The 56,797-nt window shown below is 68.2% G+C and carries 56 protein-coding genes and 1 tRNA gene (2 of these 57 running past the window's edge); 32 read left to right on the forward strand and 25 right to left on the reverse strand.

Annotated features, from left to right (window positions below):
* Positions 1-93: the 3' portion of an SGNH/GDSL hydrolase family protein gene (locus Q0653_RS00795; RefSeq protein ID WP_298943070.1), read on the forward strand. 486 nt of this gene lie to the left of the window's left edge; 93 of the gene's 579 nt are visible here — the last part of the coding sequence; its start codon lies off the left edge, out of view; it ends in the stop codon at positions 91-93.
* Positions 94-99: 6 nt separating this feature from the next.
* Here Q0653_RS00795 and Q0653_RS00800 read toward each other — a convergent pair whose 3' ends face one another.
* From Q0653_RS00800 to Q0653_RS00815, 4 genes are read right to left on the reverse strand one after another with little or no spacing between them, the layout of a single operon-like run.
* Entirely contained in the window at positions 100-924 is an 825-nt protein-coding gene (locus tag Q0653_RS00800) for an energy-coupling factor transporter transmembrane component T (RefSeq protein WP_298941895.1), read from the reverse strand.
* Positions 924-2,630, reverse strand: a complete 1,707-nt coding sequence (locus tag Q0653_RS00805) for an ATP-binding cassette domain-containing protein (RefSeq protein ID WP_298941897.1) — start codon at positions 2,628-2,630, stop codon at positions 924-926. The genes Q0653_RS00800 and Q0653_RS00805 overlap by 1 nt, the downstream gene beginning before the upstream one ends.
* 2 nt (positions 2,631-2,632) lie before the next feature.
* Positions 2,633-3,532: a cell division protein FtsQ gene (locus Q0653_RS00810; RefSeq protein WP_366521945.1), complete on the reverse strand. Its 900-nt coding sequence runs from the start codon at positions 3,530-3,532 to the stop codon at positions 2,633-2,635.
* A 40-nt stretch (positions 3,533-3,572) separates the two neighbouring features.
* Entirely contained in the window at positions 3,573-5,210 is a 1,638-nt protein-coding gene (locus tag Q0653_RS00815) for an HAD-IA family hydrolase (RefSeq protein WP_298941899.1), read from the reverse strand.
* 139 nt (positions 5,211-5,349) lie between these two features.
* Here Q0653_RS00815 and Q0653_RS00820 point away from each other — a divergent pair, with 139 nt between their 5' ends.
* From Q0653_RS00820 to Q0653_RS00850, 7 genes are all read left to right on the forward strand, one after another.
* Positions 5,350-6,345, forward strand: a complete 996-nt coding sequence (locus Q0653_RS00820) for a LacI family DNA-binding transcriptional regulator (protein WP_298941901.1) — start codon at positions 5,350-5,352, stop codon at positions 6,343-6,345.
* Between the two features lie 114 nt (positions 6,346-6,459).
* Positions 6,460-7,740, forward strand: a complete 1,281-nt coding sequence (eno, locus tag Q0653_RS00825) for a phosphopyruvate hydratase (RefSeq protein WP_298741842.1) — start codon at positions 6,460-6,462, stop codon at positions 7,738-7,740.
* A 92-nt stretch (positions 7,741-7,832) separates the two neighbouring features.
* Positions 7,833-8,258, forward strand: coding sequence for a septum formation initiator family protein (locus tag Q0653_RS00830; protein WP_298741841.1), 426 nt, complete (start codon positions 7,833-7,835; stop codon positions 8,256-8,258).
* Positions 8,259-8,352: 94 nt separating this feature from the next.
* A complete protein-coding gene (locus tag Q0653_RS00835) occupies positions 8,353-8,820 on the forward strand; it encodes a DUF501 domain-containing protein (RefSeq protein WP_298741958.1) in 468 nt (155 codons plus the stop codon).
* Complete coding sequence (locus tag Q0653_RS00840) at positions 8,796-10,145, forward strand: S8 family serine peptidase (protein WP_298941904.1); 1,350 nt, start codon at positions 8,796-8,798, stop codon at positions 10,143-10,145. Before Q0653_RS00835 ends, Q0653_RS00840 begins: the two co-directional genes overlap by 25 nt.
* A 44-nt stretch (positions 10,146-10,189) precedes the next feature.
* Entirely contained in the window at positions 10,190-11,713 is a 1,524-nt protein-coding gene (locus Q0653_RS00845) for an FAD-dependent oxidoreductase (RefSeq protein WP_298943074.1), read from the forward strand.
* Between the two features lie 99 nt (positions 11,714-11,812).
* Positions 11,813-11,885: transfer RNA gene (locus Q0653_RS00850), tRNA-Leu, on the forward strand.
* 19 nt (positions 11,886-11,904) lie between these two features.
* Here Q0653_RS00850 and Q0653_RS00855 read toward each other — a convergent pair.
* Complete coding sequence (locus Q0653_RS00855; protein WP_298941906.1) at positions 11,905-13,236, reverse strand: HNH endonuclease signature motif containing protein; 1,332 nt, start codon at positions 13,234-13,236, stop codon at positions 11,905-11,907.
* Positions 13,237-13,426: 190 nt separating this feature from the next.
* Between Q0653_RS00855 and Q0653_RS00860 the strand changes: the two genes are divergently transcribed.
* The 7 genes from Q0653_RS00860 to ilvA all read left to right on the forward strand — a co-directional run bounded on the left by Q0653_RS00860 (position 13,427) and on the right by ilvA (position 21,485).
* Positions 13,427-13,768, forward strand: coding sequence for an SDR family NAD(P)-dependent oxidoreductase (locus Q0653_RS00860; protein WP_298941908.1), 342 nt, complete (start codon positions 13,427-13,429; stop codon positions 13,766-13,768).
* A 133-nt stretch (positions 13,769-13,901) separates the two neighbouring features.
* Positions 13,902-15,407 carry a serine/threonine-protein kinase gene (locus Q0653_RS00865; RefSeq protein ID WP_298941910.1) on the forward strand — a complete coding sequence of 502 codons (1,506 nt, stop codon included), beginning with the start codon at positions 13,902-13,904 and terminating at the stop codon, positions 15,405-15,407.
* 430 nt (positions 15,408-15,837) lie between these two features.
* On the forward strand, positions 15,838-17,073 hold the full coding sequence (locus Q0653_RS00870; protein WP_298941912.1) for an alanine racemase: 1,236 nt from the start codon (positions 15,838-15,840) through the stop codon (positions 17,071-17,073).
* Positions 17,070-18,383, forward strand: coding sequence for a D-arabinono-1,4-lactone oxidase (locus Q0653_RS00875; protein ID WP_298941915.1), 1,314 nt, complete (start codon positions 17,070-17,072; stop codon positions 18,381-18,383). Before Q0653_RS00870 ends, Q0653_RS00875 begins: the two co-directional genes overlap by 4 nt.
* An 81-nt stretch (positions 18,384-18,464) precedes the next feature.
* Positions 18,465-19,031 (forward strand): LemA family protein, encoded by a 567-nt coding sequence (locus Q0653_RS00880; protein ID WP_298941917.1) that lies wholly within the window; start codon positions 18,465-18,467, stop codon positions 19,029-19,031.
* A 43-nt stretch (positions 19,032-19,074) separates the two neighbouring features.
* The gene (locus Q0653_RS00885; protein ID WP_298941919.1) at positions 19,075-20,262 is read left to right on the forward strand and encodes an AI-2E family transporter; all 1,188 of its coding nucleotides are present in this window, start codon (positions 19,075-19,077) and stop codon (positions 20,260-20,262) included.
* Entirely contained in the window at positions 20,259-21,485 is a 1,227-nt protein-coding gene (gene ilvA, locus Q0653_RS00890; RefSeq protein WP_298941921.1) for a threonine ammonia-lyase, read from the forward strand. Before Q0653_RS00885 ends, ilvA begins: the two co-directional genes overlap by 4 nt.
* 4 nt (positions 21,486-21,489) lie before the next feature.
* On the opposite strand, the gene greA is transcribed toward ilvA, so the two are convergent.
* Both greA and Q0653_RS00900 read right to left on the reverse strand, forming a co-directional pair.
* Positions 21,490-21,981 carry a transcription elongation factor GreA gene (greA, locus tag Q0653_RS00895; RefSeq protein WP_298941924.1) on the reverse strand — a complete coding sequence of 164 codons (492 nt, stop codon included), beginning with the start codon at positions 21,979-21,981 and terminating at the stop codon, positions 21,490-21,492.
* An 80-nt stretch (positions 21,982-22,061) separates the two neighbouring features.
* Positions 22,062-22,463 carry a DUF4307 domain-containing protein gene (locus Q0653_RS00900; RefSeq protein WP_298941926.1) on the reverse strand — a complete coding sequence of 134 codons (402 nt, stop codon included), beginning with the start codon at positions 22,461-22,463 and terminating at the stop codon, positions 22,062-22,064.
* Positions 22,464-22,523: 60 nt separating this feature from the next.
* Here Q0653_RS00900 and Q0653_RS00905 point away from each other — a divergent pair, with 60 nt between their 5' ends.
* Positions 22,524-22,829, forward strand: a complete 306-nt coding sequence (locus Q0653_RS00905; RefSeq protein WP_261605887.1) for a hypothetical protein — start codon at positions 22,524-22,526, stop codon at positions 22,827-22,829.
* Positions 22,830-22,860: 31 nt separating this feature from the next.
* Here Q0653_RS00905 and Q0653_RS00910 read toward each other — a convergent pair whose 3' ends face one another.
* Complete coding sequence (locus Q0653_RS00910; RefSeq protein WP_298943076.1) at positions 22,861-23,565, reverse strand: hemolysin III family protein; 705 nt, start codon at positions 23,563-23,565, stop codon at positions 22,861-22,863.
* A gap of 155 nt (positions 23,566-23,720) precedes the next feature.
* On the opposite strand from Q0653_RS00910, the gene Q0653_RS00915 reads away from it, so the two are divergent.
* From Q0653_RS00915 to Q0653_RS00925, 3 genes are all read left to right on the forward strand, one after another.
* A complete protein-coding gene (locus tag Q0653_RS00915; RefSeq protein ID WP_298741816.1) occupies positions 23,721-24,506 on the forward strand; it encodes an isoprenyl transferase in 786 nt (261 codons plus the stop codon).
* A 24-nt stretch (positions 24,507-24,530) separates the two neighbouring features.
* The gene (locus Q0653_RS00920; protein WP_298941931.1) at positions 24,531-25,850 is read left to right on the forward strand and encodes an aminotransferase class V-fold PLP-dependent enzyme; all 1,320 of its coding nucleotides are present in this window, start codon (positions 24,531-24,533) and stop codon (positions 25,848-25,850) included.
* A gap of 218 nt (positions 25,851-26,068) precedes the next feature.
* On the forward strand, positions 26,069-27,373 hold the full coding sequence (locus tag Q0653_RS00925; RefSeq protein WP_298741954.1) for a PhoH family protein: 1,305 nt from the start codon (positions 26,069-26,071) through the stop codon (positions 27,371-27,373).
* A 94-nt stretch (positions 27,374-27,467) separates the two neighbouring features.
* On the opposite strand, the gene Q0653_RS00930 is transcribed toward Q0653_RS00925, so the two are convergent.
* The 7 genes from Q0653_RS00930 to xseA are packed head-to-tail and all read right to left on the reverse strand — an operon-like array spanning position 27,468 to position 33,352.
* Entirely contained in the window at positions 27,468-28,124 is a 657-nt protein-coding gene (locus tag Q0653_RS00930) for a response regulator transcription factor (RefSeq protein ID WP_298941933.1), read from the reverse strand.
* A complete protein-coding gene (locus Q0653_RS00935) occupies positions 28,121-29,086 on the reverse strand; it encodes a HAMP domain-containing sensor histidine kinase (protein ID WP_298943079.1) in 966 nt (321 codons plus the stop codon). Before Q0653_RS00935 ends, Q0653_RS00930 begins: the two co-directional genes overlap by 4 nt.
* A gap of 19 nt (positions 29,087-29,105) precedes the next feature.
* Entirely contained in the window at positions 29,106-30,503 is a 1,398-nt protein-coding gene (locus Q0653_RS00940) for a class II fumarate hydratase (RefSeq protein ID WP_298943081.1), read from the reverse strand.
* Positions 30,504-30,541: 38 nt separating this feature from the next.
* On the reverse strand, positions 30,542-31,141 hold the full coding sequence (locus Q0653_RS00945) for a carbonic anhydrase (protein ID WP_298943083.1): 600 nt from the start codon (positions 31,139-31,141) through the stop codon (positions 30,542-30,544).
* A 50-nt stretch (positions 31,142-31,191) separates the two neighbouring features.
* Positions 31,192-31,821 carry a DUF4245 family protein gene (locus tag Q0653_RS00950; protein ID WP_298941935.1) on the reverse strand — a complete coding sequence of 210 codons (630 nt, stop codon included), beginning with the start codon at positions 31,819-31,821 and terminating at the stop codon, positions 31,192-31,194.
* Positions 31,821-32,042 carry an exodeoxyribonuclease VII small subunit gene (locus Q0653_RS00955; protein WP_298741808.1) on the reverse strand — a complete coding sequence of 74 codons (222 nt, stop codon included), beginning with the start codon at positions 32,040-32,042 and terminating at the stop codon, positions 31,821-31,823. The genes Q0653_RS00950 and Q0653_RS00955 overlap by 1 nt, the downstream gene beginning before the upstream one ends.
* A complete protein-coding gene (xseA, locus tag Q0653_RS00960) occupies positions 32,039-33,352 on the reverse strand; it encodes an exodeoxyribonuclease VII large subunit (protein WP_298941938.1) in 1,314 nt (437 codons plus the stop codon). Before xseA ends, Q0653_RS00955 begins: the two co-directional genes overlap by 4 nt.
* Positions 33,353-33,409: 57 nt before the next feature.
* Here xseA and Q0653_RS00965 point away from each other — a divergent pair, with 57 nt between their 5' ends.
* Complete coding sequence (locus tag Q0653_RS00965; RefSeq protein WP_298941939.1) at positions 33,410-34,468, forward strand: 4-hydroxy-3-methylbut-2-enyl diphosphate reductase; 1,059 nt, start codon at positions 33,410-33,412, stop codon at positions 34,466-34,468.
* Positions 34,465-35,013 (forward strand): DUF6264 family protein, encoded by a 549-nt coding sequence (locus Q0653_RS00970; protein ID WP_298741803.1) that lies wholly within the window; start codon positions 34,465-34,467, stop codon positions 35,011-35,013. The genes Q0653_RS00965 and Q0653_RS00970 overlap by 4 nt, the downstream gene beginning before the upstream one ends.
* Before the next feature lie 81 nt (positions 35,014-35,094).
* Here Q0653_RS00970 and fbaA read toward each other — a convergent pair whose 3' ends face one another.
* The gene (gene fbaA, locus Q0653_RS00975; RefSeq protein WP_298941942.1) at positions 35,095-36,126 is read right to left on the reverse strand and encodes a class II fructose-bisphosphate aldolase; all 1,032 of its coding nucleotides are present in this window, start codon (positions 36,124-36,126) and stop codon (positions 35,095-35,097) included.
* A 188-nt stretch (positions 36,127-36,314) separates the two neighbouring features.
* Between fbaA and glpX the strand changes: the two genes are divergently transcribed.
* Both glpX and Q0653_RS00985 read left to right on the forward strand, forming a co-directional pair.
* Positions 36,315-37,307, forward strand: coding sequence for a class II fructose-bisphosphatase (gene glpX / locus Q0653_RS00980; RefSeq protein ID WP_298941944.1), 993 nt, complete (start codon positions 36,315-36,317; stop codon positions 37,305-37,307).
* 200 nt (positions 37,308-37,507) lie between these two features.
* Positions 37,508-37,696 (forward strand): UDP-N-acetylmuramyl pentapeptide phosphotransferase, encoded by a 189-nt coding sequence (locus Q0653_RS00985; protein ID WP_298941946.1) that lies wholly within the window; start codon positions 37,508-37,510, stop codon positions 37,694-37,696.
* Here the strand turns inward: Q0653_RS00985 and Q0653_RS00990 are convergent.
* Together Q0653_RS00990 and Q0653_RS00995 are read right to left on the reverse strand one after the other, a co-directional pair.
* Positions 37,677-38,987: a DNA recombination protein RmuC gene (locus tag Q0653_RS00990; protein WP_298941949.1), complete on the reverse strand. Its 1,311-nt coding sequence runs from the start codon at positions 38,985-38,987 to the stop codon at positions 37,677-37,679. The two genes, Q0653_RS00985 and Q0653_RS00990, sit on opposite strands and share 20 nt — an antisense overlap.
* A gap of 38 nt (positions 38,988-39,025) precedes the next feature.
* Positions 39,026-39,622: an exonuclease domain-containing protein gene (locus Q0653_RS00995; RefSeq protein ID WP_298941950.1), complete on the reverse strand. Its 597-nt coding sequence runs from the start codon at positions 39,620-39,622 to the stop codon at positions 39,026-39,028.
* An 85-nt stretch (positions 39,623-39,707) separates the two neighbouring features.
* Here Q0653_RS00995 and ychF point away from each other — a divergent pair, with 85 nt between their 5' ends.
* The gene (ychF, locus tag Q0653_RS01000; RefSeq protein WP_298941952.1) at positions 39,708-40,781 is read left to right on the forward strand and encodes a redox-regulated ATPase YchF; all 1,074 of its coding nucleotides are present in this window, start codon (positions 39,708-39,710) and stop codon (positions 40,779-40,781) included.
* Positions 40,782-40,831: 50 nt separating this feature from the next.
* On the opposite strand, the gene Q0653_RS01005 is transcribed toward ychF, so the two are convergent.
* A complete protein-coding gene (locus Q0653_RS01005) occupies positions 40,832-41,545 on the reverse strand; it encodes an MIP/aquaporin family protein (protein ID WP_298741788.1) in 714 nt (237 codons plus the stop codon).
* A gap of 185 nt (positions 41,546-41,730) precedes the next feature.
* Between Q0653_RS01005 and Q0653_RS01010 the strand changes: the two genes are divergently transcribed.
* The 5 genes from Q0653_RS01010 (at position 41,731) to Q0653_RS01030 (ending at position 45,867) form a co-directional block, all read left to right on the forward strand.
* Positions 41,731-42,615, forward strand: a complete 885-nt coding sequence (locus Q0653_RS01010) for a metalloregulator ArsR/SmtB family transcription factor (protein ID WP_298741786.1) — start codon at positions 41,731-41,733, stop codon at positions 42,613-42,615.
* Between the two features lie 70 nt (positions 42,616-42,685).
* The gene (locus Q0653_RS01015; RefSeq protein WP_298741784.1) at positions 42,686-43,102 is read left to right on the forward strand and encodes an arsenate reductase ArsC; all 417 of its coding nucleotides are present in this window, start codon (positions 42,686-42,688) and stop codon (positions 43,100-43,102) included.
* Positions 43,099-44,043: a PstS family phosphate ABC transporter substrate-binding protein gene (locus tag Q0653_RS01020; protein WP_298941956.1), complete on the forward strand. Its 945-nt coding sequence runs from the start codon at positions 43,099-43,101 to the stop codon at positions 44,041-44,043. The genes Q0653_RS01015 and Q0653_RS01020 overlap by 4 nt, the downstream gene beginning before the upstream one ends.
* A 46-nt stretch (positions 44,044-44,089) precedes the next feature.
* A complete protein-coding gene (locus tag Q0653_RS01025) occupies positions 44,090-45,472 on the forward strand; it encodes an FAD-dependent oxidoreductase (RefSeq protein WP_298741781.1) in 1,383 nt (460 codons plus the stop codon).
* Entirely contained in the window at positions 45,469-45,867 is a 399-nt protein-coding gene (locus tag Q0653_RS01030; RefSeq protein ID WP_298741779.1) for a low molecular weight phosphatase family protein, read from the forward strand. The genes Q0653_RS01025 and Q0653_RS01030 overlap by 4 nt, the downstream gene beginning before the upstream one ends.
* Before the next feature lie 5 nt (positions 45,868-45,872).
* Here Q0653_RS01030 and Q0653_RS01035 read toward each other — a convergent pair whose 3' ends face one another.
* On the reverse strand, positions 45,873-46,262 hold the full coding sequence (locus Q0653_RS01035) for an ester cyclase (protein WP_298941959.1): 390 nt from the start codon (positions 46,260-46,262) through the stop codon (positions 45,873-45,875).
* Between the two features lie 168 nt (positions 46,263-46,430).
* On the opposite strand from Q0653_RS01035, the gene Q0653_RS01040 reads away from it, so the two are divergent.
* Positions 46,431-48,083 (forward strand): ABC-F family ATP-binding cassette domain-containing protein, encoded by a 1,653-nt coding sequence (locus Q0653_RS01040; RefSeq protein WP_298941961.1) that lies wholly within the window; start codon positions 46,431-46,433, stop codon positions 48,081-48,083.
* 142 nt (positions 48,084-48,225) lie between these two features.
* Here the strand turns inward: Q0653_RS01040 and Q0653_RS01045 are convergent, their stop codons facing one another.
* Positions 48,226-48,576 carry a LysR family transcriptional regulator gene (locus tag Q0653_RS01045; RefSeq protein ID WP_298941963.1) on the reverse strand — a complete coding sequence of 117 codons (351 nt, stop codon included), beginning with the start codon at positions 48,574-48,576 and terminating at the stop codon, positions 48,226-48,228.
* A 145-nt stretch (positions 48,577-48,721) separates the two neighbouring features.
* Between Q0653_RS01045 and Q0653_RS01050 the strand changes: the two genes are divergently transcribed.
* Positions 48,722-49,399, forward strand: coding sequence for an alpha/beta hydrolase (locus Q0653_RS01050; RefSeq protein ID WP_298741770.1), 678 nt, complete (start codon positions 48,722-48,724; stop codon positions 49,397-49,399).
* Positions 49,400-49,583: 184 nt separating this feature from the next.
* Here Q0653_RS01050 and Q0653_RS01055 read toward each other — a convergent pair whose 3' ends face one another.
* A complete protein-coding gene (locus Q0653_RS01055; protein WP_298941965.1) occupies positions 49,584-51,065 on the reverse strand; it encodes a DHA2 family efflux MFS transporter permease subunit in 1,482 nt (493 codons plus the stop codon).
* 198 nt (positions 51,066-51,263) lie between these two features.
* Here Q0653_RS01055 and Q0653_RS01060 point away from each other — a divergent pair, with 198 nt between their 5' ends.
* Positions 51,264-53,330, forward strand: coding sequence for an ABC transporter ATP-binding protein (locus Q0653_RS01060; RefSeq protein ID WP_298941967.1), 2,067 nt, complete (start codon positions 51,264-51,266; stop codon positions 53,328-53,330).
* 245 nt (positions 53,331-53,575) lie between these two features.
* On the opposite strand, the gene Q0653_RS01065 is transcribed toward Q0653_RS01060, so the two are convergent.
* The 3 genes in view from Q0653_RS01065 to nadB are tightly spaced (each overlapping or abutting the next) and all read right to left on the reverse strand, a layout consistent with a single transcriptional unit that may run on beyond the window.
* On the reverse strand, positions 53,576-54,712 hold the full coding sequence (locus Q0653_RS01065) for a cysteine desulfurase family protein (RefSeq protein WP_298941970.1): 1,137 nt from the start codon (positions 54,710-54,712) through the stop codon (positions 53,576-53,578).
* Positions 54,712-55,569, reverse strand: coding sequence for a carboxylating nicotinate-nucleotide diphosphorylase (gene nadC / locus Q0653_RS01070; RefSeq protein ID WP_298941972.1), 858 nt, complete (start codon positions 55,567-55,569; stop codon positions 54,712-54,714). Before nadC ends, Q0653_RS01065 begins: the two co-directional genes overlap by 1 nt.
* Positions 55,563-56,797, reverse strand: the 3' portion of a protein-coding gene (nadB, locus tag Q0653_RS01075) for an L-aspartate oxidase (RefSeq protein ID WP_298941974.1). 511 nt of this gene lie beyond the right edge of the window; 1,235 of the gene's 1,746 nt are visible here — the last part of the coding sequence; the start codon falls outside the window, past its right edge; it ends in the stop codon at positions 55,563-55,565. Before nadB ends, nadC begins: the two co-directional genes overlap by 7 nt.

Raw genomic sequence — 56,797 nt, forward strand, 5'->3', positions numbered from 1 at the left:
CCGAGCGCGCTCGGCTACCGGCGCACCGCCGAAGCCCTGCTTCCCGCCGTGCGCGCTGCGTTCGCGGAGGCCCCCGCCACCGCCACGGCGTGACGGTGACTACCGGTAGACCGGCCAGATGGACCCCGCGGCGAACGCCGCCGCGACGGCGAGCACCGTCACGGTGAGCACGACGACATCGAGCAGACCGATTCGCAGCTTCGCGAGGCGGATTCGACACCCGTGCGCGTTCGCCGCGCCGTGTGTGAAGCCGCGGGTCTCCAGCGCCTCGACGGTCGTGCGCACAGATGCGGCGGTGTTGAGGAAGATCGGATAGAACGACAGCACGGCCAGCACCGCCCACTGCGCAGCCACCCGCCATCCCAGCAGGCCTTTCTTCGCGGGTGGTGCCGTGCGAAGTCGATATCCCTCGAAGACCGTGCTGAACTCCTCGATGAGGATCGGCAGCATCCGATACCCGTAGCTCACCCCGAAGGCGAGCATCTGCGGGGCGCGGAAGGCGAGCAGCGCGTCGGAGAGCTTCTCGGGGTCGAGCGACACGAACGCGGCCATGCTCGCCAGTGCCACGACGCCGAGCTTCAGGTTCAACGCGGCCAGCGCGATAAGCGTCTCGATGTTTCCGCCAAACAGCCACGCGGCGATCGACAGGTAGACCACCTCGGTTCCCATGCCGAGCACGAACAAACCGAGGATGAGCGGGCCGACGCGGGCGAGAAAGATCGAAACCGTTCCGATCGCGAACAGGCACGCCAAGACTGTGATGTTGTGTGTGAACCACGGCACGATCGCGAGCAGGATGTACCAGATGACGACCGCGCGCGGATCCATCGCGGCGAAGAGTCCGCCGCGCGTCGAATAGGCCGTGCGGATGAGCTCGAGCTTGATCCACTCCACCGAAAGCACGTCATGATGCACGCGGGCCATCACGCCACCTCCTGTTCGAGACGGGACGTGGCCGAGACGAACTCGGCCACGGAGAGCGGCACAGGATCCATCCCCAGTTCACGCCCAAGCGCCGCGATTTGCGGCGGGCGCAGTCGTACGCGCGCGAGAAGCGACGCATCGGCGAACAAGGCGCGCGGGGGGAGATCTGCCAGGACTCGTCCGTCTTCGAGCACCAGCACGCGGCTGGCCCATTCCGCGACGAGCTGCATGTCGTGGGTCGCCACGACGGTGCACTCGATCGTATCGGCGAGGTCGGCGAGCATCGTGGTCACGTCGTCGCGGCTGCGGGTATCCAGGCTCGAGGTCGGTTCATCCAGCAAGAGCAGTTTCGGCCGCATCGCCAGTCCGATCGCGAGCGTCGCCCGGCGCTGCTGACCTCCCGACAGCGTGCGCCCATCGCGCTGGGCGAGCGAGACCAGCCCGACGCGCTCGAGCACTCGCTCGATGATCGCTTCGGCGTCCGGCTGTCGACGGGACCGCGGAAACAGTGCCACGTCGTCGCGGACTGTTCCTTTCAGGAACATCAGTTGCGGATGCTGGGCGAGGTAGGCGGCCGTGGTTGCCATCTCCCGCGCGGAAACCGACCGGGTGCTGCGGCCGTCGATCGTCACATCGCCCTCTCGCGCGACGATGATTCCGGCGAGGAGCTTCAGCAACGTCGACTTACCGGCTCCGTTGCCGCCGACGAGGGCGATGCGCTCGCCGCTGCGGAGCGTCGTGTCGAGCGTGTCGAGCACGCGCGTGATCCCACCGCCGACCGACTTGTATCCGTGCGTCACCCGCGAAACTTCTGCGACGACGCGCCCAGGCTCGGGTGCGGGTTCGGATGCCGCGTGCGCCCGGTCGCGGCGATCGAAGCTCACCCGGTCACGCAGCAGCGCCGCCGCTGCGGCAGGCGTGCGCGGTGCGGCGTCCACGCCCAGTGCCCGCACGGCCTGCACTGCCTGCGGCGCCGGGATGCCGTGTTGCTCGAGTTCGTCGGTGCGGGCAAGCGCTTCTTCGATCGGCAGATGCCACACGGGCGAGCCCTCGGCCATCAGCACGACCGAACGGGCGTACCGGGCGACGAATTCGGCGTGATGTTCGATCGTGATGACGGTCACGCCATGCGCGCGGTTGAGCTCGGCGAGGCGCTCGTAGATCTCCTCCGCGCGCGCGGGGTCAAGCTCCGCGACCGGCTCATCCACGATGATCACGTCCGGCCTCAGCGCGAGGGCGCCCGCGAGCGCCGTGAGGTGTGCCTGGCCGCCGGAGAGCTGCCAGATGTAGCGGTTCGCAAGCCCCGCTATGCCGAGAGCTTCGAGGGCCGCATCCGTGTCGCTCGCATGCGAGGCGCGTCCGAAGTTGATCGGCCCGAATGCGACGTCGTCACGCACGGTGGGGCGGACGAGCTGGTTCTGGAAGTCTTGATAGACGTAGCCGACTTTCTTCGACAGATCGGCGACGCTGGAGGTGTACGTGTCGACCCCGTCGACCGTCACGGAACCCGCGAACTCCCCGGCCCAGTAGTGCGGAATCAGACCGTTGATCGTCTTGCACAACGTGGTCTTAGCCGCCCCGTTCCCACCGACGACCGCGACGAAGTCGCCGCGCTCGATCGTGAGATTCACGTTGCGGAGCACATCGGCATCCGCTCCGGGGTATCGGAAAGATAGGTTCTCGATGACGACGACGGGGTCGCTCACGGTCAGTGCTCCTGCTTCTTGCGGTACAGGCGGAAGAGCACGAGGGCGATCCCGAGTGTGACGACGATTGCGCCGACGCTGACCCACAAGAAGCCCGGGCCGTACTGGTCGAGCAACTCGGTTTCCACCACGCCGACCGAGATGTCCCACGCCTCGAGGAAAGCGAAGAAAAACGACGCGATCGACAGCAGCACGGCCACGGCGACGAACCAGCCGGCCTTGGGTGCGGCGCCGGGGATCGGCTCCCCGGGTACGCGCGGACGCACACCCAGCAGCGGCTCGATCTTGCCGTGCAGCGCGGGGATCAGCCACATCGCCGGGATCGCGCCGAACAGGATGCCGCTGATGAGGATATCGACGCCGAAGCCGATGCCCTCGATCGCGAGAATCGACTCGGGCAGCCCCTCGATGAACTCCGGGTCTTCGAGGCCGATCCATACCTTCGAGAGGTCAACGATGGCCGACAGTGCCTTGTCGATGACGACTACGGTGATCGCTGCGATCCAGATCTGGGTGCGCGAGCGCGGATTGCGGATCATGGTCCCTGCGATGTACAGCGCGAGGAACATCTGGATGAAGCCCTCGACTTCGGCCAGTCCCGAGAAGTCGCCCATCAGGAGGTCGGTGAAGATGATCTCGCCGAGCGGGGCGCCCAGCGCTGCCCAGAACGGGCTGAAGAGGGCGACCATCGTCAGCGGGACGAAGACGAAGTAGCTGACCGACACGTCGATCGGGCCGATCGAGACGTCCGGGATGACTTCGAGGATGATGTTCGACAGCCCGAAGAGGGCCATCGACAACACGAAGATCATGAGTTTCTGCGGGGTGGTGAGGTCGCCGCCGGGCGCGCCGATACCACGAAGGGCACCTTCGCGCTGGTAGGTGAGGTCGGTGTCGGTCACAGTCGTTCTCCTTCAGATGAGCGGGTTACGCGATTGCGGTTCACGGAGTCGCGACGCGGATTGCGGCGCGGGGAGAGATCACGGGCGACGACGCCATGAGTGCAGCCAGCTCGCTCGCCGATGCGACGGCATCGGTGGCGAGTCCAGATGCCAGCGCGGCGTCGATCTGCGCATCACTTGTCGCGCCGCCGCGCACGAGCACGCGGTGAGCGATGCCGGCCTCGAGGGCGACGGCGGCGTCATTCTGCGGCTTGTCGCCGACGAACCACGTGCGTGCGGGGTCGGCGTCTGCGATCGCCAGCGCTTCCGCGACGATGCGCGGATCGGGCTTGCGGAATCCGTTCTCATCGGAGCACACATACGCGGCAATCAAGTGGTCGATGCCGTGCGCGGCGCACTCGGCGCGCACGGCGCGTCCGCTGATCGTGTTCGACACGACGACGACGGGAACGCCATCGGCGCGTGTCTGCTCGAGGAGATCTCGGATGCCGCTGCGCACCGTCCGTCTGCTTTTGGCGCGCCCGTACTGGAACATCAGGTCGTGCGCTTCGGCCTCGAGGAGAGCGCGGGCGCGTACCGAGAGGTCTCGGCCGACCATGTCGCGCCAGAAGGTCGTCGCGTCGAGCTCGCGGATGCCGTCGATCGAGGCGCGCTGGTCGAGCTTGTACGCATGGTGCTGTGCGCGGCCGGCGGCAATGAGCGCGCGGGCGGAGGCCGGGGTGATGCGCTCTTCCGGAGCGTCAAGCAAGGCGGCGAGGCGCTCGCAGAACGCGTCGAGCAGGTCGTCGTCGGGGGTCGACGTCGAAATAACACCACCGTGGTCGATCAGGAGCGCAGCGCCGTGAGTCGGCGCGGGGATCTGCGCAGTCGCCGGATGTGGGGCTGCGGCGTCGCGTAGCGCCGCGAACAGGCCCTCGGGAGTGGCGAAGACGGCGTCCGCGTCATCGGCGATCCCGAAGGGCGGGTTATCGGTGTGCTTGCTCGCGGTGAGGATGACGGCACCCACACCCGCGCGACGGCCGGCGACGACATCGCGATCTTGGGTGTCGCCGACGTACCAGGCGGTGGCGGGAGAGACACCGAGCGCCGCGGCGGCGAGTTCGATCATGCCCGGATGAGGCTTGCGCATGCCGACTTCGTCGCTGTACACCTGCACGGCAAACGCGGAAGCGAGCCCGTGCGCCGCGAGCAAGCGCCGGTGACTACGTCCGGAGTGGGCGTTGCTGACGATGCCGAGGGGAATGTCGCGGCGCTGCGCTTCGGCGATGAGATCCCGGATGCCGGGACGTACCTCGTGGTCGGACAGGGTCGTGTTCAGTTCTTCGAGCACCTCGCTCGCCTCGGCGACCAGTAGCGCGCGAATCGGGGAGGGGAGGTCGGCGACGAGGAAGTCCCCGACGACTTCACGGTGGGTCATCTCGCGCGGCTCGAGGCGCCGGCTCGAGGCGTGCTTCCAGTGTCCGAGGGCGGTGATTCCGGCATCCAACGACGCCCGAACGGTCGCCTGATCGATGTGGTGTCCGGCCCGTGCGACGCGCTCCACGAGTGCTGCCGCGAGCTCATCGCGTCCCGTCGGACGTTTCGCGGTCTGGAAGACGACGCCGCCGAAGTCGAGCAGGAGGGCTCTCGGCGCGCGGTGCAGCGCAGCGGCGTGCGGGGAAGCGAGGGGATCGGACACAGAGGCTCTTCTCATTCGTGCGGGTTCGAGGAAGAACCTACGAAGCGGGCCTATACGCCCGGACACCGTCGCGTGAACGCTCGTGGAACGCTCCAGCTGGAATGTTCTGGAACGCTCCAGGCGCTGGTAAGACAGCACCGTGAGAGCACCGCGTGATCGTCCGCCGACCATCCACGATGTCGCCGCCGAGGCTGGCGTTTCGAAGTCACTCGTGTCGCTCGCCGTGCGCGGTGACGCGGGCGTGCGGGCCGAGACGCGCGCGCGCATTCTCGATGCCGCCGATCGGCTCGGCTATCGCTCCAACCCCTGGGCGCGCTCGCTTGCGCGCGGACGAAGCCAGACCGTGGGCGTGCTGCTGGACGATCTGCGCAGCGGTTATCACACCGACGTCGTGCACGGTGTGGAGGATGCCGCCGAAGCGAACGGTATGTCGGTCGTCATCGCTGACGGTCGACGCGACCGCGATGTGCTGCGGACGCGGCTCGAACGCATGCTTGCTCTGGGGCTCGATGGTGTCGTCATCGTTTCGGGGCAAGCCGATGCTGATGCCATCGGCGATTTTGCGCGGCGTGTTCCGCTTGTGGTCGTGGGTCGCCCCGTCGGTCTGCCTCCCGGGGTCGGGCAGGTCTCCAACGACGACCGCACCGGAATGCGTCTGGCAGTGCATCACCTCGTCGCACTGGGGCACCGCCGGATCGCGCATCTGTCGGGGTCTGCGCGCCCTGCGGCGGTCGCCCGGCGCGACTCGTATCGCACCGCGATGCACGAGCTCGGGCTCGAGTCGCATGCGGTCGTCGAATCCGACGCCGTTTCGCTCATCGCCCGTGTTGCGGACGGTGCGGCGGGAGCGCCGACGGCCGTGTGCTGCGCAAACGATCGCCTGGCGGTTGATCTCATCGGGCGCGCATTCGACGCCGGCGTCCCGGTACCACGCTCGCTCAGCGTGGCGGGGTACGACGACATCGACCTCGCGTCCACATTGCGTCCGACGCTCACAAGCGTCGACCAACCGCGTCGGGACATGGGGGCCCTCGCGCTCAAGCAGCTGACCGACATGCTCGCCGGACACCCTGCCCGGCACGAGGTCGCGACCCCGACACTCGTCGTGCGGGAGTCCACCGCCGAGCTCGGGTGAAGACGCACCGGTTTGATCCGGTCTGGTGCCTGCGTCGACGGCATCCACCTCACTAGACTCACAAGTGGACCGACGACGCTCCGAGATTCATCCTCCACAAGCAAGGAGTCCCCTGTGGCACTGATCGAGGCTGTAGGCGCACGCGAGATTTTGGATTCGCGTGGCAACCCGACCGTCGAAGTGGAGGTGCTCCTCGACGACGGAATCGTCCAGCGGGCTGCCGTCCCTTCCGGCGCATCTACCGGCGCGTTCGAAGCGTACGAGCTGCGCGACGGCGACAAGAGCCGCTACGGCGGTAAGGGCGTCCTGAAGGCCGTCGCCGCCGTCATCGACGAGCTCGGCCCCGCCATCGAGGGTGTGGATGCCAGTGAGCAGCGCATCATCGACGAGATCCTCATCTCCACCGACGGCACCGAGAACAAGTCGCGCTCGGGCGCCAACGCGATCCTCGGCGTCTCGCTCGCGGTCGCGAAGGCCGCCGCGGACAGCGCGGACTTGCCGCTGTTCCGCTACCTCGGTGGCCCGAACGCGCACGTGCTGCCCGTGCCGCTCTTCAACGTCATCAACGGCGGATCGCACGCCGACAACGGCATCGACTGCCAGGAGTTCTTCCTCGCGCCGATCGGCGCGTCGAGCTTCGCTGAGGCGCTGCAGTGGGGCGCCCAGACGTACCATGTGCTGCACTCCGAGCTGAAGGCCGCCGGCTACGCGACGGGCCTCGGCGACGAGGGTGGTTTCGCCCCCGACCTGAAGAGCAACCGCGAGGGTCTCGACTTCCTCGTCAAGGCGATCGAGAAGGCCGGCTTCACGGTCGGCACCGACATCGCGCTCGGCATGGACGTGGCGGCGACCGAGTTCTACAACGACGGTGTCTACCGCTTCGAGGGCAAGGACTGGTCGGCCGAGCAGCTCACCGACTACTACGTCGAGCTCGCCGAGGCCTACCCGATCGTCACGATCGAGGACGCCCTCGACGAGGACTCCTGGGATGCGTGGGGTGCTCTCACCGAAAAGCTGGGAAAGAAGATCCAGCTCGTCGGCGATGACCTGTTCGTCACGAACCCGGAGCGTCTCGCCAAGGGCATCGAGCTCGGTGTCGCGAACTCGCTCCTGGTGAAGGTCAACCAGATCGGCACGCTCTCCGAGACGTTGGATGCCGTCGACCTTGCGCACCGCTCGGGCTACACGACAATGTTCTCGCACCGCTCCGGTGAGACCGAGGACACCACGATCGCCGACCTCGTCGTCGCGGTCAACTCGGGTCAGATCAAGAGCGGCGCGCCCGCTCGTAGCGAGCGTGTCGCGAAGTACAATCAGCTTCTGCGCATCGAAGAGGAACTGGGTGACGCCGCCGAATTCATCGGCCGTCGCGCGTTCCCCCGCTACAAGGGCTGATGCACGACTGAGACATGACGAGAGGGGGAGCCGTGGCGAAAACGACGGCTCCCCCTTCTCGTTCCTCCGGGGACGGACGCGCGCCTGTCGACGTGCGCGATTGGATCGGCGGCGTCCGGTTCTCCGCCTTCACCGGGATCATGCTGGGGCTCGTCGTCCTCGCCGTGTTCACGCTCGTGCCGACCGTGGGGACCTACATCGATCAGCGCCAGCAGATCGCGGCGCTCGAGCGCTCGGTACAGGTGAGCACCGAGGAGGTCGCCGCACTCCAGGCCGAAAGCGAACGTTGGGCGGACGAGGCCTATGTGACCTCGCAGGCACGCTCCCGCTTGTACTACAAGAAGCCGGGCGAGGTGGTGTATCTCGTCGACAATGACCTTCCGGACACGGCGATCCCGCAGGAGCAGGCGTCGGTCAGCGACGATGTCGTCGAGACGAAAAATGACTGGATGGCCCAGCTCGTCCGCTCCGTCACCGGCGCCGGTCTCGCCGAGACGGTGACCGGACCCACCGGCTGACGGCTCGTCCCCGCACCTCTTCAGCAGGTCCCGGTACCCTGAGTGTGTGCCCCATCCGACGCTCAGCCCTGCCACCGACGCCGACCTCGAGGTCATGCGCGAACAGCTCGGCCGCCCCATGCGGGGTGTCGTGGGCATCGCCGCACGGTGCGTCTGCGGTAATCCGACCGTCGTTGCCACCGAACCCCGGCTCCCGGACGGCACCCCGTTTCCGACCTTCTACTACCTGACGCACCCGGGCGCGACGGCGGCGATGTCGGCGCTCGAAGCCGATCAGGTGATGAGAGAGTTCTCGGATCTCCTCGTCGAGGACGAGGAGATCGCCGCGGCCTACGCCGCGGCACACGCGGCATATCTCAGCGATCGGACGGTCTACGGCGAGGTCACCGAGATCGAGGGGATCTCCGCCGGCGGCATGCCGACCCGGGTCAAGTGCCTGCACGCCCTCGCCGGGCATGCTCTGGCGGCCGGCCCCGGTGTCAACCCGATCGGCGACCTCGCGCTCGCGCGCGGCGACTGGTCTCCGACGCGATGCACGTGTCTCAGCCCCGGAGCCGCATGATCGGCCGGATCGCCCGGGCGTGGGGTGCGTTCGTTCTGGCGGTGGCCGGTGCGACCGGAGCGGCAGCGGTCCCCGCGCAGGTCGATCCGGGGGAGTTGCTCCCCGAGCAGGTGGTGCCGACGATGGCCGTCGATCCCGTGCGCAGCGCCCAGTACTGGCTCGATGAGTACGGCGTCCGTGACGCGTGGAAGACCACGAAAGGCAAGGGCGCGACGATCGCGATCATCGACACGGGCATCGGCCGAGGCCCGGTGGAGTTCGCCGGCGCGGTCGCCGGTGGTGCGGACTTCTCCGGCGTCGGTGCGAGTGACGGGCGCACGCCCGTCGGTGCGGTCGATGCCAGCCACGGCAGTTGGGTCGCCTCCCTCGCCGCCGCCCGCGGAATCGGGCCCGAAACGGGGATGGTCGGCGTCGCTCCGGAAGCGGAGTTGCTCGCCATCTCGGTCGGGTTCGGATCGGCTTCATCGGTCCCGTTCGTCGAACAGGTCGCGAGCGCCATGCGATGGGCGGTCGACAACGGTGCCAATGTCATCAATCTCTCCTTCACGACCAACACCCTCACGTGGGATCGCGCCTGGGACGACGCCTTCCTGTACGCGTTCCAAAACGATGTCGTCGTCGTGGTGGCGGCGGGCAACAAAGGCACCGGGACGGATGAGGTCGGCGCCCCCGCGACGATCCCGGGTGTGCTCACGGTGGGAGGTGTCGACCGAGCGGGTTTCGCCAGCAAGGAAGCATCGACGCAGGGGATCACCATCGGGATCTCTGCACCGAGCGAGAAGCTTCTCGGCGTCTCAGCCGACGGCACGATCGTCGAGTGGAACGGCACGAGTGGCGCGGCACCACTGGTCGCGGGCATCGCCGCGCTCGTCCGAGCAGCCCATCCCGAGATGGATGCCGCCAACGTCATCAACCACATCATCCGCACAGCGCGCCCGGCGGCGGGCGGGGCAGGTTTGTCCACCGCGCTCTACCGCGCCCTGTACGGGTACGGGTTGGTGGATGCCGCGGCTGCGGTCACGGCATCCCTCCCGTCCGTTTCGGTCAACCCCATGGGCGATCTGGCCGAGTGGATTCGGCTGTACCGCCGCGCGGAAGCGACGCCCGCGCCGAACGAAACGGCGGTCGCCGTCGATGTGCCGCCGCTCCCGGAAGCCGATCCACCGACCCGGGTGACGCCGTTGCTTCCGAGCGCCGAGACGGTGCGGTACGGTACGGTGCCGCTCGTGGCGGGTACCCTGGCCGCTATACTGGTGGCGCTCGGCGTCACCGCTGCTGCCCGGCGCATTCGATCGGCGCGCGCTCCGCGTAGTCCGAGCCGTTGATTCAAGGAGTCCTTCCACCTGTGAACAGCACCGCCACCAGCACCGTGCCCAAGATCCTCGTCGTGGGCGGCGGCTACGCCGGCTTCTACACGGCGTGGAAGCTCGAGAAGCACCTGCGCAAGGGTGAGGCGGAGGTCACGATCGTCGACCCGCTGCCCTACATGACCTACCAGCCGTTCCTCCCCGAGGTCGCTGCCGGTGAGATCGAAGCGCGTCACGTCATCGTGGGTCTGCGCCGTCACCTGAAGAAGACCAAGGTCGTCACGGCGAAGGTCACGGGCATCGACCACGCAACCCGCACCGCAACGATCACCCCCGAGCAGGGCGAGCCGTGGCAGGAGTCGTACGACCAGATCGTCGTCACTGCCGGGGCTGTCTCGCGGACGTTCCCGATTCCCGGTATCGCCGACAACGCGATCGGCCTCAAGACGATCGAAGAGGCTGTCGCGATCCGCGACCGCATCCTGACGAACTTCGACCGGGCGGCGAACCTTCCGGCGGGTCCCGAGCGTGATCGCCTCCTGACCGTCGTGGTCGTCGGTGGTGGCTTTGCAGGTATCGAAGTGTTCGCCGAAACTCGTGCCCTCGCGTCGTCGCTGCTGAAGGACTACCCGCAGCTGAGGTTCGAAGACACCCACTTCCACCTCGTCGAGGCCATGGGCCGCATCATGCCCGAGGTGTCGTTGAAGACCAGCGAGTGGGTGCTCAAGAGCCTCGCCCAGCGTGGGGCGAACGTGCACCTCGACACGCAACTGCAGAGCGCGGTCGACGGAAACGTCGAGCTCTCTACCGGTGAGACGATCCCCACGGACCTCATCATCTGGACCGCCGGTGTCATGGCGAACCCGACCGTCGTGCGCGGCAGCGACCTGCCGGTCGAGGAACGTGGCCGCATCCGCACGCGCGCCGACCTGCGCGTGGGTACCGAGGACGAGATCGTCGAGGGTGCCTGGGCGGCCGGCGACGTCTCGGCCGTGCCCGACCTCACCGGCAAGGGTGTCGGCGGATATTGCGTTCCGAACGCGCAGCACGCCGTGCGCCAGGCGAAGCTGCTCGCGAAGAACCTGGTCGCCGTTCTCCGCGACGAGGTCCCGCGCGAGTACATCCACCACAACCTGGGTGCCGTCGCGGGCTTGGGTCTCTACAACGGTGTCTTCCAGTCGAACAAGATCGCGCTGAAGGGCTTCGTCGCTTGGGTCGCGCACCGCGGCTACCACGGCCTGGCCATGCCGTCGTGGGAGCGCAAGTGGCGCGTGATCGGCGACTGGTGGCACAACTTCTGGCTCACGCGCGACAACGTGTCGCTGCAGACCGTGCAGAACCCGCGCTATGTCTTCGAGGAGTTCGCTGCACGCCCGCGTCCGGCCGCTCCCGCCGCCGAGCCGGCGGCCCCCGCAATCGACCCGAAGTCGGTCGCGGCGGAGAAGTCGGGCACGACGCCTTCCACCGAGCAGCCGGCCGAGGCCACGCCTGTGGAGGCCGCGACCGTCACGGAGAAGTCTCCCGCGGCCGGCAAGACTCCCGCCAAGAAGCCGGCCCCGAAGGCGAAAGCCCCTGCCGCCGGCTGACGCCGCTCAGATCTGACGCCGAACCCTCATTCCCGCATCCCGCGGGGGTGAGGGTTCGTCTTTGGGTCGGCTTCGTGCGCCCGACTACCCTGAGAGAGGGCCCCCGTAGCCCAATGGCAGAGGCAGGCGACTTAAAATCGCTCGAGTGTGGGTTCGAGTCCCACCGGGGGTACGGGTTTCGCCCGCCTGAGTCACGCGCTCAGCGTGTAGCGGCGTCGTCCGCCGGGTCGTGGGGTTTGACTTCGGTCGATCCAGGGTGGCGGGATGAACCAGATTTTCGCGTCGATGCCGGTGCCGTCGATGCGGATCTCCCAGCCGTCGTCGTGGATGCGGTGGTGGCAGGCGGTGCAGAGGAGGATGCCGTTGGACAGGTCGGTGGGGCCGTTTTTGCTCCACCAGGTGATGTGGTGGACTTCGGTCCAGGCGACGGGTGCTCCGCAGCAGGCGCAGCCGCCGTCGCGGAGGGCGAGGGCGAGTTTTTGTGCGCGGGTGAAGCCGCGTTTGTCGCGGCCCCAGTCGAGGATCTCGCTGTCACTGCCCATGACCCAGGGGATGACCTGCAGGTCGCAGGCGAGGCGGCGAAGCGCCCTGGCGGGGAGGGGCTGGTCGATCCCGTCGATGGTCGCGGCGCCGACACCGGTCTGCAGTTCGTCGAGGGTGACCCGGACGATCACGGTCGTGGACGGGCCGGTGGGGAGTTGGTCGCAGCCGATCGCGTGGCGGCAGAGGGTGGCGAGCGCGTCGGCGCGCATCTGTGTCATCGATCGTTGGTCGCGGGTGGCGTCGTCGGCGTCGTGGTTGGCGCGGAGCGTGGCGGTGACGATGGCGTCGATGGCGGCTTTGATGGGCGCACCGGTTTCGATGTCGACCTGCCCGGTGAGGATGAATCTTCCGTCACGCTCGCGGATGGAGAAGTCGCGTTCCGCGCGGGCTTGCTCGTGTCGGGGCTCGACCCCGTCGGGGTCGAGGGTCGCTTCCGCGCGCACAAGGAGTCGGGCCAGTTCGTCCGCCCGCAGCCCGGGCGCCATCAGGGCGAGCTCCCGCTCCGCGGCGTCGAGCCGCCCGGCATCCACCCGCACCGTGATGCGGTCGAGCATCGACACGATCGCCGACGCCGTCGCGACGCTTAACGCACCCGCCCGCACTCCCGCCGCGACGTGCGGGTGCTTGGCCGGCAACTCCTCACCCGTGAGCGTCATGCGGGGCGCGGTGGCTTCGCCGACCTGCACGAGCTTCACCGCATCGCCGACGCTGGACCCGGTGGTGGCTTGGATGAACGCGACGGGGGAGCGGAACCCTTGTTTCTTCGCGAGGGAGTCTTTGCCGAGTTCGACCCGCGACTGCCGGGCGATCTCCGCCGCGACGGGCGCGAACGCGGCCTCGACCCGCCGCCGCAGCGCCCCGAACGCCTGGTTCACCGCGACGAGTTCACCCGCCGTCAATGCCCCCGGCGATCGCCCGCCACCGGCCGCGGTCAGCGCGTCGAGCGCTTCCGCGATGCCGGTGAGTGGGTTCTCTTCCATACCTGAAGACTAGAACATACCTCCGACATTCGTCCGGGTTATCCACAGTCATCGTTCGAGGGAAACGGGGGGGGGCGCGTCGCGTCGCGAATCCCCGGTCGGAATTCCCCGTCGCCTGATTTGTTGCACCATGTGGAAGCACACGGCACCCACCCACGAAGCAGGTGCCGCCCAGCGAAAGGTGAGAAACATGACCGAACGGTTCAGCGACCACACCATCCTCATCACCGGAGCCGGATCCGGACTCGGACGAGCGTCGGCGGTCCGCCTCGCCTCGGAGGGCGCAGCTCTCTCGCTCGTCGACGTCTCGGAAGAGGGCCTTGCGGCCACCGCGGATGCCATGCGCGAGATCGCGCCGGATGCGAAACTGCTGACGATCGTCGCCGACGTCTCCAGCGACGACGACACGCAGCGCTACGTCGATGAGACGGTGTCGACGTTCGGTCGCATCGACGGCTTCTTCAACAACGCCGGCATCGAGGGGCGCCATCCGAATCCGGGTGGCCCGCCCTCGTTCCTTCCCCGTGCGTGACTTCTCGGTGCCACGGAAATCTCGACATAGCACCCTGATCGCGGGCGGTCAATGGCTCGTCACTTTCCGTGGACCGTCAGTATCGTCGGTGGTGTCTCAGGGGAGGAAGCGGCGTGGCCGAACGGTGTCAGGCATGACCGCGTGGGGTGATCGGGGGATGCCCGCTGTCGGCGACGTCCTGGACCACCGCTATCGCCTCGATGAGTACCTGGGCGCCGGCGCGATGGCCTGCGTGTTCCGAGGGCTCGATGTGCAGTTGGGGCGCGAGGTCGCCATCAAGGTCTTCACCGCCCGCGTCGACGAACTCGGCGACCGTGAGCGACGCCAGAAGGAAGCGCGGCTGCTCGCGACGGTGACGCATCCTTCGCTCATCGCCCTGTATGACGCGAGCTTCACAGGGGTCTCTGCCGACTTCCTCGTGCTCGAATACGTCGATGGCGGGGCGTTGCGGCGCCTCATGGATGCCGGGCCGCTCCCGTCGGACGCGGTGGCCGCCCTCGCCTGCGACATCGGCGACGCCTTGCGGGCCGTGCACGAAGCGGGCATCGTGCACCGTGACGTCACACCGGGCAACATCCTCCTGAGGTCGGCGGTGGGCGGCACCGCGACGGCGCGCGCCGTGTTGAGCGATTTCGGCATCGCCCACGCACAGGATGCCGCGCGGCTTACGTCGCCCGGGATCGCCGTCGGTACGGCTGCGTATATGTCGCCGGAGCAGGCGCGCGGCGCCGACCCGCATCCGGCATCAGATGTCTACTCGCTGGGGCTTGTGCTTTTGGAGGCTCTCACCGGAACGCGCGCGTTCGCTCGGTTGGCGCCGATCGAGTCGATCGTCGCGCGTCTCACCACGCCGCCGACAATCCCGAGAGACCTCGAATACGGGTGGCGCACGCTCCTGACGGCGATGACGGCGATCGATCCGGCCGAGCGCCCGTCAGACGTGGACGTCGTCCGACGCGCGCAGGAGATGGTCGGCGGCACCGCTGCGCACGCGGCGCTGGCCGCGGCGGCCCTCCGGGAGGCGACGGCGCCGATGCCCGTGATGGGCAACGATGAAGCCGCGCTCGTCACTGCCGCGGGAGCGCCCGCCTCGGCTGCCTCCCCGGAGCCGGATCTTGCCGGTGAGACGCTCGCGTTTCCGCGGCGCGCGGAGATGCGCCGAGCCGCGCGCAGGGCTTCTGGCCGGACGGCGTCTGGGCATCGTCGGCGTGCGGGTCCGGTCGCCGTCGGCGTGCTGGCCACCGTGCTGCTCGTTGCGGGGTGGGCTGCCCTTCCCGCACTCGGTGAGATCGAGCTACCGACCGCCGACCCGACGTCCGTCCCGCCGGTGCAGACCACTGCCCCGGTCGAGGAGCCCTCGCCGGAGGTCGAGCCGGCTGTCGACGCGGAGATCGTCGATCTGCAGGTCGTTCCGACCGTTCCCGCGTCGCCAGCTCAGGACCTCGTACCGCACACGACGGTGCCGGCGACAGAGAAAGGCGCGGATTCGACCATCGACGGGACAGCGGTCGAGAACTCCGGGTCAGGCACGGGCAGCGGCGCCCGCCCGAACAGCACCAACGGCAACGGTCCGGGAAAGAACAGCGGAAACGGTGGCGGACGCGTCGGCACAGGTCGGGACGAGCCTCCTGTGCCCTGACTTTCGGTGTTCTGGCGCACTGACGAGGCGGCCGGCTCGGTGAGGTCGTCTGCTCGTCACCTCGTCCCGCGTTTCGTCGCGCCGCCCGGGGCTCTGTCCGTCCGACCCCGCGGTGGGACCTGCGCGGGGATCGCCGGAATCACGAGCACCGCGCCGAGGGCTTCGATGACGGACCAGCCCAAGAACAGAACCACGACGTTGGGGCGATGCGGGCGACCCGCAGCACTAAAAAGAGCTGGCCCGTGAGTGCTTCCCGTATGGCGATGCTCTGCACGGGCGCCGCGACCGGCACGACGTTGCCGTAACCGGTCGCGCAGAATCTGACCAGAGGGAATCTCCGCGCATGCCCGCGGGTGGAACCCGAGTCTCACCGTAGGCGAGATCGCGTCTCGCTCTAGGCTGGTGCCATCCCGTCCGAAGGAGCCCACGGATGTCCCTCGATTTGCTTGCCACGCCCGCGATCGGCCCGGCGGAACCGTGGGCGCACGCCTCCGACTACTGGCGCGCCCGCACGGAGGCGATCGCCGGCCTCTCCGGGCCGGTCGCGACGATCGACGTCGACGCCCTCCGCTTCAACGCGCTCGATCTTGTGGTCCGGTCTTCCGGCGTGCCGATCCGGGTCGCGAGCAAATCCATCCGCGTACCGGACGTGCTGGATGCGACCCTCGCACTCGCGGGATATCAGGGCATCCTCGCCTTCACCCTGCCCGAAGCGTTGTGGCTCGCCGAGACCCGCGACGACGTCGTCCTCGGTTACCCGAGCGTCGACCGTGCGGCCATCGCGGCGCTCGCCGCCGATGAGCAAGCGGCAGCGCGCATCACCCTGATGGTCGATGACGTGGCGCAACTCGATGTCGTCGACGCCGTCGTCCCACCCACCGCGCGTCCCGTGATCCGGCTCGCGATCGACGCCGATGCCTCGTGGCGCGCACCCGTCCTCGGTCACATCGGCGTACGGCGATCACCGGTGCATGAGGCGGCCGAGGTCGCTCGACTCGCGCGAGCCATCATGGCCCGCCCCGGATTCCGCCTCGTCGGACTCATGATGTACGAAGCGCAGGTCGCGGGCCAGCCCGACGACACCGGCTCCGGTGACGCTCTGATCCGCTGGATGCAGCGCCGCTCCGTCCAGGAGCTCACCGATCGCCGCGGGGCGATCGTCGCTGCGCTCCGCGAGATCGCCACGCTCGAGTTCGTCAACGGCGGCGGCACCGGCTCGCTCGAGACGACGGCATCCGACCTGGCCGTCACCGAGACGACGGCCGGTTCGGGTCTGCTCGCGGGGCACCTCTTCGACGGGTACCGTGCGTTCTCGCCGGCGCCGGCGGCCGCCTTCTCGCTCGAGGTCGTCCGCACGCCCACGCCGGATATCGTCACGGTCCTCGGTGGAGGATGGATCGCCTCCGGCCCAGCCGTCGCCTCACGCCAACCGCTCCCGGTCTGGCCTCCCGGGTTGAAGACCCTCGGCCGCGAAGGTGCCGGCGAAGTCCAGACCCCGCTGCAGGGCGCCGCCGCACGCCGGCTGAAGGTGGGGGACCGCGTCTGGTTCCGCCACGCCAAGAGCGGCGAGCTCGCCGAACGCGTGGATCGGTACCACCTCACCTCCGGCGCGAGCGTCGTGGGAGAAGCGCTGACGTATCGCGGCGCCGGGAAGAGCTTCCTGTGACCCGGCCCGGCGGAACATGGCAGAACTGGGCCCGCACCGAGAAGGTCCGGCCGCACACGGTCGAGTACCCCTCGACCGTCGAGGCTGTCCGCCGCTCGGTGCGCGCGGCGGCTGCGCGCGGTCGCCAGATCAAAGCCGTCGGTGCGGGGCACAGCTTCACGGGGATCGCGGTCGCGCCAGGCACCCTGCTCGAACTCACCGAGCTGCAAGGCATCGTGACGGTCGACCGTGAGCGATCGCGGGTGCGGATGCTGGCGGGGACACGGTTGCATCGGATTCCCGCTCTGCTGGCGCCCTACGGCCTCGCGATGACCAATCTCGGTGACATCGATCGCCAGTCGATCGCGGGCGCGATCTCCACCGGCACGCACGGCACGGGAACCCGGTACGGAGGAATCGCCACGCAGGTGGTGGGGGCCACTCTGGTGACCGCCGACGGCGAACTTCTCACGGTTGACGAGGAGCACGAGCCGGATCTGCTCCCGGGGGTCGCTCTCGGTCTCGGTGCCCTCGGCATCCTCGTGGACGTCACTCTCCAGTGCGTGCCCGCGTTCACGCTCCACGCCGTCGAGCGCCCCGAACCGCTCGACACGGTGCTCGAGGATCTCCCTGCGCGCGCAGCGGCGAGCGATCACTTCGAGTTCTACTGGTTTCCGCACACCGACATCGCCCTCACCAAGACCAACACACGCGGCGCGGCGGACGCCGCCGTCACGCCGCTTCCGCCGGTCGGCAAGTGGGTCGACGACATCCTCGTGGGCAACGGGGTGCACCAGGCCGCGTGCTCGACCGGTCGCGTAGTACCGGCGCTCGTGCCGGCGATCAACCGGCTGTCCGCCAAGGTCTGGGGCGACCGCACGTTCTCGGATGCCTCGCACCGGGTCTTCGCCACGGCGCGTGGCGTGCGCTTTCGCGAAATGGAATATTCTGTGCCCGCCGAGCGGCTCCCGGGCGCTTTCCGCGCGGTGCAGGCGCTCATCGACGAGCGTGGATGGCGGGTGGAGTTTCCGATCGAGGTGCGGCTCGCGGCGGGCGACGACCTGTGGCTCTCGACCGCGCACGGCCGGCCCAGCGGGTACATTGCCGTCCACCGCTACTGGCGGGTCGATCCCACCGAGTATTTCGGCGCGATCGAAGAGATCATGCTGGCCCACGACGGTCGCCCGCATTGGGGCAAGATCCACACCCTGGATGCTGCGGCCCTCCGGCCCCGCTATCCCCGCTTCGATGACTTTCTGGCTCTGCGCCACCGGCTCGATCCGAACCGAGTCTTCCGCAATCCTTACCTCGACCGCGTGCTGGGTGAATGAGTAAGGCCTGGGAGTGCTCCCACGGGCACGATCCGCGAGGGACGGCGCGGATAGGATGAGCACACAATCGATGGGAGCGCTATGGAATGGCTGATTCCGGTCCTGATCGTCGTCGCACTGGTCGTCATCGTCGGCATCTACCTCTGGGCCACCTACAACTCGCTCGTCGGGTTGAACGTCCGCGTCGACGAAGCGTGGAGTGACATCACCGTGCAGCTCAAACGTCGAGCCGATCTCCTGCCGAACCTCATCGAGGCGGTCAAGGGGTATGCCGCACACGAGAAGGCCGTGTTCGAGAATGTGACCCGGGCTCGTGCCGAGACGCTCTCGGTGTCGTCGCCGGCGGAAGCGGGCGTGGCAGAAGGGCACATGCAACACGCGCTGAAATCGCTTTTCGCCGTCGCTGAGGCGTATCCGCAGTTGCAGGCGAGTCAGAACTTCCTTCAGCTCCAGCAGTCCGTCGTCGACACCGAAGACAAGATCCAGGCATCCCGCCGGTTCTACAACGGGGGAGTACGCGAGCTCAACACCAAGGTGAAGGTGTTTCCGAACAACATGTTCGCCCGCAACCTGGGGTTCGACGAGCGCGAGTTCTTCGAGGCCACGGACGGCGCCGCGATCGCCGAGCCGCCCCGCATCCAGTTCTAGAGTCGCGGCGTTCGCACCCACTCACCGCGCCTAGACTCGGGGGATGAGCGGCTCCGACGACAAGCCCCGAGGCTCCCTGCTCGACGCGATCCGCAACAAGTCGGTATCGACCGAGATCGGCTCTTCGCTGCCGCGTGGGCTACGAGTGACCACCGCGTACGCCTGGCGCTTCGTGGTGATCGCCGTGGCCATCGGGATCATGGTGTGGCTGGTCATCCAGCTCAAACTCCTCGTCATCCCGCTGCTCATCGCGATTCTCGTCACGGCCCTTCTCTGGCCTGCGTTCACGTGGATGCTGGCGCATCGCGTGCCGAAATGGCTGGCGATCGTGATTGCCGTGTTGGGCGCCGTCGGCGTCATCGGGGGTCTCCTCTGGCTGGCGATCTGGCAGATCACACGGCAGTGGGGCAGCGTCCAGGCCCGCACCGGCGAAGCGATCGAGCAGTTCCGCCAGTACCTCATCGACGGTCCGCTCCACCTCACCGCGACGCAGATCGACGACATCCTCACGCAGATCTGGGACTTCGCGCAGCAGCAGGCCAGCCTGCTCTGGTCGGGCGCCCTGGTGGTCGGCTCCACGGTCGGCCACGTGCTGACCGGGCTGCTCCTGACGGTCTTCATCTTGCTGTGCATCCTCGCCGACGGCGCCGGCATCTGGCGTTGGATCGTCCGACTCTTTCCTCGGGCGGCACGCGACGACGTCGACGGCGCCGGAAACGCCGGCTGGAAGACGGTTGTCACCTATGCGCGGACCCAGCTTCTCGTCGCCACGATCGATGCGACCGGCATCGCGCTCGGGGCCTTCCTCCTCGGCGTGCCGCTCGCGATTCCGATCGGCGTGCTGGTCTTCCTCGGCGCGTTCGTCCCGTTCGTCGGTGCCGTCGTCACGGGTGCTCTCGCGGTCTTCCTCGCGCTGGTCTACAACGGGCCGTGGATCGCGCTGTGGATGCTGGTCGTCGTCCTGGCGGTACAGCAGATCGAGGGGCACATTCTGCAGCCGTTGCTGATGGGATCGGCCGTGAAAGTCCACCCGCTCGCGGTGGTCCTGGTCGTCGCCGGAGGCGCGATGATCGCCGGCATCCCGGGCGCTCTCTTCGCCGTGCCCCTCGCCGCTTTCGTCAACGTCGTCGCCGTCTACCTGTCCGGTCGCCATGGCGGCGGTGAGGGCAGATTCGATCCCGACAATCTCATCTGGAGCACTGTTCCGCGCTCGAGGAGGAACCCCGCGTGACCATCCCCACTTTGGCGGAGTTCGAGGACGCCGCCGCGGTTCTGGACGGCGTCATCACCCGCACCCCGTTCGACGTATCCGAGCATTTGTCCGACCTGCTCGGCCAGCCGGTCTACCTCAAGCTCGAGAACCTCCAGCGCACGGGCTCGTTCAAGATCCGCGGGGCGACCTACCGTCTCTCGCGGCTGACGGCGGAAGAACGCGTGCGTGGGGTGGTGGCGGCATCCGCCGGCAACCACGCGCAGGGCGTGGCCCTCGCCGCGCAGAAGCTCGGCATTGCCGCGACGATCTTCATGCCGCTCGGAGTGCCCGTGCCGAAGCTGCTCGCGACGCGGGGCTACGGCGCCGAGGTCGTCCTCGAGGGCGCGACGGTGGAGACACCGCTGCGGCTGGCCGCGGAGTTCGCCGAGCGCACCGGTGCCGTCCTCATCCACCCGTTCGATCACCGTGACGTGATCGTCGGGCAGGGCACGCTGGGCCTCGAGGTCTACGACGGACTTCCCGAGGTGGACACCGTGATCGTCGGAATCGGCGGAGGCGGCCTGATCGCCGGTGTCGCGGCGGCGGTGCGCGCCCGCGCCGCGCTCGACGGCCGGACGGTCCGGATCATCGGGGTGCAAGCCGAGAACTCCGCCGCCTACCCGTCGTCTCTGGCGGCCGGGGAGCCGCTCGAGGTGGCGACCACACCGACGATCGCCGACGGCATCGCCGTTGCTCGCCCCGGTGACGTCCCGTTCGCCGTCATCCGCGAGCTCGTCGACGAGGTCGTCACCGTCACCGACGACGACATCGCCCGGGCACTGCTCGTGCTTCTCGAGCGGGCCAAGCAGGTTGTCGAACCGGCGGGCGCCGTCGGGGTGGCCGCGATCCTTGCCGGCAAGGTCACCGCCACGGGGCCGACGGCAGTGATCCTCTCCGGAGGCAACATCGATCCGCTCCTGCTGCAGCGGGTCGTCTCGCACGGGTTGGCGGCATCCGGTCGCTACATGACCCTGCAGATTCCTCTGCCGGACCGTCCCGGACAGCTCGCACGCGTGTCGGAGCTGCTGTCGATCGCGGGCGCGAACGTGATCGAGGTGCTCCATACGCGGCACGGCCAGGGACTGCAGATCAGCGAAGTGATCCTGCAGCTGAGCGTCGAAACGCGTGGCTCAGAGCACCGTGCGCACGTCATCTCGGTGCTGGAGGATGCCGGGTTCTCGCCCCGCATCGCCCTGGACTGAGCGGTTACTGGCCCGTGTAGGTGGCGACCGAGACGATCTCGACCGAGATATCTCGGCCGTTCGGCGCCGTGTACGTCGCCCTGGCGCCCTCGGCAAGACCGAGGATGGCCGCGCCCAGGGGAGATGCTTCGCTGTAGACGTCGAGCTCCGACCCTGCGGCGATCTCGCGGCTGCCCAGGAGGAAGACCTCTTCGCCGCCGGCGACGACCGCGGTGACGACCGTTCCCGAACGCACGACACCGTCGGCTTCGGGCGCTTCCCCCACGACCGCATCCTTGAGGAGTTGCGCGAGCGTGCGAATGCGCGCTTCCTGCTTGCCCTGCTCGTCCTTCGCGGCGTGGTACCCGCCGTTCTCCTTCAGGTCGCCCTCCTCGCGAGCGATCTCGATGCGCTTGGCGATCTCTTCGCGGCCCGTCGTCGAGAGGTGCTCGTACTCGGCGGCCAGGCGGTCATAGGCGTCCTGGGTGAGGAAGGTCTCGGCGCTGTCGCTGGACACGTCGTCTCCTTTGATCGAGGGAAGGCGGACTGATAAGCCAAACGCCCCGGCAACAGCCAGGGCGAGAAGATCGACCCAGCCTAAGGGATCCAACAGGACGAGGCAAAACCGGTCGTCGCTTCGGCCGTCGTCGGTATCGTCTCGGTGAACGCGCGGCTGTGCTCCTCGGATGCCGGGTATTCCACGACCCGCCAGCCCACGACGCCGTGCTCGGTGTCTTGCGCTTCCAGGGCACAGGTCACGGGAACACCGGGGCGGACGGTGATCTGGAACTGGACCGAGACGGAGTGCGCGTCGTGCCACACGAAACCCGTGCCGTCGACGTCGACGGTGTCGACGGCCGAGGCCACGGTCGTCCAGCCCAGGTAGCCGACAACGGCCGCGACGATGACACCCACCACGATCCACCCGATGCGGCCGCGCGGGCCGCGGCGGCGGCCGTAACGATCGTCGAGGAGGTCCTGCGTCGCGGCGGATGTCATGGCGTTCCCGTTCTAGGCTGGACTTCCAGGCTAAGCGCTCCGCGCGGAACTGAAGGACTGATGCACGCTCTGACGCACACACTGCTCGCCCCGCTGATCGCGCGGACGGACTTCGCGACGCCGACACCGACTGTGTCGGTCGACCCGGATACGGTCACGCCCGGCTTCTTCGGCTTCGCCGCGATCGCACTCCTCGCGATCGCCGTCGTGTTCCTGTTGATCGACATGCTCCGCCGCATCCGTCGTGCCGGCTACCGCGCCGACATCGCCGCCGAACTCGATGCCGAGGAGGAGGCGCAGGCGCAGGCCGAGGCCGCCGAGCGCGCCACCGACGTCGACGACGAGGACATCGACCCGCGCCGCTGACGTCCCGGGCCCAGCCGGGTCGAGGCCGGGCTCAGCCGGGGAGGCCGAGCGAGGGAGACAGCGGCTTCAGCGCGATCAGCAGGCACGCGGTCCAGTGGCAGAGGAACGCGAGCACCGTGCAGACGTGGAAGATCTCGTGGAAGCCGAAGTGTCCGGGCCAGGGATTCGGCCGTTTCATGCCGTAGACGATCGCGCCGCCGGTGTAGAGCAGACCGCCGATGATGACGAGGAACATCATCACGACGTTCGCCCGGAAGAGATCGCCCATGTACATGACAGCGGCCCAGCCGAGCGCGAGGTAGAGCGCGACGTACAGCCAGCGGGGCGCTCCGATCCAGAACACGCGGAACAGGATGCCGAGGAGCGCGCCCGTCCACACGAGGATCAGCAGCAGCATCCCCTTTTCCGGCGGGAGCGCGAGCACGGCGATCGGCGTGTACGTGCCGGCGATCAGCAGCAGGATGTTGGCGTGGTCGATGCGCTTGAGCACAGCCTTCGTCGTCGGGCCCCAGTCGAAGCGGTGGTACAGCGCCGAATTGCCGAAGAGGAGGAGGGAGGATGCCATGAACACGGCCGAGGCCCACTTCGCCGGCGCACCCTCGGCGAGGACGATCAAGACGATTCCCGCGACGATCGCGACAGGGAACGTCGCCGCGTGGATCCACCCGCGCCACGTGGGCTTCAGGTCCAGGTATTCATCGGCGGTCGCGGCCTCGAGGAGCGGGAGTTGGGGCATCTCCGCGCCCTCTTCATCGCCGCTGTCGTGGTCTTTTTCAGCACCGTGGTCGGGTACGGGTCGGGTCACGCCCTGAGCCTACGCCTGGACGCATGCCGCGGCACCCATACCGCGGCACTGCTGCTGTCGTGCGCTCCCCGCGATAGCGTAGGAGAGTGACACCGACCGGGGCGGACGAGGGCAAGGGGTTCCTCTATCGTCTCTACAGCTCCCGGCTACGCCGACAGCTGACGCCGGAATCGGTGCCGCACCACGTCGCCATGATGATCGACGGCAATCGCCGCTGGGCACGTCAAGCCGGCTATCGCTCGGTCGCCGACGGGCACCGTGCCGGGGCCGCGAAAATGCATGAGTTCCTGCGTTGGTGCGATGATCTCGGCATCCAGGTCGTTTCGCTCTATCTGCTGTCGACCGACAACCTCACCAAGCGTGATTCCGGGGAGCTCGCCGACCTCATCGAGATCATCGCCGAACTCGCCGAAGAGCTCTCGCACGAGCCGGGTTGGCGCGTGAAGCAGGTCGGCCGCGCCGAGATCCTGCCGCCCGATCTCGCCCGGGTCCTGCGCACCGCAGAGGAGCGCACTGCCGGTAACACCGGTCTGCACGTCAACCTCGCCGTCGGGTATGGCGGCCGCGGTGAGATCGTGGATGCTGTCCGCAGCATCATCGCCACACACCAGGGTCAGGGCGGCTCACTGGAGGACCTCGCCGCGAGCCTCACGCCGGAGCAGATCGGCGAGCACCTCTACACGGGCGGGCAACCCGACCCCGACCTCGTGATCCGCACTTCTGGTGAGCAACGGTTGAGCGATTTCCTGCTGTGGCAGTCGGCGCATTCGGAGTTCTACTTCGTTGAGGCGCTGGGCCCCGACCTCCGAGAGGTCGACTTCCTCCGCGCGATCCGCGACTACGCGACGCGCGATCGCCGCTACGGCAGCTGAAGTCGCGACCGCGCCCGTGACAGAATGACGAACGTGAGCCTCCTCGAACCGTTCGACGACTCGTTCGATGTCGCACCGGGGTATCTGGACTGGGCGGCGTTCGGGCCGCTGTCGCCGTCCGTGCGCGCCGAGATGCACGCCGACGCCGAACTCCTCGCGACCGGCCGCCGGTCGGGCATCGAGCTCGTCGAAGAACGTGTCGTCGAGGCCCGGGAGCGCGTCGCGCGGCTCCTCGGTGCGCCGGTCGACGAGGTCGTGCTCCAGCCGTCCACGACCCAGGGGCTCGTCCATGCGATGTTCGGCCTCGAGGGTACCGTGGTCGTGCCGAGCCAGGATTTCCCCGCGATCCGGGTGAGCGCCCATCGGGCCGCCGCTGCACGTGGTCGCCTCGCCGTGCGCGAAATCGACCCTCCCGACGGCATCGTCACGGTCGATTCCATCGTGACCGCGCTCACGGACGATGTCACCGCGGTCGCGCTCAGCGCCGTCGATTTCCGCACCGGGGCCCTGGTCGATCTGGCCGGGATCCGCGATGCGATCGGCGACCGCGTGCTGATCGTCGATGTGATGCACGCGTTCGGAGTTGTCGATGTGGACTGGAACCTCGCCGACGTCGTCGCCGGCAACGGCTACACATGGCTGCGTGCCGGGCGTGGCACCGGCTTCGCACGGTTCTCGCAGCGCGCGCAGGAGCGTATCGCGCCGGTTCTGTCCGGCATAGTGGGCGACTCGAGCACACCCGGCATCCCGGCATCCCCTGCGACGGCCGCGGCCTACTCGATCGCTCCGGACGATCCGCTCGCCGCGTCCCGCCTCGCGACATCGTTGCGTGAACTCGAGAACGTCGGGGTCGCCGCGGTCGCGGCGGAGGTGCGCGCACGCGCGCAGGACGTCATGGTCCTCGCTGATCGCCACGACATCCCCGTCCTCACTCCCCGCGATGCGCACGCGGGCATTGTGACGCTCGTCCCGGTGCCGCACGATGCAGCCGCCCTCGCGGCCGCGCTCGCCAATCACGGCGTCACGGTCACCGCCCGCGGTGCGACCATCCGCGTGTCTGTCCATGTGGGCACGGGCGCAGACACGCTGGCGATGCTCGCCGATGCCCTGGCCGACGCTGCTTCCCGCCGCGTGAGCAGTGTCGTCGATGTCGATCGGGACGATCTGTCTGCTGACCTCGTCCTCCCCGAGATCGTGCTGATCGAGACCGCGCCGGAGATCGCCGCGGGCTTTCCCCTCCACGAGGACGACGACATCGAAGACCTCGAGGCGGATGCCGAAGACACGACCGACGACGACATCGTCATCGCGATCGTCGACGACACTCGCACGTCCGAGAATTAACATTCCGGCAACCTCGACGCGGCGTGTCGGACTGGCCGCCACGCGACCTCCGGACGTACGTTCATCACATCGGGCAAGGTGCCCGATCGAGTCGGCCATCCACTGACTCGTGGCCCACGGCCGACTCGAAACTGCCGGGTGGTTTTCACCCGGGGCGGGAGCGGGTTGTGACCACCAGAGCACCACAGCAGCAGAACCGGACCGGATACGACGATGACATCATCGCCGACCAGGATCTCCGCACATACGTGTTGGACACCTCCGTTCTGCTGAGCGATCCGCGGGCCTTCTTCCGCTTCGCCGAGCACTCCGTCGTCGTCCCGGTGGTCGTGATCACCGAGCTCGAGGGCAAGCGGCACGACCCGGAACTCGGCTACTTCGCCCGTCAGGCGCTCCGTCACCTCGACGAACTCCGCGTCGAGCACGGGCGTCTCGACTTCCCGGTGCCGGTCGGGGAAGGCGGAACGCTCCGTGTCGAGCTGACCAACACCGATCCGTCGGTCCTGCCGGCCGGAATGCGCCTCGGTGACAACGACACCCGCATCCTCTCGGTCGCGATGCACCTCGCGCAGGAGGGTCAAGAGGTGACGGTCGTCTCCAAGGATCTCCCGATGCGCGTCAAGGCGGCATCACTCGGCATCCCCGCAGAAGAGTATCTCGCTGAACAGGCCGTCGATTCCGGCTGGACGGGAATTGCCGACCTCGACGTCTCGGGCGACGACATCAGCGACCTGTACGAGAGCGAGGTCGCCGCCAGCGACGACGTGCTCGGGTTGCCGGTGAACACCGGCCTCGTGATCCATTCGGAGCGCGGCTCCGCGCTCGGCAGGGTCACCGGGGACGGGGAGTACAAGCTTGTGCGTGGCGACCGCGACGTCTTCGGCCTGCACGGGCGGTCCGCCGAACAACGCATCGCCATCGATCTGCTGCTCGACCCCGAGGTGGGGATCGTCTCGCTCGGCGGCCGTGCGGGTACCGGTAAGTCGGCCCTGGCGCTCTGCGCGGGGTTGGAGGCGGTGCTCGAGCGGCAGCAGCAGAAGAAGATCATCGTCTTCCGCCCGCTCTTCGCCGTCGGTGGACAGGAACTCGGCTACCTGCCCGGCGACCAGAACGAGAAGATGGGGCCGTGGGGTCAGGCCGTCTTCGACACACTCGGCTCGGTCGTCACGGGCAATGTGCTGGAAGAGGTCGTCGCGCGCGGACTGCTCGAGGTCATGCCACTCACGCACATCCGCGGCCGGTCGCTGCACGACGCGTTCGTGATCGTCGACGAAGCGCAGTCGCTCGAGCGCAACGTGTTGCTGACGGTGCTCAGTCGGATGGGTCAGAACTCGCGCGTCGTGCTCACGCACGACGTCGGGCAACGCGACAATCTGCGGGTTGGTCGGCATGACGGTGTCGCTTCGGTCATCGAAACACTCAAGGGGCATTCGCTTTTCGGCCACGTGACGCTGATGCGCTCCGAGCGTTCAGCGATCGCGGCACTCGTCACCGACCTGCTGGAGCAGGGCGAGCTCAGCTGACACGCGTGCTGGCGGGGCCCTCGGCGCACGCCGGGGGCCTTCGCCGTGTCGGCTCTTCGCCGCCGCCTCACCGTCACCGGCCAGCGGCGGCGGTTCACTCCCAGCGGTAGCCCTCGCCGCGCACGGTGATGATGTGATCGGCGCCCAGCTTGGCGCGGAGGTACCGCACGTACACGTCCACGACGTTCGACCCGGGGTCGAAATCCATGCCCCAGACGCTACTCAGGAGAACCTCGCGCGTGAGAACTTCGCCCGGATGCCGCAGGAACTGCTCGGCGAGGGCGAACTCGCGCGCCGACAGGTCGATCTCCCGCCCGCCGACGGCCGTCCGCCGAGCGAGGATGTCCAGCGTCACATCGTCGTGGGTGAGAGTCATCGTCGCCGCGCCGGTGTGCTCGCGCAGCCGCGAACGCACCCTGGCCAGCAGCTCTGCCACCGAGAACGGCTTCGGGACATAGTCGCTTGCGCCGGCATCCAACCCCTCGACGGCATCGTGGGCGGAGCTCCGGGCCGTGAGCATGATCACCGGCATCCGTTCGCCGGCGGCGCGAAGGAGCCGCAGCACCTCGAATCCGTCCATCGTCGGCAGCCCCACATCGAGCACGATCAGGTCGATGTCGCCGACCTGCGCACGCTCGAGCGCCTCGGCGCCGTCATCGGCCGAGACGGTGTCGAACCCTTCCGCGTGAAGACTTCGTGAGACGAGCGAGACGATGTGGGGTTCGTCATCGACAACAAGGATGCGGGTCATCCGGAGGCCTCTCGCTGAAGGACGACATCGCCGGCGCGCACGGGTGTGGGCAGGCTGGCACGCGTGCCGATCGGGATCTCGATGGTGAAGGTGGCTCCGCCGCCCGGGGTATCGGCGACCGAGCAACGGCCACCGTGGCTCTTGGCGATCGCATCGACGATCGCGAGGCCCAAACCGGAGCCCCCGACGACGCGCTTTCCCGACCCACGATCGAAGCGGCGGAAGATGCGGTGTCGCACGGCATGCGGGATTCCGGGACCGTGGTCGCGCGCCCACAACTGGGCACCGGATGCGTGGACAGCGCTGCCGAGCTCGATCGGGCTCCCCGCAGGGGTGTACTTGGCGGCGTTGTCGGCGAGCTGGAGCCAGGCCTGCAGGAGCCGGTCACGATCGCCGCGGATGACACCCGTGGCCTGCTGCTCGATACTCCACTCATGACCGGGGATCACCGAGACCAACTCTGAGATGCGCTGGGTCAGGACGGTGAGATCCACATCGCTCATGGTGAGCTGATCGGTCTCCACCGCGGCGAGCAGGTCGATATCGCCGATCAGTCGCGTCATGCGGTCGAGCTCCGCGATGCCGAGGTCACGGATTGCCGTGACATCCTCCACATCGGAGGTGTCCATCACCTCGAGATGGCCGCGCACGATCGTGATCGGTGTCTTCAATTCGTGCCGGACGTCATCCAAGAGGCGACGCTGTGCGTCGAACGACCCTTCAGCGGGATCGCTCACCTGCACGGCGGGAGGGTCCTCGAGGAGGATCCAGCCCACGATTGCGGTGACCCCGAGCGTCACGAACCCGAGCACGCCGTACACCAGGACGGCGACCCACGGCAGCGGGGTATCGGTCAGCGCGCAGACGACCCCCACGGCCAGCGCGGTCAGCGCGAAGCCCGCGGCGACGATCGCCAGGACCAGTCCCAGCGTGCGTGCACGCCGCGAGGGCGTACCCGGCATCCGGTTCACGGTCTGATTATCACCCCGCGTGGGTCATAGAGAGCAGATCGAGTTTCTCGTCGAGCTGTTCCTCGGTCAGTTCGCCGCGCTCGACATAGCCGAGATCGATTACCGCCTCGCGGACGGTGATGCCCTGAGCGACCGAGTGCTTGGCGATCTTCGCGGCCGCTTCATAGCCGATCAGCTTGTTGAGCGGCGTCACGATCGACGGCGACATGCCGGCGTAGGCCGCGGCACGCTCGACGTTCGCTTCGAGACCGTCGATGGTCTTGTCGGCGAGAACGCGCATCGAGTTCGAGAGCAGACGGATCGACTCCAGCAGAGCGGTTCCCATGACCGGGATCGCGACGTTCAGCTCGAACAGTCCCGAGGCTCCCGACCAGGCGATCGTCGCGTCGTTGCCGATGACGCGCGCGCAGACCATCAGCGTCGCTTCGGGGACGACGGGGTTGACCTTGCCCGGCATGATCGACGAGCCCGGCTGCAGGTCGGGGATGTGGAGTTCCCCCAGACCGGTGTTGGGCCCGGACCCCATCCAGCGGATGTCGTTGTTGATCTTCGTCAGCGAGACGGCGATCGTGCGGAGAGCTCCGGATGCTTCCACGAGCGCGTCACGGTTGGCCTGCGCCTCGAAGTGGTCTTTGGCCTCGGTGACGGGGAGTTCCGTCTCTTCCGCGATGAGCGCGATGACCTTCTGCGGGAATCCGAGCGGCGTGTTGATGCCGGTACCGACAGCCGTGCCGCCCAGCGGAACTTCGGCGACGTGCGGGATGACGGCCTGGACGCGTTCGATGCCGAGGCGAATCTGACGGGCGTAGCCGCCGAATTCCTGGCCGAGGGTGACCGGCGTGGCATCCATCAGGTGCGTCCGGCCGGACTTCACGACGCTCTTCCAGAGGTCGGCCTTGGTCTCGAGCGCGACAGCGAGGTGGTCGAGCGCCGGGATGAGGTCGTCGATGAGGGCCTGCGTGGCCGCGATGTGCACCGACGTGGGGAACACGTCGTTGGAGGACTGCGACGCGTTGACGTGATCGTTCGGGTGCACCGCCTCGCCGAGGTCGCGCGTCGCGAGTGTCGCGAGCACCTCGTTCATGTTCATGTTCGAGGACGTGCCGCTCCCGGTCTGGTAGACGTCGATCGGGAACTGGTCACTGTGCGCGCCGTCGATGATCTGGTCGGCAGCGCGGGCGATCGCGTCGGCGATGCGCCCGTCGAGGGTGCCGAGCGCCTTGTTCGCGAGGGCCGCGGCCTTCTTGATGCGGGCGAGGGCCACGATCTGGGCGGGGTCGAGCGGGTCGCCCGAGATCGGGAAGTTCTCCACGGCACGCTGGGTCTGCGCGGCGTACAGAGCGTCGATCGGGACGCGCACTTCTCCCATCGTGTCGTGCTCGATGCGGTACTCGGTGGCAGCGGTCATTGCGGTCACGTCCTTGTCCTGGTGTGTGTCAGAAGCGATCAGGCGTCGAGCCCGACCATCACCTGCGGGATGGTCGTGCCTTCGCTCAGGCGGTAGTTGGAGCCGACGATGGCCAATCGCCCGGCTTCGACGGCCTCGGTGATGAGGCGCGAGGAAGCGAGCAGATCGTCGACGGTGTTCTTGAGGTGCTCACGCCCGACCTGCTCGGCATCGAGGCTCTGCGGGTGTGCGCCCGGTGTGCGCCGCAGCACCGTGCGCGCAGCGGGCACGATCTTCGCGATCAGGCGCCAGATGTGCGAGGGGAGTTCGGGTGCGTCGAGGGCGGTCGAGTCGATCGCCGCGCGCACGGCACCGCACTCATCGTGCGCGAGCACGATGACCAACGACACGTCGAGCACGGCGACGGCATACTCGAGGCTCGCGATCGCCGAGTCCGAGGCCACCTGACCGGCATTGCGCACGACGAAGAGGTCGCCGAGACCCTGGTCGAAGATGATCTCCGCGGCCAGGCGCGAGTCGGAGCAGCCGAACAGCGCGGCTCGCGGGGTCTGCGAGTGGGCGAGCTCGTTGCGACGGTCGACGTCCTGACGAGGATGCCGGGGTGCGCCCGCCACGAAGCGCTCGTTCCCCTGGCGCATCTCCTCCCAGACGGCGGCCGGATCGGGACGTTCGTCGATGGTCTGCTCGCTCACGGGTTCTCCTCACGCAGGTCGCGGATCTGATCTGTGACGCCCGCTGCGGCAACAGCGGCGGTCTCCGCATCGGTCGCGCCATAGATCAGCACGGTGTCGGCGCCGGCATCCGTCGCGAGAGCGTACGAGATGGCGGCGGTCTGGGCGGCGCTCGGAATCGTGTACTCATCCCACACGACGCCGTCGATCGTCACGCTGCCCGTCGGCGCGAGCCCGCCGAGCGTCTCTGACACCCACGTGGGGGAGGCGCCGAGGCCCTGCGCGACGCGGACGAATCCCTCCGGCGGCGCGTACACGACCCGCCACATCGACGTGCCCTCCAGACGCGCCGAGTTCGCGCGCCAGTCGCCGGGGACCGCCGGCACGAGAAGCGGCTGACCGACGGCCTCGGACGCCGCAGCGGCCGAGGCGGCGACATCGGCAGGTTCGGGGTCGGGGAGCGAACCCCGCGGCACGATGGCCACGATCACGGCGACGATGGCCAGAATGACGCCGAGCGCCACGAGGAGGTTTCGGAAGGTCTTGCTCGAGCGGTAGGCGGCTGACGATGCGGCTTTGCGCGCCGCGGTCTCGTCTGCGGTCTCGGGGCGACCGAGCTCGGCGACGACGCGGGGTGCGGCGGCCATCACGACTCCACGCCGGACGGCCGGGAGGCCTCGAGCAGCTGCTTCGCTCCGCGCAACCACTCTTCGCAGCGGGCGGCGAGCGCCTCGCCACGCGTCCACAGGGTCAGGGACTGTTCGAGGGTCGGGGCGCCCTGTTCGAGCTCGGCGACGACGCGGACGAGCTCATCGCGGGCCTGCTCGAAAGACAGACTGGCGACATCGACGACATCCTCGCTGGTCATGAGTCCATCCTAGAGTCGCCGCGCGCGCTGTCCCGGTCGGTCGATGTCTCGGCGATCTCGCCCTCGGATCGTGCGCCGAAGGATCCTTCCGCCACCGTGACGACCAGCCTCGTTCCGGCGGGAGCCTGGGCCGCGTCGCGCACGATGATCCCGTCTCCGACGTGCGCGATCGCGTACCCGCGGTCGAGGGTCGCACCGGGGGAGAGCGCACGCAACGACGCCCGCAGGTGTGTCGTCTGCCGATCTGCGGCATCCATCTGCCGTCCGACGACGTCGCGTCCGCGCGAGCGAAGCGTCCAGAGCTCGTGGGTGCGGGTCGTGAGGAGAGATTCGGGGGACCGCAGCACCGGTCGCGTGCGCAGCTGTTCGAGCTGGGCGATGTCATGGCTCACGCGCTGCGTCAAACGCGTGCGTGCGCGCGAGCGCAGCTGCTGCACGATCGCGCGCTGTTCGGCGACGTCCGGCACGACCTTCTTGGCGGCGTCGGTCGGGGTGGATGCGCGCAGGTCGGCAACGTCGTCCAGCAGCGGATGATCATTCTCGTGACCGATTGCCGAGACGACGGGCGTGGATGCCGCGGCCACCGCGCGCAGGAGCTTTTCGTCGCTGAACCCGAGCAGGGTCTGTGGGTCGCCGCCCCCGCGCGCGATGATGATCACGTCGACCTCGGGATCGGCATCCAGCTTCGTCAGGGCGCTGAGAGTTTCCGGAACGCACCGATCGCCCTGCACCGCCGCATGAATCGTCCGGAACCGGACGTTCGGCCACCGCAACTCGGCGTTGCGGTGCACGTCCTTCTCGGCATCGCTGCGCTCTCCGGTGATGAGTCCGATGACCGTGGGCAGGAACGGCAGGCGTTTCTTGCGTGACGCGTCGAACAATCCCTCCGTGCGCAGTTGCGCGCGCAAGCGCTCCAGCCTCTCGAGTTGATCGCCCAACCCCGTGTGCCGCATCGCGGAGACGGTGAAGCTGAAATCCCCGGACTTGACGAAATAGTCCGGCTTGACGCACGCGACCACGCGGTCACCGCTGCGAAGGGTGTCAGGCAGGCGCTGGAGCGTCGAGGACCAGAGGCGGAAGGAGATCATGGCGTCGCCGGAGGCATCCTTCATGCGCCCGAAGACGTGACCGCCGCGCAGATTCCACGCCGTGATCTCGCCTTCCACCCACACTGAGCTCCACCGCTGGACGAAGTCGCGGATCGTCTCATTCAGTCGCATGACGGATGTCGGGGTCTCCGGAGAGGAGTCGCGCGGGTGGACCGCATCCGGCGGCGGGACCTGTCCCGGCGCCGACTCGAACGAGGTCATGGCATCCTTCCCGCGCTATACGGCCTTTACCCGGACTCGGATCAATACAATTGAGGAGTGAGCTCACCCACCGTCCGACTTCCGTTGCCGCACATTCCCGGCCCGCGTGGACGGCTTCAGGATAACCCGGTCCCCGGACACAAGAAGGTTCTCCTGGCCTCGCCACGCGGCTACTGCGCCGGTGTCGACCGCGCCGTGATCGCTGTCGAGAAGGCGCTCGAGCGCTACGGCGCCCCCGTGTATGTGCGGAAGCAAATCGTGCACAACATCCACGTGGTGACCGAACTCGAGTCGAAGGGTGCGATCTTCGTCGAAGAAGTCGATGAGGTCCCCGAGGGCTCGCACGTGGTCTTCAGCGCGCACGGTGTCTCGCCGGCCGTCGTGAACGAAGCCGCCGACCGCGGGCTGCAGGCCATCGATGCCACCTGCCCCCTCGTGACGAAGGTGCACCGCGAGGCGGTGCGCTTCGCCCGCGACGACTTCGAGATCCTGCTGATCGGCCACGAAGGACACGAAGAGGTCGAGGGAACTGCCGGTGAAGCTCCCGACCACGTCACGATCGTCGGGTCACCTGAAGAGGCGGACACCGTCGAGGTGCGCGACCCGTCGCGAGTCGTCTGGCTGTCGCAGACGACCCTCTCCGTCGACGAGACGATGGAGACCGTGCGGCGCCTCCGCACCCGCTTCCCCGACCTGCAGGATCCGCCGTCCGACGACATCTGCTACGCGACGCAGAACCGGCAGGTGGCGATCAAGAAGGTCGCCAAGGGGGCGGACCTCGTGATCGTCGTCGGATCCGCCAACTCCTCCAACAGCGTGCGGCTCGTCGAGGTCGCGCTCGAGTACGGCGCGAAAGCGTCGTACCGGGTCGACTACGCCCACGAGATCGAGCAGGCCTGGCTCGACGGCGTCGAGACCGTCGGCGTCACTTCCGGCGCGTCGGTGCCGGAGATCCTCGTGCAGGAAGTGCTGTCCGAACTCGCCGGCGCCGGGTACGGCGATGTCGAGCAGGTGCGTACCGCCGAGGAAGACCTCATCTTCTCGCTCCCCAAGGAGCTGCGTCAGGATGCCGGCGGACGCCGCGACGAGCGCGCCTTGGGTGGGCGTCGCTCGTGACCACCCCGGCGGGTGCTGAGCCCGACCCGCGGCCCCGCCCGCAGTACGGCGAGTACGCGACGCCCGAGCAGCAGCGCGCGAGCATCCGCGAGCCCGTGCGGGAGAGCCCGGCGGTCGTGTCGGCGCCGACCCTTCCTGCCGTCCGGCCGGCCGCCCCGCCCGTGCGCGCCCCGCGCACGGTGGATCGCATCGTGACGGTGATGCTCCTCGTCTTCGGGCTGGTCAACGTCGCGACCTCGGTGCCGGCGCTGCTGGACTACGAGGGCTACGTCGACACGTTCCTCCGGGCGCTCGGCGCCGACGGTGCGCTCGCAGATCCCGACTCCGGGGCCGCGTGGGGCATCGCCGCGGCGATCGTGCTCGTCGTCGGGCTCGTCGCGGCAGCCATGCTCTCGCGGGGGAGCCTGCGCCGTGGACGCATCACCTTCTGGATTCCGCTGGTCGCCGGTGTGGTGGTGAACCTCGTCGCGTCGTTCCTCGCGATCGTCCCGATCGTGAACGATGCGACGCTCTGGGCAAGCATCCAGTCTTCGCTTCTCGGCTGAGCCCCGCTGCCGCATCGGGGTGACGCCCGCACGCGACGAACGCCCCGACCCGAAGATCGAGGCGTTCGTCGGTGACCGGGGTCAGGCGCTGATCGAGTGACCCGCCGAACCGAGCTGCTGCGTCGCCTCGACGACGCGGGCAGCCATGGCCGACTCGGCGATCTTGCCCCAGGCGCGCGGGTCGTAGGCCTTCTTGTTGCCCACCTCGCCGTCGACCTTGAGCACGCCGTCGTAGTTCTGGAACATGAAGCCGGCGACCGAACGCGTGAAGGCGTACTGCGTGTCGGTGTCGATGTTCATCTTGATGACGCCGTTGGCGACCGCCGTGGCGATCTCTTCCGGGGTCGAGCCGCTGCCGCCGTGGAAGACGAGGTCGAGGGGCTTGGCGGCCGTCCCGAACTTCTCGGCGATGCCGGCCTGGATCTCGCCGAGCAGTTCGGGACGCAGCTTCACGCCGCCCGGCTTGTAGACGCCGTGCACGTTGCCGAACGTCAGAGCCGCGATGTAGCGGCCCTGCTCGCCGAGGCCGAGAGCGTCGACGAACTTCGACACGTCGGCGGTCGTCGTGTAGAGCGCATCGTTGGAACCTTCGTGTGCCACGCCGTCCTCTTCGCCACCGACGACGCCGATTTCGACCTCAAGGATCGCGTTGATCGCCTTCATGCGGGGGAGGAGGTCCTTCGCGATCGCGATGTTCTCGTCGAGCGTGACGGCCGAGCCATCCCACATGTGCGACTGGAAGAGCGGGTTGCGGCCGGCCTTGACCTCTTCTTCGGAGGCGGCGATCAGCGGCAGGACGAAGTCGTCGAGGGCGGGCTTGGGGCAGTGGTCGGTGTGGAGGGCGACCGTGATCGGGTAGTTCTTGGCGACCTCGGTCGCGAACTTCGCGAAGGCGATCGCGCCGGACGCGCGGCCCTTCACGGTGTGGCCGGCGAAGTAATCCGCACCGCCGGTGGTGACCTGGATGATGCCGTCGGATCCGGCCTCGGTCAGTCCCTGCAGGACGGCGTTGATCGACTGCGAGCTGGCGGCGTTGATCGCGGGGAAGGCGTACCCACCGGTCTTCGCGCGGTCCAGCATTTCGGCGTACTGCTCGGGGGTTGCGACGGGCATGTCTGCTCCTTGAGGTCTGCTCAGGTCGGCGGTGTTTCCATCGGTCAGCCTAGCGAAGGCGGCGCCGCCTCGGCGATGAGGGAGCCGGACCAAATCCCGCTTACCCCGGACGCAAGAATCTCGATTCCTTCACGAGCGGATGCCGGAAATCCCGGCGGCAGGCCGCCTCAGCGATCTAGGCTGTGGCCATGGTGAGCCTGACCGCGGACATGAGTCCCCTGCATCCCGACCGCAACCTCGCACTGGAACTCGTGCGTGCGACCGAGGCCGCAGCCATCCGCTCTGTGCCGTTCATCGGCCGAGGCGCGAAGGAACTCGCCGACGGCGCGGCGGTCGACGCCATGCGAGCCTTCCTCACGACCGTGAACTTCGACGGGGTCATCGTGATCGGAGAGGGCGAGAAGGACAACGCGCCCATGCTGTACAACGGGGAGCACGTGGGAACCGGCCGCGGCCCGCAGTGTGACATCGCCGTCGACCCGATCGACGGGACCACGCTGACGGCAGAGGGACGCAACAATGCCCTGTCGGTGCTGGCCGTGGCGGACCGCGGCGCGATGCTCGATGCATCGTCCGTGTTCTACATGGACAAGATCGTGACGGGTCCGGCCGGTGTCGGCGTCGTCGACATCCGCCTCCCCGTGGGCGAGAACATTCGCCGGCTGGCGAAGGCGCTCGACAAGCCGATCGACGAGCTCGTCGTGTCGGTGCTCAATCGGCCGCGGCACGCGCAGCTGATCGACGACATCCGTGCCGCCGGTGCCGGCACCCGACTGATGAGTGACGGCGATGTGGCCGGTGGCATCAACGCGGCCCGCTACAACGCCCGCACCGACATGTGCATCGGGATCGGCGGGAGCCCGGAGGGTGTCGCCACAACGTGCGCGATCAAGGCGCTCGGCGGGCACATCCAGGGACGGCTCTGGGCGCGCGACGACGAAGAGAAGCAGAAGGGCATCGACGCGGGGCTGCGCCTCGATGACTACGTGTACGAGGCGGACGAGCTCGTCAAGGGCACGAACACGATCTTCGTCGCGACCGGTGTGACCAACGGTGAACTGGTCAGCGGCGTGCGCCGCTCCGGCCCGGACTACATCATCACGGAGAGCGTCGTGCTGCGCGGCGCGTCGGGCACCCTCCGTCGCATCACCTCGGAACACCTCGCCTCCAAGTGGCTCTGACCCCCTCCTGAGACGTCGGTCCTCGCCGCCCTCGCGCGCTCACCACGTCTCGCGGCCAGAACGCGGGCTGCGGGACTCGCGGCGCGGGCGGGCCGATCCGGCGGCGCGCGGCGGCACTCAGGACACGGACGGTTCTGTCTGGCAGACTGTCACCGGTGTCATCGGAGACACGTTGGTCGTCCACACACTCCGGGGGTCACATGTCCACTGCTTCGAATAATCCGCGTACCGGTCAGATCGCGGTGCCGCTCGACCCCGCGCGCCGACCCGACGTGCTGTTGCGTCGACGTGCGCCCGAGGGGCACCAAGTCAGCGCGTGGTGGATGATCGGCGCATTCGTGTTCGTGTCGCTCTCGGTCGTCGGGCTCCTCAACTTCTTCCCCGGCTGAGCCGCTCGCCGGAGTCGGCCTCGACGCCTGTCTCGTCGAGCCGTGTGCGCATCTCGCCGAGGTCCGCGGTGACCGGTGTGAGCTCATCAGCGGTGAGCCGACGTGTTGCCGTATCGACCCGCGCCGGTGCGGCAACGGTGTCGAGCTTTGTGTCATCGATGCCGGGGAATTTCCGCGCGGTGACGAGCACCCGACTTTCCAGCGAACCGGCGAAGCGGTTGTAGCTGTCGACCGTGCGTTCGATGGCGCGGCGCAGATCGTCGGCGTGGCCCGCGAGACTGCCGAGGCGCTGGTACAACTCAGTGCCCAGCGCGAACAGTGTGCGCGCCTCGTCAGACACATCCTGCTGCGTCCAGGTGTACGCCACCGTCTTGAGCACGGCCCACAGGTTGACGGGGGAGGCGAGGGCGACCCGCCGACCGAAGGCATAGTCAAGAAGGGCGGGATCTTCCTCGAGTGCGGCGGCCAGGAGCGACTCGCTCGGAATGAAGCAGACGACGAATTCGGGGCTCGACGAAAGCCCCGCCCAGTACGCCTTCTTCGCGAGGGCGTCGACGTGTGCGCGGACGGCCTTCACATGCTGCGCGAGCAGGGCCTTCCGGCGTGCGCCTTCCGCGCCCGTCGCGGTCAGCGGGATCGCGCTAGCTTCGAGATACGCATTCAGCGGCACCTTCGCGTCGACGGCGAGTGCCTTGTCTCCCGGGAGACGGACGACGAGGTCGGGGCGGCCGACGCCGGCATCCGACCCGATCGTTGTTTGCGTCTCGAAGTCCACGAAGCGGGTCAGCCCGGCCGATTCGACGATGCGGCGAAGCTGGGTTTCGCCCCAGACGCCGCGTGCGGAGGTGGAGCGCAGAGCTCCGGCCAGTGATTCGGTTGTCGTCCGCAGAGCTTCGTCGGACTCCTGCGCACGGCGCAACTGTTCGGCGAGAGAACCGAACTGTTCACGGCGCTCCCGCTCGAGCTCGTCGACCTTGCCCTGCATGGCCTGCAGGCTCTCTTGAACGGGAGCCAGGGCGCGCAGCACCTGCTGCTCGCGTCGCTCGCGTTCATCTCTCGCCGCGCTGTCGGCCCGCGCCTGCGTGCCCAGCTCGCGTGTGAGTTCCCTCTGCTGGTCGAGCTGTTCGCCGAGCGCGGCTGCTCCGGCCTCCGCCGCAGCGACGCGGGACAGGAGACTCGCGCTCTCACGGGCGGCGCGCTCCGCAACACGCGCTCCGCCGGCGAACCACCCGGCGAGGAGACCCGCGAACAGGCTGGCGACGATGAGGGCGGTGACGATGGCGGCATCCATGTGCTCAGCATGCCCCGAGCCGCCGACATCGGCGGGATTCAGCGCGTGGCGAGAGGTGTGGAGGTCGGCGGTGTCAGCTGTGGCACGCGCACACCGAGCAGCATCGCGAGCTCGACCACATCTTGTGCTCCAGCCCGCTGAGCGGCGTCGATCATGATGTGCGCGCATGCGAGCGCATCGGCTGCCGCATCGTGGTGGGCGAAATCGAGGAACCCGGCCGCGGCGGCGACGAACGGCAGCCGATAAGACGGCAAATCGTAGGTCTTGCGTGAGATCTGCAGGCTGCACACGTAGCGATAAGGCGGACAGACATCCCGCGTTGCTTCGCACGCGCGGCGCAACACCGACATGTCGAACCCGGCGTTGTGAGCGACCACGACATCGTCACCGATGAAGGCGGTGAGTGCCGCCAACTGGTCGGACCATCCGGGCGCGCCGGCGACATCCTCGGCGCGGATCCCGTGAATGCTGGTGTTCAGCTCGAAGAAGCGCTCATGCCCGACCGGCGGCTGGATCAGCCATCCTGCCGTCGCCACGACGCGACCGTCTCTGACCCGGGTGAGTCCCACCGCGCAGGCCGAGGCGCTCGAGGAATTCGCCGTTTCGAAGTCGATGGCGGTGAAGTCCAGGGGCACGTCTCCACCCTCGCGCGGGCGTCCGACATCGGTGGGACGCCACGCCGCCCGGCGACGACCCGGCCGCCGCGTAGACTGACATCCCGTGGCTCTTACCATCGGAATCGTCGGTCTCCCCAACGTCGGCAAGTCGACGCTCTTCAACGCTCTCACCAAGAACGACGTGCTCGCGGCGAACTACCCGTTCGCGACGATCGAGCCCAACGTCGGCGTCGTGAACCTGCCTGACCCGAGGCTCGGGAAGCTCGCCGAGATCTTCCACTCCGAGCGGATCCTGCCGGCGGCCGTATCGTTCGTCGATATCGCGGGCATCGTCCGCGGCGCGAGCGAAGGGGAGGGGCTCGGCAACAAGTTCCTCGCCAACATCCGCGAGGCCGACGCGATCGCGCAGGTCGTGCGTGGATTCGCCGACGGTGACGTCGTGCACGTCGATGGTGCGGTCAACCCGCAGAACGACATGGAGACGATCAACGCCGAGCTCCAGCTCGCGGACCTCGAGACGCTCGAGAAGGCGATCACCCGGTACGAGAAGGAAGTCAAGGGACGCAAGCTCGACCCGGTGGTCCTTGAGACGGCGGTCGCCGCCCGCGACGCGCTGCAGCGCGGTGAGCTCCTGTCGGCGTCCAAGATCGACCTCGCCCCTATCCGTGAACTCGGGTTGCTGACCGCGAAGCCCTTCATCTTCGTCTTCAACGTCGACGAGACGGTCCTGACGGATGCCGCCCGCACCGCCGAGCTCGCCGCCTTGGTCGCGCCGGCGAAAGCGGTCTTCCTCGACGCGAAGATCGAGTCGGAGCTCATTGACCTCGATCCGGAGGATGCCGCTGAGCTCCTGGCATCCACGGGCCAGACCGAATCGGGACTCGACCAGCTCGCCCGTATCGGGTTCGACACTCTGGGCCTCCAGACCTACCTCACGGCGGGTCCGAAGGAAGCGCGGGCCTGGACGATCGGCAAAGGCTGGAAGGCTCCCGCGGCAGCCGGTGTCATCCACACCGACTTCGAAAAGGGCTTCATCAAGGCGGAGGTCATCAGCTTCGACGACCTCGTCGCAACCGGATCGGTCGCCGAAGCGCGCGCGAAAGGCAAGGCGCGCCTGGAGGGCAAGGACTACGTCATGCAGGATGGCGACGTGGTGGAGTTCCGGTTCAACGTCTGAGTCCGGGGGAGGCCCTGATCGAGCGCGAAAAGGGGCATACAAGCGCTCCGTTAGGGTCTGGTTGCTGAAGTCCGCTGATCAGTGGGGAGCGGCGCGGGGGATGCGGCCGGAAAAAGCAGTCGCACCAGCATCCAGCCCAGCGCGCCGCCGATGAGCTGCGCGGCGATGTACGGCAGGACGGATGCCGGCGCGATGCCAGCGAAGGTATCGGTGAAGGCGCGCCCGATCGTGATAGCGGGGTTGGCGAAGCTCGTCGATGACGTGAAGAAGTAGGCCGCGCCGATGTAGGCGCCGACTGCGGGTCCGGCGAGGTAGGAGCGATCGGTGCGCACGAGCGCGAAGATCAGCAGAACGAGGCCGGCAGTGGCGACGACCTCCGCGAGAAGGTGCGGCGCTGAGGCGCGGTCGGTAGTGCTCCACGCGATGGCAGGAGCTGCGAACATCAGGTTCGCGAGGACGGTTCCCCCGATGCAGCCGAGGATCTGGGACGGGATGTATGCCGCGGTGAGCGGTACGCCCTTGCGATGCAGTGCGGCATCCACGAGGGAGACCACCGGGTTGAAATGCGCGCCGGAGACGGTCTGAAACAGCACGATGAGCACCGCCAATCCGAGCGCCGTGGCGAAGGCGTTCTCGAAAAGCTGGAGGCCGATGTCCGACGGGGAGAGGTTCTGCGCGGCGATGCCGGAGCCGACGACGACGGCGGCCAAGAGTGCGCTGCCCAGAAACTCGCCGGTGAGGGCGCGAGCTGTGTCTGCGTTCATGAGGCGGTCGGCCGCCAGTGCGGAAGCCGGGCGTCATCCGTGCCCACAGAAACCAGGATCAGGTCGGGAGTCGTCCGCATATATAGATGCTACTCGATATATCCCGCACGCCTGGTGTTGCACTCCATCCGTGCGGGGAAGCCGTATCGCCCGTCGCGTCACCGCGAATGAATAGACTTGGGTCTATGGGCGATGGTGTGGTGGCTTCGGATCTGTCTGTGCTGGCGGATCCGACGCGCGCGCGCATTCTGAGACTGATCCGGGATTCGACCGACGGTCGTGCGTTGGTCGGCGAGCTCGCCACCACGCTGGAGCTGCGACAGCCCACGGTCAGTCACCATATGAAGGCCCTGGCCGACGAAGGTATCGTGCAGCGGCAGCCCGAGGGTCGGCGCGTTTGGTACTCGCTGGATCCCCGCCACGCCGACCGTGTGCACGCCCTGTTGGGTGATGAAGCTGGCGCCGGCCCCGAGCTCGATCTCCCTCGCGTCATCGCGAACCTGAGCGAGCGCTACCGTGGCACGTTCGGTAAAGAGACGGTGGAGCGCTACGTGCGAGAGAGTCACAAGCTCCTCTCCGAGACGAGTTCGACCGGTCTCCTCGGTTCGCGCACTGCCACATTCGCGACGGTGCGGCTGGACGCCCTAGCTCGTTCGGCCTCGGCTGACAGGGTCGTACCCGAGGTGCTTTTCGTCTGTGTGGAAAATGCCGGTCGATCTCAGCTCGCTGCCGGGCTCCTCCGGCAGCTCGCCGGAGAGCGTGTTCTCGTTCGCACCGCGGGGTCGGCCCCGATTGGTGCGGTGCGCGCCAATATCGTCACCGCGCTGGATGAAATCGGGATCGCACTGGGGGAGGAGTTTCCCAAGCCGCTCACTGACGAGGCCGTGCGGGCCGCTGACGTCGTCGTCACGATGGGATGCGGTGATGCCTGCCCGGTGTACCCCGGTCGCAGGTACCTCGACTGGGATCTGGAAGACCCGGTCGGCAAGCCCATCGATACGGTGCGTGCTCTTCGCGACGATATCGAGGCGCGGGTCAGGGTTCTGCTGGCCGATCTGGTCCCGGCCTGATCGTTCACCTCGCGTTCTTTTGAAAAGATAGATCCTGGTCTATGCTTTTCCTTGAGGAAAGCGAGACCCCATGTCCATCAAGCCCACAGTCCTGTTCGTTTGCGTCCACAATGCCGGCCGTTCCCAGATGGCCGCGGGCTATCTCCATGCGCTGAGCGGCGGGGACATCGACGTTCTCTCCGCAGGGTCGGCGCCCAAAGATCAGATCAATCCGGTCGCGATCGAGGCGATGGCCGAAGAAGGCATCGACATCGCGAACAACACACCCAAGGTGTTGACGGTCGACGCTGTCAAAGAATCCGACGTCGTGATCACGATGGGCTGCGGTGACGTGTGCCCGATCTTCCCCGGCAAGCGCTATGAAGACTGGGAGCTGGATGACCCGGCCGGCCAGGGCATCGACGCGGTCCGACCGATCCGTGACGAGATCCGCGCTCGCATCGAAAACCTCCTCGCCGAGCTTCTCCCGGCCCGGGGTGGGGCGTGAACCTCCGTCGCGCGCGCGCCGTGCTCGGCGCGACGGCAGTGCTCTCGTTGTCCGTGACACTCAGCGCCTGCACAGGCGAAGCATCCAGCAACACCGGTGAGGGTCTCAGTGGGACCGTCGTCACCGACGGATCGTCCACGGTCGAGCCGCTGACCGACGCCGCCGCCTACCTGTTCGCGGGGACGGAACCGGACGTCGACGTGGTCGCGACCATCACGGGCACGACGGCGGGATTTCGGGCGTTCTGCGATGGAGAGACCGATATCTCGAACGCCTCGCGAGCGATCTCGGAGGACGAGAAGGCTGCGTGTGGCGACGCCGGCGTCGACTACACCGAGATCGTCGTCGCGAATGACGGCCTGTCCGTGATCCTGAACCCCGAGAACGACTGGGCGACGGACCTGACCGTTGAGCAGCTCGCCATGATCTGGGCGCCCGCATCCGAAGGTGAGATCCTCACCTGGAGTCAGGTCGACCCCGCCTTCCCCGACGAGCCGCTCGTGCTGTTCGGCGCGGGCCAGGACTCGGGAACACTCGACTACTTCAGCGCCGAGATCAACGGTGAAGAAGGCGCCATCCGCGCAGACTACTTCGCATCCGAAGACGACAATCTGACAGTGGCGGGGGTCGCGGAGAACCGCGGCGGCATCGGGTTCCTCGGCCTCAGTTACGTCGAGGCCAATACCGACGCCGTCATCGCGGCATCGATTGACGGCGTTTCGCCGACCGTCGAGACGGTGCAAGACGGCAGCTATACGCCGCTCAGTCGTCCGCTGTTCATCTACGTCAACAACGCGTCCTACGCGGACAAGCCGCAGGTGAAGGGCTTCGTCAACTTCTACGTCGACAACGCGGCGAACGTGGCCGCGCGAGCACTCGTGGTGCCGCTCACCGACGAGCAAGTCGGCGTCGCGCAGGAAGAACTCGCGTCCCTCGGTTGACCCTCGCCCACGACCCTCTCCACGGACCCTGAGACAGGACTGACTTATGCACATCGTCGCCATCGGCGGCAGCGACGCGGGGATTTCCGCCGCGCTCCGCGCCCGTGAGCTGGACCCCTCGGTCGACGTGACCGTGGTGGTCGCCGACGAGTATCCGAACTACTCGATCTGCGGCATCCCGTACTACTTCTCCGGCGATGTCCAGCCGTGGCAATCGCTCGCGCACCGCACCCACGCCGACCTCGAGGCGACCGGAATGAGGCTCCGGCTGGGGACCCTCGCCACCCGCATTGATGCTGCGGCCCACACGCTGACCGTCCGCGATCAGGCGGGGGAGAGCCAGATCGCGTATGACGAGCTGATCGTCGGCACGGGAGCCCTTCCCGCATTCGCCGGCATCCATGGTCTCGACACGCTCGGGCCCGACGACGGGGTCCACGTCATCCATTCGATGGGCGACACCTTCGCGCTGGATGCGCACCTCACCCAACGTGACCCGAGCACCGCGATCATCATCGGCGCGGGGTACGTGGGCCTCGAGATGGCGGAAGGCTTCCGGGCGCGGGGGATGCGGGTGATTCAGCTGCAGCGTGGACCCGAAGTGCTTTCCACCCTCGACCCTGAACTTGCCGCCACCGTGCACGCCGAACTGCTCGAGCACGGCGTGGAGGTGCACACGAACACCACCGTGACAGCGGTGGAGAAAACCGACTCGGGGTTGTTCGTGCGGGCGGAGCATCTCGGCCAGCCGGTTACACACACCGCCGAGCTCGTCCTCGCTGTCGTCGGTGTTCGGCCCAACACGGCGCTCCTCAAGGATGCGGGTGCGCGGCTCGGAGTCGGCCGTGCCGTCGTCGTCGACGAGCAGATGCGCACGGGCATTCCGCACGTGTTCGCGGCGGGCGATGGCATCGTCACTCATCATCGCCTTCTCGGCGTGACCTACCTTCCGCTCGGCACGACTGCGCACAAGCAAGGCCGCATCGCCGGAGAGAACGCGCTCGGCGGACAGCGGCGCTTCGCCGGGTCGGTCGGCACTCAAGTGGTGAAGGTCTTCGATGTCGTCGCGGCACGCACCGGGCTGCGCGACCACGAAGCCGTCGCAGCAGGGTTCGCACCGGCGACGTCGGAAGCCGTCGCGGATGATCACAAGCGTTATTACCCCGGCGCGCAGCCGATCGCGATAAGAATCACCGGCGACACGCAGTCCGGCCTTCTCCTCGGGGCCCAACTAATCGGGCGGCTGGGTACCGAAACCGCGAAGCGCGTCGACACCTATTCGACCGCACTGTTCGGCGGGCTGACCGTGGAGCAGGTCTCGGATCTCGATCTCTCCTATACGCCCCCTCTCGGGTCCCCGTGGGATGCCGTCCAAATAGCCACCCAGGCGTGGTCTCGCGCCCATGTCCCTACAGGAGTCTCCGCATGACTGCATCGCCGACCGTCCTTTTCATCTGCACGCACAACGCGGGCCGCTCCCAACTCGGTGCGCACCTGCTCGCCCACGTCGCCGGCGGCAGCGTGACCGCGACCAGCGCCGGCGTCTCGCCCGCCGAGCACATCAATCCCGTCGTGGCGGAAGCGCTCGGCGAGCTCGGCATCGACACGTCAGAAGCGAGCCCCCGCGCCGTCACCGTCGCGGACCTCGCCTCGGCCGACGTCGTGGTGACCATGAAGCCCGGACTCTCCTTGCCGGGACCCGTCGTCGGCGAGCTGGTGGAGTGGTCCTTCGCTGACCCTGAGAACTGGGGTATCAACGGCGTGCGTGAGCTCCGAGACCGGGTCCTCGCGAAGGTCCGCACCCTGGTTCCCGCAGGTAGCTGAGGCGCTCAGTCGCGCAGCTGCGCCAGGATCTCGTGCGGGCCGGTGCCGGTGTGCTCCGTGACCACGTCGCGCTCGACGCGGAGCATCGCAAACTCGGCGATGTTGACATGGCGTCGGGTCGGCGGGATTCCGCGGAAAGCTCCCGTGTGGGTGCCGGCGCCACGGAGGTGCACGGCGATCCGGTCGTCTTCGGCGACAAGCTGGATGCGGCGCCAGCGCCAGTCGGGGAACCCGCGGAAGAGGTCCTCGATGTCGGTGATCCAGGCATCCGCCCCGCCGGGCAGGTGCGCGCGGCGCACGGCGGGGGAGAGGAATCCGCGGATCGCACCGAGGTCATGCCGATTGCACGCGTCGAGGAAGTCGGCGTGCCAGGCATGCAGCTCCCACGATTCCATCGGACCAGGCTACGCGTCCCGGATCCCGCGATCTCCACGTGCACGCGCTGAGGACATGTGCTCAATTGAGGAGGGATGCCGGGCATCCGTCCTCACGCGTGGACATCTCCTCATCCACAGACCGCCGCAGGGCGACGGGTCCGCCCGGCAGCCTGAGAGGATGGCGGGATGACCGCAACACTCGTGGCCCGCGGCGTCGCCGGCGGCTACGGCCACCGCACACTGTTCGATGCGCTCGACCTCACCGTCGCTCCCGGCGACGTCGTGGGAGTCGTCGGCGCGAACGGCGCGGGAAAATCCACCCTGCTCCGCCTGCTCGCTGGCATTGACGAGCCGCAGGAGGGCACTGTCTCGCTCGCGCCGACCGACGCGTTCGTAGGCTGGCTACCGCAAGAACACGAGCGCCTCGCGGGCGAGAGCGTGGCGGGGTACATTTCGCGGCGGACCGGTTGCGCCGCCGCGGCGGCCGAGATGGATGCCGCGGCCCTCGCCTTCGCGGATCCGGCGCTCGCCGCGCCCGGTACCGACCCGGCCGACGCGTACTCCGCGGCGCTCGATCGCTGGATGGCGAGCGGTGCCGCCGACCTCGACGAGCGGATGCCGGTGGTCCTCGCCGAGCTCGGACTCCACCTCGGGACGACCGCACTGATGACGTCCCTGTCGGGAGGGCAAGCGGCCCGCGTGGGGCTCGCAGCGCTCCTGCTCTCACGCTTCGACATCGTGCTGCTCGACGAACCCACAAACGATCTCGACCTCGACGGACTCGAACGGCTCGAAGCTTTCGTCCGCGGGCTTCGGGGCGGAGTGGTGCTCGTCAGCCACGATCGGGAGTTCCTCGCCCGATGCGTCACGCGCGTGCTCGAGCTCGACCTCGCACAGCACTCGAACCGCGTGTTCGGCGGCGGTTACGACGCCTATCTCGAAGAACGTGCGACCCTGCGTCGCCATGCGCGTGAGAAGTACGAGGAGTTCGCCTCGACCAAGGCTGATCTCGTCGGACGCGCCCGCACGCAGCGCGAGTGGTCGAGTCAGGGTGTGCGCAACGCGATGAAGAAGTCACCCGACAACGACAAGATCCGGCGGAAGGCCGCGACCGAGTCGAGCGAGAAGCAAGCGCAGAAGGTACGTCAGATAGAAAGCCGCATCGCGCAGCTCGACGAGGTGGAGGAGCCCCGCAAGGAGTGGCAGCTCGAGTTCACGATCGGTGCAGCCCCGCGCTCGAGCACGGTGGTCTCCACGCTCAGCGGCGCCGTGTTCCGCCAGGGCGACTTCACACTCGGCCCCGTCTCGCTGCAGGTCATCGCGGGGGAGCGGATCGGCATCACGGGACCCAACGGCGCCGGCAAGTCGACGCTCCTGCGTGCACTCCTGGGCACCCAGCATCCCGACGCCGGAACGGCGAGTCTCGGCGCGAATGTGCAGATCGGGGAGATCGACCAGGCGCGGTCCTCGCTCACCGGGTCGGCGCCGCTCGCCGTCGCGTTCGAGGCGCTGGTGCCCGAACTCAACTCGGGGGAGGTCCGGACGCTCCTCGCGAAGTTCGGCCTCATCGCCGATCATGTGACCCGGCCCGTCGATGACATCTCTCCGGGCGAGCGCACGCGCGCCGCTCTCGCGCTTCTGCAAGCCCGGGGAGTCAACGTTCTCGTGCTCGACGAACCGACGAACCACCTCGATCTGCCGGCGATCGAGCAACTCGAGCAGGCCCTCGAGTCCTACACGGGCACCCTGTTGCTCGTGACCCACGATCGGCGCCTGCTCCAGGCCGTGCACACCGACCGGAAATGGCGGGTCGAGGCCGGCGTCGTCACCGAAGTCTGAGGCAGCACCGCTCGGGCACCTGCGCGACGTCGAGCGGCTCAGTCGTATGTCCGGTTGGCTCGACGGTGCCACACCTGTCCCACGCGAGCACAGCTGCCCCACGCGCCATGCGACTGAGCCGCCACGACGGCCGGAATCGGACTCAGCGGCCCTGACGCTTCTTGTAGGGCTTCGGCTGGCCCTTCACGATCGGGGCGCGGCCGACACCCTTGGACGCCTTCGCTTTGCCGCCGCCGGTCTTCTTCGGCGTGGTCGCGATTGCCGGGGCATCCGCGATGCGGCGGTGTGCTTCGTCGAGCAGGAGTGTGCCCGCCGCAGTAAGGGTCCAGGGAGTGCGGTCGCGGTCGATGAGCTCGTGCCCGACCGCGGTCTCGAGCCGCTCGATCGAGGCGTACAGCGCCGTGAGCGATACACCGAGCGCGGCGGCAGCGCGCGGGAAATGGAGCCCCGCCGCGTGCAGAGCCACGAAACGCTGCAGATCGGCGAGCTTCACGCGGACTCCTCGGGGCTGGACGGCACGCGTCCACGATACGCGAACGTCCTCCATGCCTCGCCCCGGAGACCGTCGGGAGCCCTCGGTAGACTGACGTGGCCGGCGCGAGCTGCCGTCGGCCGCCAGGTGACAGGGAGAAACGACAGTGACGCACGAGCGCCAGACCTTCGAGCCAGACGGTCGCGCCGTCGCCTACATCGACGAGGGCTCCGGCCCCGCGGTCGTGCTGCTCCCGGCAGCCGGTCTCGACTTCGCCTACCTGGGTACGCTCGCCAGCATCCTCGTTGAGGAAGACTTCCGCGTCGTGCGCATCGGGTCACGCGCGGCGGGCCCCGCCACGATGCACGATCTCGCGCAGGACGTCGTGGACGTCCTCACCGCGCTCGGGATCGACGACGCCTGGATCGGCGGCCACGCGTTCGGCGGAGCCGTGGCCCGCACGGTTGCGCTCGATCACCACGATCACGTCAACGGCATCCTCCTTCTCGGTGTGGAAGCCGGTACCCCCGCCGATCGCAGGGAGGCCTTCACCGCCGTCTTCGGCGAGGGCTTTGCGCCCGATGCCGCGCTCGAAGCGATGCAGACGACCGCGCTCTCATCGACACCGACGCCCGAGTGGGCCACGATCGCACCGGATACGCCGACGCTCGTCATCCAGGGTGGCAGCGACGACATCACGCCGCCCGACAACGGACTTGCGTTGCAGGCATCCGCCCCGGCGCTGGTGAGTGTCACGTCGGTCGATGACGCCGGACACCTGTTCGTGCTCACGCATCCTGGTGAAACGTCGTGGTTCATCGAGGATTATCTCGACTGGGACTGAATCGGTCCATCCGTGCGACCGAGGTCTAGCATGGAGGGATGGCTACCTCAAACCTCCCCGCTCCCACGCTTCAGCCCGTCCCCGATGAGAAGAACCTGCTCGTCGTCGCCGAAGAGGGCGAGTCCTGCTGCGGCGGGGGATGCTGCAGCACGAACTGAGCTGACAGCGACCCGCCGCGGGCGGTTCAGTGTCCGACCGGCATGCCGTCGGGAGCATCGGCCGGCTTGCGGATCAGGAACGCGCTGATCAGCAGCGGTGTCCCGATGATCGCGGCCAGCAGGAACGCGGCACGCGCGCCTTCGGCTCCCGCGGCTGCTTCAGCAGCGCCAGACTCCACAGCGGCTACGCTCACGGACGACATCACCGAGATGAGCACCGCGATGCCGGCGGCTCCGGCGACCTGCTGCACGGTGGATACCGTCGCGCTGCCGTAGGAGTAGAACCGCGGTTCGAGTGAGCCGAGCGACGCGGTGAACAGCGGTGTGAACGACATCGCCAGTCCGATCGAGAGCACCGTCTGTGCGATGACGATCATCCAGACCGGCGTCGATTCGGTCAGCATCGTGAACGACCACAGGACGGTCAGCACGATGATCGTGCCCGGCAACAGCAGCACCCGCGTGCCACGTCGATCGTAGATGCGCCCGATCACGGGGCCGAGGAGACCCATCGCGAGTGCACCCGGCAACACGGCCAGTCCGGACTCGCTGGCCGACATCCCGAGCGTGCCCTGCAGGTACAGCGGCAGCGCAGTGATGACGCCGAAGAACGCGAGTGACATGACGGCGAAGTGCGCCACCGACAGCGAGAAGTTGCCGGAGCGGAAGATGCGGAGATCGAGCAACGCATCGTCCTTCTTCTGCAGGATCACCTGACGCCATGCGAACAGTCCCAGTGCGATGCCGCCGATCACCAGCGCGACGACGAGGGTCGTCGTGGATGCCGCCGCCTCAGCGGTGCTGCCGTGGCCGCCGCCAATCTGAGTGAGTCCGAAGACGAGACCACCGAAGCCGAACGCCGACAGGACCACGGACAGGATGTCGATCGGCGCGTGCGTCTGCTCGCCGATGTTGGGGATCCAGCGCACGCCGATCGCCAGTGCAACGATCGCGATCGGAAGCACGATGCCGAAGATCCATCGCCATGTCAGGTTGTCCAGCACGAGGCCGGCCATCGTCGGGCCGATCGCCGGAGCGAGCGAGATCACGACGCTGACGCGCCCCATCATCTGTCCGCGCAGGTGCGCGGGGACGACGGTCATGAGGGTCGTCATCAGCAGGGGCATGATGATCGCGGTACCGGATGCCTGGATGACCCGGCCGACCAGCAACACCTCGAAGCCCGGCGCGAGGAACGCGACGAGTGTGCCGGCGGTGAACAGGCTCATCGCGGCGGTGAACATGGTGCGCGTCGTGAAGCGGCGCAGCAGGAATCCGGTCGTCGGGATCACGACGGCCATCGTCAGCATGAAGGCGGTCGTCAGCCACTGAGCGGCCACCGCCGTGATGCCCAGGTCATCGATGAGATGCGGGATGGCCACACCCATCGTTGTCTCATTGAGAATCGCGACGAACGCCGCGATCAGCAACAACCAGATGACGCGGTTCTGATCCGGCGTGATCGTGGTGCCCGAAGGGACGGTCGTGATATCGGACGTGGCGGTCATGCGGGGTCTCCTCGGGTGACGTGCAGACAGGGGAGCGCGCCGCGGACAGCCGGGCGAACCTCAAGCGGAACGCCGTGGGCGCTGTCGGTATTCCCGTGGAGGCGGAATCGGTCACTCAGGGATCGGTGACGTCATCGCTGGCGGCGTCATCTCATTCACCGTCGATGGAGGTCATGGCTACACCCTAGGCTGACGCGCATGGCTATCGGTGGAATGGGCGGCGGTCGTCCCGGAGGCGGCGGTTTCCGTGGAGTAGATGAGGCCGCGCAGAAGAAGCTGAACGCCGAGGCTCCCGAGATCCCCGATCTCGGCGCCCGTGTCGTCGCGCTCTTCCGACCGTATCTCGGACGCATCGTCATCACCGGCATCCTGGTGATCGCGGGGGCGGCGATCGGCGTCATCCCACCGCTGATCGTCCAGCGCATCTTCGATGATGCGCTCTTCCCGGTTGCCGGCGGCGGTCCGGATCTCGGTCTGCTCCTGCGGCTCGTGCTCATCATGATCGGCCTCTTCCTCCTGTCGGCGGTGCTCGGGGTCGCCCAGACGTGGTTCACCTCGACCGTCGGCAACGCGGTCACGGGAGATCTGCGGGTGAAGCTCTTCGAGCACCTGCAGGCGATGGAGCTCGGCTTTTTCACCCGCACCAAGACCGGCGTGATCCAGTCCCGTCTGCAAAACGACGTGGGGGGTGTGTCCGGTGTGCTCACCAACACGGTCACCAGCATCCTGGGCAACGTCGTGACGGTTGTTTCGGCCCTCGTCGCGATGATTCTCATCGACTGGCGGCTGACGCTGATCGCCGTCGTGATGATGCCCGTCTTGATCTTCGTGCAGCGCCGCGTCGGTCAGGTGCGCGCACGTATCGCGGGGCAGACGCAGGAGTCGCTGTCGGAGCTCACCTCGATCACGCAAGAGACGCTCAGTGTCTCCGGCATCCTGCTGTCGAAGGCGTTCAACCGTCAGCGCACCGAGTCGGCCCGCTACCGCGAAGAGAACACGAACCAGGTGCGACTGCAGGTGCAGCGCGCCATGAGCGGCCAGGGATTCTTCGCGGTCGTGCAGGTGATCATGGCATCCGTCCCGGCAGTCATCTATCTCGTGTCGGGTTACCTCATCGCGGGCGGCTCGGGCGCGATCACGGCGGGCACGGTCGTCGCCTTCACGACGGTGCAGGCGCGATTGCTCATGCCGCTCATGTCGCTCATGCGCGTGGCGCTTGATCTGCAGACCTCCCGTGCGCTGTTCGCGCGGATCTTCGAGTACCTCGACCTGAAGCCTGCGATCATCGACCGGGCCGACGCGATCACCGTCGCCGAGGCGCCGGGGCCGATGGGGCAGATCGAGTTCCGGGATGTGATGTTCCGGTATCCGGATGCCGCGGAAACCGCCCGCCCGACCCTCGGCGGCGTCTCTTTCGTGGCCCAACACGGCCAACACGTCGCGTTCGTCGGGCCGTCGGGCGCGGGCAAGACGACGATCCTCTACCTTGCGCCGCGCCTGTACGAGGCGTCGGGCGGTGCCGTGCTCTTCAGCGGGGCCGACGTGCGCTCGCTCACTCAGGAATCGATCGTCGACCACGTGGGAATCGTCTCGCAGGAGACGTACCTCTTCCATGCCACGATCCGAGAGAACCTCCGCTACGCCAAGCCCGACGCGACCGACGCCGAACTTGAAGCGGCGTGCACCGCCGCGAACATCCACCACATCATCGCGAGCTTCGAGCACGGCTACGACACCGTCGTCGGCGAGCGTGGCTATCGGCTGTCCGGCGGCGAGAAGCAGCGGATCGCGATCGCGCGGGTGCTGTTGAAGGATCCTCCGGTTCTGCTGCTCGACGAGGCGACGAGCGCGCTCGACACGGTGTCCGAACGGGTCGTGCAGGAAGCGCTCGACAACGCTGCGCGCGGGCGCACGACCCTGTCGATCGCACATCGGCTGTCGACGGTGATCGGCGCGGATGTCATCCACGTCATCGAGGCCGGGCACATCGTCGAATCGGGCACCCACGCGGAGCTCCTCGCCCGCGGCGGGCTCTACGCGGAGCTCGCGGCGCAGCAGATGGCCGCCGCGCAGATCGACGGGTTCGAGGAGGCCGCCGGTCCGGCCGATCACCCCGACCGCCGCGCCGACCGGGCGCCGGCGGGGGCCGCGGGTCAGGACGCCGCACTCCTTCTCACCTCGGAGCTCGGCGACACGGGCGCGCTGCCCGTGCTGGAGCCGCCCGGCGACGAGCTCGTCGATCCGCCGCGGGCGCGGCATTCCTGATCCGGGGCGGCGTCGATCCGCCCGGCATGCCCGGACGGCACGGCATCACGGGTCGCGCGGCATGCCCGGGTCGCCCGGCATCACGGGCAAGATGTGTCGGTGGGATGCCGGGGATGCGGCAGATTGTGACCGCAACGCGCGGGTGCGCGACGGCGCCCCGGTGAGTCACGGGCAAGATGTGTCGGTGGGATGCCGGGGATGCGGCAGATTGTGACCGCAACGCGCGGGTGCGCGACGTGGACGCGTCAGCGGCCGACAGCGGCGACCGCGGCGGCGACGGCGTCGGCGACCGGCGCCAGATCAGTTCGCAGCCCGTGCCCGAAGCTGAAGCGGACGGAGGTCTGCGCAACCTCCGGCGAAATCCCGAGCGCCAGCAGCACGTGCGACGGCTCGTCACTGCCGGCGGCGCACGCCGAGCCGCTGGAGGAGACCACGCCACGCCGCTCGAGTTCGAGGAGCACGGCCTCTCCGCTTGTTCCCGCGAACGTGAAGCTCGCCGTGCCGGGCAGTCGCTGGACCGGATGGCCCGTGAGTCGCGCGGACGGCACATGCGCGAGCACGCGGGTGATGAAGGCGTCGCGGAGCGCAGCCACGCACGTCGCGGCCTCGTCGCGCTCCGCCTCGGCGAGCTCGAGCGCCAGGGCGACCGCGACGGCACCGGCGACGTTCTCCGTGCCGCTGCGGCGTCCTCGTTCCTGTCCGCCACCATGGACGAGTGGTTCGAGCGGCAACCGGCCGCGGACGGCGAGGATGCCCGTGCCCTGCGGCGCGCCGATCTTGTGCCCCGCGATCGACAGCGCGTCCGCGCCCGTATCGCGCAGTGGCAGCCATCCGGCGCCTTGCACCGCGTCGAGGTGCAACGGGATGCCGGCCGCCGATGTCACCCGCGCGAGAGCGGCGGCATCCTGCACCGTGCCGACCTCGTTGTTCGCGTAGCCGATCGTGACGAGCGCCGTGTGGGGGCGGATCGCGGCGGCGACGGCAGCCGGATCGACGAGACCGGTGGGATCGACTCCCACATGGGTCACGCTGTAGCCGTGGACTCGTTCGAGGTAGTCGCACGAGGCGAGCACCGCCTCGTGTTCGATGGGGGTCGTGATGACGTGCACCGGCGTGCCCCGGCGGAGTGCGGCGCCGATCGCGAGCCCCTTGATCGCGAGATTGTCGGCTTCCGTGCCACCCGCCGTGAACACAATGTCACCGGCGCGCATGCCGAGAACGGCCGCCACCCGGCTGCGCGCGTCGTCGAGCGCGGCGGCCGCGGCCTCACCGACCGTGTGGTGGCTCGACGGGTTGCCGAACCGATCCGTAAGATACGGCAACATCGCCGCGCGCACCTCGGGACGCACCGGGGTGGTGGCGGCATGGTCGAGGTAGAGCATCAGGCGGGGTCGACCCGCACGTCGAGCCCGAGGTCGAGCGCGCGAGCGGAGTGGGTCAGCGCGCCGACCGAGATCACGTCGACGCCGGTCTCCGCGATCGCACCTACCGTCTCCAGCGACACCCCGCCGGATGCTTCGACGGTCGCGCGCCCGGCGACCTGCGCGACACCCGTGCGGAGGTCGTCGAGCGAGAAGTTGTCGAGCATGATCGTGCCGATGCCTGCCGCGAGCACCGGCTCGATCTGGTCGATCCGGTCCACCTCGACTTCAACATGCGTCGTGTGGGGCAGGTGGGAGATCGCCGCGCGGAGCGCTTCGGTGAGGTCGCTTCCGTCCGCCGTGAGGACGGCGAGGTGGTTGTCCTTGGCCATCACGGTGTCGGACAGCGAGAAGCGGTGATTGCGTCCTCCGCCGGCGCGCACGGCGGCGCGTTCGAAGGCGCGGAGTCCGGGAGTGGTCTTGCGCGTGTCGGCGATGCGAGCATCCGTTCCGGCGACTTCGGCGACATAGCGGGCCGTGAGGGTGGCGATGCCGCTCATCCGCTGCACGAAGTTGAGCCCCACGCGTTCGGCCTGCAGCACCCCGCGAGCCGGTCCCGAGACGGCGGCAAGAACCGCGCCCGGTGCGAACACATCGCCGTCGGCGGCGTGGAGGGTCACCTCGATGCGCGGGTCGGTGAGAGCGAACGCCGCGGCGAAGACGCTACCGCCGCTGAAGACCCCCGCTTCGCGCGCGACGAGGTCGGCGGTCGCGGTCGCGGTCGCGGGGATCAGATACTCGCTCGTCAGATCACCCCAGGGGGCGTCTTCGTCGAGGGCAGCGGCGACGACGCGGTCGATCTGGGCCCGGCTCAGCATGCGGTCATCTCCGTCGCGCGGTCCGTATTCAGGAGAACGTTCGCGGGAAAGAGCGATTCGGGCAGAACGTGGGTCTTTCCGTCCCGTGGAGACTGAATACGGTTCGCGGGGGCGGGGCTGGGGGCGGGGGCGGGGCTGACCAGCGCGGCGGCATCGCGGCGGTGGTGGGCGCCGATCGATCCGGTTCGCGCGTGGGCTGCGGCGACGAGGGTGTCGGCCACGATCAGGAGGTTCGCATCCTCGAGTTGGGCCTCGGTCTCCGTCGGCCGCGCCTGTGCTCGCCAGGCCGCCAGCACCGAGGCAGCGCGCGCAAGGCCGCCGGCGTCACGGACGAGCCCGGCGTTCTCCCACAGGAGTTCCTGCAACGCGGCCCGCGTGAAAGGGCGTGCGGCACCGGGCGTGGCGGCGGCGGATCGCTGCGTGACGGCGGATGGTGCGAGTGCCCAGGTGCCAGAACCGACATCTGACGCGATCACATCGCCCGCGCGCGCGCCGAAGACGGCGCCTTCGAGCAGCGAATTCGATGCGAGCCGGTTCGCGCCGTGTACTCCGGTGCGCGCGACTTCGCCGACGGCATAGAGCCCTGGTAGCGACGTGCGGCCGAAGAGGTCGGTCATCACGCCACCCATCAGATAGTGCGCCGCCGGGGTCACCGGGATCGCCTCGCGCGCCCAATCGAGCCCGCGAGCGCGCACGGCCGCATCGATCGTGGGAAAGCGTCGAGCGAGAAAGGTCGTCGTCTGCTTTCGCGTGGGGCGCAGACCGGTGGCATCCAACAACACCGGACGGCCATCCTGGCGCTCCATGGCCTCGGCGATCGCGCGCGCGACGATGTCCCGCGGGGCGAGCTCGGCGTCGGGGTGCACCTCGAGCATGAACCGCCGACCCTCCTCATCGCGCAGAACCGCACCCTCGCCGCGCACCGCTTCCGAGACGAGGAACGCCTCGCCGACCGCGAGCACCGTCGGGTGGAACTGGACGAACTCCAGGTCGGTGACGTTGGCACCCGCGCGGAGGGCGGCGGCGATGCCGTCACCGGTCGCGACCGGGGGGTTCGTGGTGTGCGCGAAGAGCTGCCCCGCGCCGCCGGTCGCAAGGACGACGGCATCGGCGTCGATCGTGCGGCGGATGCCGGGGACTCCGGGAGCATCGCCGATGAGCAGGTGGACTCCGGTGACGCGGGGGATCGGGTGGTCTCGGTACACGCCGGCTGCGCCAGCGGGCTCGG

This window comes from uncultured Microbacterium sp. (assembly GCF_947488465.1).
GTDB lineage: Bacteria > Actinomycetota > Actinomycetes > Actinomycetales > Microbacteriaceae > Microbacterium.

Coding starts and splice junctions, on each gene's coding strand:
- Q0653_RS01035 (WP_298941959.1), bottom strand. CDS start 46,262: ATGGAATCGTGGGAGCTGCATGCCTGGCACGCCGACTTCCTCGACGCG.
- Q0653_RS01040 (WP_298941961.1), top strand. CDS start 46,431: ATGACCGCAACACTCGTGGCCCGCGGCGTCGCCGGCGGCTACGGCCAC.
- Q0653_RS00860 (WP_298941908.1), top strand. CDS start 13,427: ATGACCGAACGGTTCAGCGACCACACCATCCTCATCACCGGAGCCGGA.
- Q0653_RS00885 (WP_298941919.1), top strand. CDS start 19,075: ATGAGCGGCTCCGACGACAAGCCCCGAGGCTCCCTGCTCGACGCGATC.
- Q0653_RS01005 (WP_298741788.1), bottom strand. CDS start 41,545: ATGAACGCAGACACAGCTCGCGCCCTCACCGGCGAGTTTCTGGGCAGC.
- Q0653_RS00870 (WP_298941912.1), top strand. CDS start 15,838: ATGTCCCTCGATTTGCTTGCCACGCCCGCGATCGGCCCGGCGGAACCG.
- Q0653_RS01055 (WP_298941965.1), bottom strand. CDS start 51,065: ATGACCGCCACGTCCGATATCACGACCGTCCCTTCGGGCACCACGATC.
- Q0653_RS00880 (WP_298941917.1), top strand. CDS start 18,465: ATGGAATGGCTGATTCCGGTCCTGATCGTCGTCGCACTGGTCGTCATC.
- Q0653_RS01065 (WP_298941970.1), bottom strand. CDS start 54,712: ATGCTCTACCTCGACCATGCCGCCACCACCCCGGTGCGTCCCGAGGTG.
- Q0653_RS00930 (WP_298941933.1), bottom strand. CDS start 28,124: ATGACCCGCATCCTTGTTGTCGATGACGAACCCCACATCGTCTCGCTC.
- Q0653_RS00910 (WP_298943076.1), bottom strand. CDS start 23,565: ATGCCCCAACTCCCGCTCCTCGAGGCCGCGACCGCCGATGAATACCTG.
- Q0653_RS00905 (WP_261605887.1), top strand. CDS start 22,524: ATGCACGCTCTGACGCACACACTGCTCGCCCCGCTGATCGCGCGGACG.
- Q0653_RS00900 (WP_298941926.1), bottom strand. CDS start 22,463: ATGACATCCGCCGCGACGCAGGACCTCCTCGACGATCGTTACGGCCGC.
- Q0653_RS00990 (WP_298941949.1), bottom strand. CDS start 38,987: ATGGATGCCGCCATCGTCACCGCCCTCATCGTCGCCAGCCTGTTCGCG.
- Q0653_RS00945 (WP_298943083.1), bottom strand. CDS start 31,141: ATGCGCCAGGGGAACGAGCGCTTCGTGGCGGGCGCACCCCGGCATCCT.
- glpX (WP_298941944.1), top strand. CDS start 36,315: ATGGTGAGCCTGACCGCGGACATGAGTCCCCTGCATCCCGACCGCAAC.
- Q0653_RS00865 (WP_298941910.1), top strand. CDS start 13,902: ATGACCGCGTGGGGTGATCGGGGGATGCCCGCTGTCGGCGACGTCCTG.
- Q0653_RS00955 (WP_298741808.1), bottom strand. CDS start 32,042: ATGACCAGCGAGGATGTCGTCGATGTCGCCAGTCTGTCTTTCGAGCAG.
- nadC (WP_298941972.1), bottom strand. CDS start 55,569: ATGCTGAGCCGGGCCCAGATCGACCGCGTCGTCGCCGCTGCCCTCGAC.
- Q0653_RS00835 (WP_298741958.1), top strand. CDS start 8,353: ATGCGCGAACAGCTCGGCCGCCCCATGCGGGGTGTCGTGGGCATCGCC.
- xseA (WP_298941938.1), bottom strand. CDS start 33,352: ATGACCTCGTTCGAGTCGGCGCCGGGACAGGTCCCGCCGCCGGATGCG.
- Q0653_RS01025 (WP_298741781.1), top strand. CDS start 44,090: ATGCACATCGTCGCCATCGGCGGCAGCGACGCGGGGATTTCCGCCGCG.
- Q0653_RS00855 (WP_298941906.1), bottom strand. CDS start 13,236: ATGGAAGAGAACCCACTCACCGGCATCGCGGAAGCGCTCGACGCGCTG.
- Q0653_RS00935 (WP_298943079.1), bottom strand. CDS start 29,086: ATGCCGGGTACGCCCTCGCGGCGTGCACGCACGCTGGGACTGGTCCTG.
- Q0653_RS00920 (WP_298941931.1), top strand. CDS start 24,531: ATGACGAACGTGAGCCTCCTCGAACCGTTCGACGACTCGTTCGATGTC.
- Q0653_RS00985 (WP_298941946.1), top strand. CDS start 37,508: ATGTCCACTGCTTCGAATAATCCGCGTACCGGTCAGATCGCGGTGCCG.
- fbaA (WP_298941942.1), bottom strand. CDS start 36,126: ATGCCCGTCGCAACCCCCGAGCAGTACGCCGAAATGCTGGACCGCGCG.
- Q0653_RS01015 (WP_298741784.1), top strand. CDS start 42,686: ATGTCCATCAAGCCCACAGTCCTGTTCGTTTGCGTCCACAATGCCGGC.
- Q0653_RS00940 (WP_298943081.1), bottom strand. CDS start 30,503: ATGACCGCTGCCACCGAGTACCGCATCGAGCACGACACGATGGGAGAA.
- Q0653_RS00800 (WP_298941895.1), bottom strand. CDS start 924: ATGGCCCGCGTGCATCATGACGTGCTTTCGGTGGAGTGGATCAAGCTC.
- Q0653_RS01060 (WP_298941967.1), top strand. CDS start 51,264: ATGGCTATCGGTGGAATGGGCGGCGGTCGTCCCGGAGGCGGCGGTTTC.
- Q0653_RS01030 (WP_298741779.1), top strand. CDS start 45,469: ATGACTGCATCGCCGACCGTCCTTTTCATCTGCACGCACAACGCGGGC.
- Q0653_RS00950 (WP_298941935.1), bottom strand. CDS start 31,821: ATGGCCGCCGCACCCCGCGTCGTCGCCGAGCTCGGTCGCCCCGAGACC.
- Q0653_RS01010 (WP_298741786.1), top strand. CDS start 41,731: ATGGGCGATGGTGTGGTGGCTTCGGATCTGTCTGTGCTGGCGGATCCG.